At 72.5% G+C, this 57671-nt stretch carries 43 protein-coding genes (2 of these 43 only partly in view); 32 read left to right on the forward strand and 11 right to left on the reverse strand.

Going from position 1 to position 57671, the window contains the following annotated elements; all coding sequences use genetic code 11:
• The 4 genes from ACFY0D_RS28200 to ACFY0D_RS28215 form a co-directional block, all read left to right on the forward strand.
• Positions 1–627, forward strand: partial view of an ABC transporter permease gene (locus ACFY0D_RS28200; protein ID WP_030718627.1) — the 3' portion only. The gene continues 180 nt to the left of window position 1, outside the view; only the last 627 of its 807 coding nucleotides appear in the window; the start codon falls outside the window, past its left edge; its stop codon occupies positions 625–627.
• A 42-nt stretch (positions 628–669) separates the two neighbouring features.
• Complete coding sequence (locus tag ACFY0D_RS28205; protein ID WP_390800835.1) at positions 670–2088, forward strand: NAD(P)/FAD-dependent oxidoreductase; 1419 nt, start codon at positions 670–672, stop codon at positions 2086–2088.
• Positions 2089–2263: 175 nt separating this feature from the next.
• On the forward strand, positions 2264–2764 hold the full coding sequence (locus ACFY0D_RS28210; RefSeq protein ID WP_390800836.1) for a hypothetical protein: 501 nt from the start codon (positions 2264–2266) through the stop codon (positions 2762–2764).
• A gap of 33 nt (positions 2765–2797) precedes the next feature.
• Positions 2798–4603: a chitinase gene (locus ACFY0D_RS28215; RefSeq protein ID WP_390800837.1), complete on the forward strand. Its 1806-nt coding sequence runs from the start codon at positions 2798–2800 to the stop codon at positions 4601–4603.
• Here the strand turns inward: ACFY0D_RS28215 and ACFY0D_RS28220 are convergent.
• Positions 4569–5384 carry a phosphatase PAP2 family protein gene (locus tag ACFY0D_RS28220; protein WP_390800838.1) on the reverse strand — a complete coding sequence of 272 codons (816 nt, stop codon included), beginning with the start codon at positions 5382–5384 and terminating at the stop codon, positions 4569–4571. The two genes, ACFY0D_RS28215 and ACFY0D_RS28220, sit on opposite strands and share 35 nt — an antisense overlap.
• 142 nt (positions 5385–5526) lie before the next feature.
• Positions 5527–6873 carry a 4-aminobutyrate--2-oxoglutarate transaminase gene (gene gabT / locus ACFY0D_RS28225; protein ID WP_030012869.1) on the reverse strand — a complete coding sequence of 449 codons (1347 nt, stop codon included), beginning with the start codon at positions 6871–6873 and terminating at the stop codon, positions 5527–5529.
• 252 nt (positions 6874–7125) lie between these two features.
• Between gabT and ACFY0D_RS28230 the strand changes: the two genes are divergently transcribed.
• The 11 genes from ACFY0D_RS28230 (at position 7126) to ACFY0D_RS28280 (ending at position 23759) form a co-directional block, all read left to right on the forward strand.
• Positions 7126–9474, forward strand: a complete 2349-nt coding sequence (locus tag ACFY0D_RS28230; protein ID WP_390800839.1) for an ATP/GTP-binding protein — start codon at positions 7126–7128, stop codon at positions 9472–9474.
• A 128-nt stretch (positions 9475–9602) separates the two neighbouring features.
• Complete coding sequence (locus ACFY0D_RS28235; protein WP_390800840.1) at positions 9603–11183, forward strand: PucR family transcriptional regulator; 1581 nt, start codon at positions 9603–9605, stop codon at positions 11181–11183.
• A gap of 155 nt (positions 11184–11338) precedes the next feature.
• Positions 11339–12784 (forward strand): aldehyde dehydrogenase family protein, encoded by a 1446-nt coding sequence (locus tag ACFY0D_RS28240; RefSeq protein ID WP_301366167.1) that lies wholly within the window; start codon positions 11339–11341, stop codon positions 12782–12784.
• Between the two features lie 275 nt (positions 12785–13059).
• On the forward strand, positions 13060–14994 hold the full coding sequence (locus tag ACFY0D_RS28245; protein WP_390800841.1) for an acyl-CoA dehydrogenase family protein: 1935 nt from the start codon (positions 13060–13062) through the stop codon (positions 14992–14994).
• A 91-nt stretch (positions 14995–15085) separates the two neighbouring features.
• Entirely contained in the window at positions 15086–16414 is a 1329-nt protein-coding gene (locus ACFY0D_RS28250; RefSeq protein WP_390800842.1) for a hypothetical protein, read from the forward strand.
• A 20-nt stretch (positions 16415–16434) separates the two neighbouring features.
• Entirely contained in the window at positions 16435–17688 is a 1254-nt protein-coding gene (gene dxr, locus ACFY0D_RS28255) for a 1-deoxy-D-xylulose-5-phosphate reductoisomerase (protein ID WP_390800843.1), read from the forward strand.
• Positions 17685–18986, forward strand: coding sequence for a M50 family metallopeptidase (locus ACFY0D_RS28260; RefSeq protein ID WP_390800844.1), 1302 nt, complete (start codon positions 17685–17687; stop codon positions 18984–18986). The genes dxr and ACFY0D_RS28260 overlap by 4 nt, the downstream gene beginning before the upstream one ends.
• A gap of 175 nt (positions 18987–19161) precedes the next feature.
• Positions 19162–20319, forward strand: coding sequence for a flavodoxin-dependent (E)-4-hydroxy-3-methylbut-2-enyl-diphosphate synthase (gene ispG / locus ACFY0D_RS28265; protein WP_390800845.1), 1158 nt, complete (start codon positions 19162–19164; stop codon positions 20317–20319).
• A gap of 214 nt (positions 20320–20533) precedes the next feature.
• The gene (locus ACFY0D_RS28270; RefSeq protein ID WP_390800877.1) at positions 20534–21376 is read left to right on the forward strand and encodes a GNAT family N-acetyltransferase; all 843 of its coding nucleotides are present in this window, start codon (positions 20534–20536) and stop codon (positions 21374–21376) included.
• A 100-nt stretch (positions 21377–21476) separates the two neighbouring features.
• Positions 21477–22019: a GNAT family N-acetyltransferase gene (locus ACFY0D_RS28275; RefSeq protein ID WP_390800846.1), complete on the forward strand. Its 543-nt coding sequence runs from the start codon at positions 21477–21479 to the stop codon at positions 22017–22019.
• 42 nt (positions 22020–22061) lie between these two features.
• Positions 22062–23759 carry a proline--tRNA ligase gene (locus ACFY0D_RS28280; protein ID WP_390800847.1) on the forward strand — a complete coding sequence of 566 codons (1698 nt, stop codon included), beginning with the start codon at positions 22062–22064 and terminating at the stop codon, positions 23757–23759.
• A gap of 125 nt (positions 23760–23884) precedes the next feature.
• Here ACFY0D_RS28280 and ACFY0D_RS28285 read toward each other — a convergent pair whose 3' ends face one another.
• The 4 genes from ACFY0D_RS28285 to ACFY0D_RS28300 all read right to left on the reverse strand — a co-directional run bounded on the left by ACFY0D_RS28285 (position 23885) and on the right by ACFY0D_RS28300 (position 26858).
• A complete protein-coding gene (locus tag ACFY0D_RS28285) occupies positions 23885–24859 on the reverse strand; it encodes a slipin family protein (protein ID WP_390800848.1) in 975 nt (324 codons plus the stop codon).
• Positions 24860–24932: 73 nt separating this feature from the next.
• Positions 24933–25835 (reverse strand): aminoglycoside phosphotransferase family protein, encoded by a 903-nt coding sequence (locus tag ACFY0D_RS28290; RefSeq protein ID WP_390800849.1) that lies wholly within the window; start codon positions 25833–25835, stop codon positions 24933–24935.
• Positions 25836–25851: 16 nt separating this feature from the next.
• Entirely contained in the window at positions 25852–26319 is a 468-nt protein-coding gene (locus tag ACFY0D_RS28295) for a ferritin-like domain-containing protein (RefSeq protein ID WP_390800850.1), read from the reverse strand.
• Positions 26316–26858 (reverse strand): hypothetical protein, encoded by a 543-nt coding sequence (locus tag ACFY0D_RS28300; RefSeq protein WP_390800851.1) that lies wholly within the window; start codon positions 26856–26858, stop codon positions 26316–26318. Before ACFY0D_RS28300 ends, ACFY0D_RS28295 begins: the two co-directional genes overlap by 4 nt.
• A 167-nt stretch (positions 26859–27025) precedes the next feature.
• Here ACFY0D_RS28300 and rimP point away from each other — a divergent pair, with 167 nt between their 5' ends.
• The 9 genes from rimP to ACFY0D_RS28345 all read left to right on the forward strand — a co-directional run bounded on the left by rimP (position 27026) and on the right by ACFY0D_RS28345 (position 39388).
• On the forward strand, positions 27026–27523 hold the full coding sequence (rimP, locus tag ACFY0D_RS28305) for a ribosome maturation factor RimP (RefSeq protein WP_030718678.1): 498 nt from the start codon (positions 27026–27028) through the stop codon (positions 27521–27523).
• Between the two features lie 2 nt (positions 27524–27525).
• Positions 27526–28536: a transcription termination factor NusA gene (nusA, locus tag ACFY0D_RS28310; RefSeq protein ID WP_390800852.1), complete on the forward strand. Its 1011-nt coding sequence runs from the start codon at positions 27526–27528 to the stop codon at positions 28534–28536.
• 146 nt (positions 28537–28682) lie between these two features.
• A complete protein-coding gene (locus tag ACFY0D_RS28315) occupies positions 28683–28991 on the forward strand; it encodes a YlxR family protein (protein WP_390800853.1) in 309 nt (102 codons plus the stop codon).
• A 126-nt stretch (positions 28992–29117) separates the two neighbouring features.
• Positions 29118–32252, forward strand: a complete 3135-nt coding sequence (gene infB, locus ACFY0D_RS28320) for a translation initiation factor IF-2 (protein WP_390800854.1) — start codon at positions 29118–29120, stop codon at positions 32250–32252.
• 160 nt (positions 32253–32412) lie between these two features.
• Complete coding sequence (locus tag ACFY0D_RS28325; protein WP_030011580.1) at positions 32413–32706, forward strand: DUF503 domain-containing protein; 294 nt, start codon at positions 32413–32415, stop codon at positions 32704–32706.
• Between the two features lie 28 nt (positions 32707–32734).
• A complete protein-coding gene (rbfA, locus tag ACFY0D_RS28330; RefSeq protein ID WP_030708679.1) occupies positions 32735–33196 on the forward strand; it encodes a 30S ribosome-binding factor RbfA in 462 nt (153 codons plus the stop codon).
• On the forward strand, positions 33193–34101 hold the full coding sequence (gene truB / locus ACFY0D_RS28335) for a tRNA pseudouridine(55) synthase TruB (RefSeq protein ID WP_390800855.1): 909 nt from the start codon (positions 33193–33195) through the stop codon (positions 34099–34101). The genes rbfA and truB overlap by 4 nt, the downstream gene beginning before the upstream one ends.
• A 244-nt stretch (positions 34102–34345) precedes the next feature.
• Complete coding sequence (locus ACFY0D_RS28340) at positions 34346–38305, forward strand: hypothetical protein (protein WP_390800856.1); 3960 nt, start codon at positions 34346–34348, stop codon at positions 38303–38305.
• A gap of 126 nt (positions 38306–38431) precedes the next feature.
• On the forward strand, positions 38432–39388 hold the full coding sequence (locus ACFY0D_RS28345) for a bifunctional riboflavin kinase/FAD synthetase (RefSeq protein ID WP_301366081.1): 957 nt from the start codon (positions 38432–38434) through the stop codon (positions 39386–39388).
• 63 nt (positions 39389–39451) lie between these two features.
• Here ACFY0D_RS28345 and ACFY0D_RS28350 read toward each other — a convergent pair whose 3' ends face one another.
• The 3 genes from ACFY0D_RS28350 to eccE form a co-directional block, all read right to left on the reverse strand.
• Positions 39452–41866: an SCO5717 family growth-regulating ATPase gene (locus tag ACFY0D_RS28350; protein ID WP_390800857.1), complete on the reverse strand. Its 2415-nt coding sequence runs from the start codon at positions 41864–41866 to the stop codon at positions 39452–39454.
• 106 nt (positions 41867–41972) lie between these two features.
• Positions 41973–42671 carry a hypothetical protein gene (locus ACFY0D_RS28355; RefSeq protein WP_390800858.1) on the reverse strand — a complete coding sequence of 233 codons (699 nt, stop codon included), beginning with the start codon at positions 42669–42671 and terminating at the stop codon, positions 41973–41975.
• Complete coding sequence (gene eccE, locus ACFY0D_RS28360; protein ID WP_390800859.1) at positions 42668–43942, reverse strand: type VII secretion protein EccE; 1275 nt, start codon at positions 43940–43942, stop codon at positions 42668–42670. Before eccE ends, ACFY0D_RS28355 begins: the two co-directional genes overlap by 4 nt.
• Before the next feature lie 258 nt (positions 43943–44200).
• Here eccE and eccB point away from each other — a divergent pair, with 258 nt between their 5' ends.
• The 4 genes from eccB (at position 44201) to ACFY0D_RS28380 (ending at position 47958) form a co-directional block, all read left to right on the forward strand.
• The gene (gene eccB, locus ACFY0D_RS28365; RefSeq protein ID WP_390800860.1) at positions 44201–45778 is read left to right on the forward strand and encodes a type VII secretion protein EccB; all 1578 of its coding nucleotides are present in this window, start codon (positions 44201–44203) and stop codon (positions 45776–45778) included.
• A gap of 11 nt (positions 45779–45789) precedes the next feature.
• The gene (gene mycP / locus ACFY0D_RS28370) at positions 45790–47043 is read left to right on the forward strand and encodes a type VII secretion-associated serine protease mycosin (protein ID WP_390800861.1); all 1254 of its coding nucleotides are present in this window, start codon (positions 45790–45792) and stop codon (positions 47041–47043) included.
• 214 nt (positions 47044–47257) lie between these two features.
• On the forward strand, positions 47258–47605 hold the full coding sequence (locus tag ACFY0D_RS28375) for a hypothetical protein (RefSeq protein ID WP_390800862.1): 348 nt from the start codon (positions 47258–47260) through the stop codon (positions 47603–47605).
• Between the two features lie 44 nt (positions 47606–47649).
• Positions 47650–47958: a WXG100 family type VII secretion target gene (locus tag ACFY0D_RS28380; protein WP_390800863.1), complete on the forward strand. Its 309-nt coding sequence runs from the start codon at positions 47650–47652 to the stop codon at positions 47956–47958.
• Positions 47959–48049: 91 nt separating this feature from the next.
• On the opposite strand, the gene ACFY0D_RS28385 is transcribed toward ACFY0D_RS28380, so the two are convergent.
• Positions 48050–48295, reverse strand: a complete 246-nt coding sequence (locus ACFY0D_RS28385; RefSeq protein WP_390800864.1) for a DUF397 domain-containing protein — start codon at positions 48293–48295, stop codon at positions 48050–48052.
• Between the two features lie 122 nt (positions 48296–48417).
• Positions 48418–52374 (reverse strand): type VII secretion protein EccCa, encoded by a 3957-nt coding sequence (gene eccCa, locus ACFY0D_RS28390; protein ID WP_390800865.1) that lies wholly within the window; start codon positions 52372–52374, stop codon positions 48418–48420.
• A gap of 196 nt (positions 52375–52570) precedes the next feature.
• On the opposite strand from eccCa, the gene eccD reads away from it, so the two are divergent.
• The 4 genes from eccD to ACFY0D_RS28410 all read left to right on the forward strand — a co-directional run.
• Complete coding sequence (gene eccD, locus ACFY0D_RS28395) at positions 52571–54079, forward strand: type VII secretion integral membrane protein EccD (RefSeq protein ID WP_390800866.1); 1509 nt, start codon at positions 52571–52573, stop codon at positions 54077–54079.
• A gap of 183 nt (positions 54080–54262) precedes the next feature.
• A complete protein-coding gene (gene rpsO / locus ACFY0D_RS28400) occupies positions 54263–54550 on the forward strand; it encodes a 30S ribosomal protein S15 (RefSeq protein ID WP_030011220.1) in 288 nt (95 codons plus the stop codon).
• Positions 54551–54855: 305 nt separating this feature from the next.
• Positions 54856–57078: a polyribonucleotide nucleotidyltransferase gene (locus ACFY0D_RS28405; RefSeq protein ID WP_351153726.1), complete on the forward strand. Its 2223-nt coding sequence runs from the start codon at positions 54856–54858 to the stop codon at positions 57076–57078.
• On the forward strand, positions 57075–57671 hold the start of the coding sequence (locus ACFY0D_RS28410) for a M16 family metallopeptidase (RefSeq protein ID WP_390800867.1). It continues 783 nt past the right edge of the window; only the first 597 of its 1380 coding nucleotides appear in the window; its start codon is at positions 57075–57077; its stop codon lies off the right edge, out of view. The genes ACFY0D_RS28405 and ACFY0D_RS28410 overlap by 4 nt, the downstream gene beginning before the upstream one ends.

Below are 57671 nucleotides of genomic sequence, written 5' to 3' on the forward strand. Positions count from 1 at the left end.
GTCGCCGACATGTGCGGCTCCCTGTCCCTCTCGCTCCAGATCGCCCTCTGGTCCACCCTCGTCGCGACCGCACTGGGCACCGCGATCGCCTTCGCGCTCGTGCGCTACCGCTTCCGGGCGCGCGGGGCGGTCAACTCGCTGATCTTCCTGCCCATGGCCATGCCCGAGATCGTGATGGCGGCCTCGCTGCTCGCGCTCTTCCTCAACATGGGCATCCAGCTGGGCTTCTGGACGATCCTGATAGCGCACATCATGTTCTGCCTGAGCTTCGTCGTCGCCGCCGTCAAGGCGCGTGTCCTGTCCATGGACCCGCGGCTGGAGGAGGCCGCCCGCGACCTCTACGCCGGCCCGGTGCAGACCTTCGTACGGGTCACCCTGCCGATCGCGGCACCCGGCATCGCGGCGGGCGCGCTGCTCTCCTTCGCGCTCTCCTTCGACGACTTCATCATCACCAACTTCAACTCGGGCAACACCGTCACCTTCCCCATGTTCGTGTGGGGATCGGCCCAGCGCGGTACGCCTGTGCAGATCAACGTCATCGGTACGGCGATGTTCGTCATCGCGGTGCTGGTGGTCCTCGCCGGCCAGATGGTCGGCAACCGCCGCAAGAAGGCACAACCGAAGTAATTCGGGAAAGCACGTCATCAGTTCCGTAGGGAGTTGGAAGCCATGGCCCCAGTCGCCATGCGTAGTGTTGCGAAATCCCTTTCCGAAGCGAAGCCGGTCTCGTACTGGCTGGACGACCCCGGCAAGCCGGCCGCCGAGCCGGCGCTGACCTCCGACGAGCGCTGCGACCTGCTGGTCATCGGCGGCGGCTACAGCGGACTGTGGACCGCCCTGATCGCCAAGGAGCGCGACCCCGGGCGGGACGTCGTACTGATCGAGAGCAAGGAGGCGGGCTGGGCCGCCTCCGGCCGCAACGGCGGTTTCTGCGCCGCCTCCCTCACCCACGGCCTCAGTAACGGGCTGGCCCGCTGGCCCGGCGAGCTGGCCAAGCTGGAGGAGATGGGCGCCCGCAACCTCGACGCCATCGAGGAGGCCGTCGCCCGCTACGGCATCGACTGCGACTTCGAACGGACCGGCGAGATCGACGTCGCCACCGAACCGCACCAGGTCGAGGAGCTGCGCGAACTGCACGAGGAGGCGCTGCGCCTGGGCCTCGCCGACGGCTCCGAATGGCTGGACGGCGAGGCGGTGCGTGCCGAGGTCGACTCGCCGACCTTCCTCGCGGGCCTCTGGGACCGCGACGGCGTCGCCATGCTCAACCCCGCGAAGCTGGCCTGGGGCCTCAAGCGGGCCTGCCTGGAGCTCGGGGTGCGGATCTACGAGAACACCCGCGGCCTCAAGCTGGCCGCGGCCGGCTCCGGGATGACCGTGACGACCCCCTACGGCACGATCCTCGCGCGCCGGGTCGCCCTCGGCACCAACATCTTCCCCTCGCTGGTCCGCCGGGTCCGCCCGTTCACCGTCCCGGTCTACGACTACGCGCTGATGAGCGAGCCGCTCGACGAGGCCCAGCTGGCCGCGATCGGCTGGAAGAGGCGGCAGGGGCTCGGCGACAGCGCCAACCAGTTCCACTACTTCCGGATCACCCGCGACCACCGGATCCTGTGGGGCGGCTACGACGCGATCTACCCCTACCGGGGGAAGCTCGACTCCGAGTACGACCACCGCCCCGAGACCTACCTCAAGCTCGCGGAGCACTTCTTCACGGCCTTCCCGCAGCTGGAGGGGCTGAAGTTCAGCCACGCCTGGGGCGGTGCCATCGACACCTGCTCGCGCTTCTCCGCCTTCTTCGGCACCGCGCACGCGGGCAAGGTGGCCTACGCGGCCGGCTACACGGGCCTCGGCGTGGGAGCCACCCGGTTCGGGGCGGACGTGATGCTGGACCTGCTGGACGGGCTCTCCACCGAGCGCACGCGGCTGGAGATGGTGAAGTCCAAGCCGATGCCGTTCCCGCCCGAGCCCTTCGCCTGGACCGGGATCGCGCTCACCAAGTGGTCGCTGGCCCGCGCGGACGCCCGCGGCGGACACCGGAACCTGTGGCTCAAGACGCTGGACCGCTTCGGCCTCGGCTTCGACAGCTAGGGCGTCCCTCCCCTCGCGGGCACTCGACCGTGCGCCGCGCACGCCCGGCGCCGACCACTCGTCGCCGTGTGACCCGATTCACTACCTTGGAGTAACGAAACCCGCGTCATACCCGCGCCCGGCCCCGCTCTCTCCAGGTGAGAACCCCTCACCTACAGGGAGCGGAGGCCGGGCGATGACGATTCCGGGGACCAAGACGGCAGTGGACTGGCTGGTATCGGTGGCGCCGGATCCGGACGCCTGCCGGTGGGAGTGGGAGCGCAACCCCCTCGGGGTCGCCCTGCTGCCCGCCGGCCGGCGCTGGGACGTGCTGGTCCTGCCCGGGGAGCTGGGGCGGCCCACCCTCGACGTGCTCCGCCTGCTGCTCGACCGGCCCGGCCCGGTGCTCGCCGACTTCGGCGACTCCAGGGTGGGCTTCTTCGTGCCCGCGGGCACGGCGTCGCGCTGGCTCGGCACGGGCGTACGGGGCGCCGGGCGCGGGAGCTGGATCGTGGTCCCGTACCCCGGCCGGGCGACCGGCGGGGTGCGCTGGCTGGTGCTCCCGGACGGCGAGGGGACGCTCACCGATCCGGCCGTGCTGGAGCTCGCGATGCACGAGGCGGCCGCGGGCGTGCCCGCGAAGGAGGCCGGAAGTCTTGACAAGGGTATTGGTCTGGACCATCTTGGGCGCCGCTGACCCCCTCCATCCCCCCACGCACCGGAGGCAGTTGTGCGCAGAGCCCTACCCTTCCTCACGGCCGCCGCCCTCGCGGTGGCCGGCCTCCTCGCCGCAGGCCCGCCCGCCGCGGCGGCCGACGCCGACCTCGTACGCAACGGCGGCTTCGAGTCCGGCCTCGACGGCTGGAGCTGCTCCGGCGGCAGCGGAGCCGTCGTCACCACACCCGTCCACGGCGGAAGTTCCGCCCTGAGGGCCACCCCGGCGGGCCAGGACAACGCCCGCTGCTCCCAGTCCGTCACCGTCAGGCCCGACTCGGCGTACACGCTCGGCGCCTGGGTGCAGGGCGCGTACGTCTACCTCGGCGCGACCGGCACCGGCACCACCGACGTGTCGACCTGGACGCAGACGCCGGGAGCGTGGAAGCAACTGACGACCACCTTCCGCACCGGTCCGTCCACGACCTCGGTGACCGTCTACACCCACGGCTGGTACGGCCAGCCCGCCCATCTCACCGACGACCTCACCCTGGTCGGCCCGGACCCCGGCGGCCCCGGGCAGCCCCAGCCCCCGGCCGCCCCCACCGGCCTGACCGCCTCCGCCACCTCGTCGACGTCCGTCGCGCTGTCCTGGCCGGCGGTCCCGGGCGCCACCTCGTACACCGTCCACCGGGACGGCGCGGCGCCGCTGTCCGTCACCTCGGCCTCGGCGGCCGTGACCGGCCTCGCCGCGGCCACCACCTACACCTTCCGGGTCAGCGCGGTGAACGCGGCGGGCGCCTCCCCGCAGAGCGCGCCCGCCTCCGCGACCACGCCCGGTGGCGGGGGAGGCGGCGGGGGCGGCCTCCCCCCGCACGCGCTCGTCGGCTACCTGCACGCGAGCTTCGCCAACGGCTCCGGACACGTCCGGATGGCCGACGTCCCCGCCTCCTGGGACGTCATCAACCTCGCCTTCGGCGAACCCACTTCGGTGACCTCGGGCGACATCCGCTTCCGGCTCTGCCCGGTCGCGGAATGCCCGAACGCCGAATCCCCGGCGGAGTTCAAGGCGGCCATCAAGGCCAGGCAGGCGGCCGGCAGGAAGGTGCTCATCTCGATCGGCGGCCAGAACGGCCAGGTCCAGCTCGCGAGCACGGCCGCCCGGGACACCTTCGTCTCCTCCGTCGGCAACATCATCGACGAGTACGGCCTCGACGGCCTGGACATCGACTTCGAGGGCCACTCCCTGTCCCTGGCCACCGGGGACACCGACTTCCGGGCGCCCACCACCCCGGTGGTCGTCAACCTGATCTCGGCCGTGAAGACCCTGAAGGCCCGCTACGGACCGGACTTCGTCCTGACCATGGCCCCGGAGACCTTCTTCGTCCAGCTGGGCTACCAGTACTACGGCTCCGGCCCCTGGGGCGGCCAGGACCCGCGCGCCGGTGCGTACCTCCCGGTCATCCACGCCCTGCGTGACGACCTCACCCTGCTCCACGTCCAGGACTACAACTCGGGCTCGATCATGGGCCTCGACAACCAGTACCACTCCATGGGGGGCGCGGACTTCCACATCGCCATGACCGACATGCTGCTGACCGGCTTCCCGGTCGCCGGGAACACCGCCCGGGTCTTCCCGGCCCTGCGCCCGGACCAGGTCGCCATCGGCCTGCCGGCCACGACGAACGCGGGCAACGGCCACACCTCGCCCGCGGAGGTGAACAAGGCCCTGAACTGTCTGACCAAGAGGACCGACTGCGGGACCTACCAGACCCACGGCACCTGGCCGGGGCTGCGCGGCCTGATGACCTGGTCGATCAACTGGGACCGCTTCGGAGGCTGGGAGTTCAGCCGGAACTTCGACGCGTACTTCGGAGGCTGAGCCGTCCCGCGCGTCCCGCCCGGCCGGCCCGGCCGGCCCACGCCACTCCGAGCAGCAGGGGAGCGCAGAGCAGCAGGCTGGCCAGTACGTCCAGCGGCCAGTGCCACCCCCGCAGGATCAGCCCGACGGCCGTCGCCCCCGTGAGGATCAGGGCGGCGGCCGTCGGCCATGCCCGGCGGGTGTACGGGCGCACGAGCAGGGCCGCGCCGAGGTACGCGACGGCGGCGGTGGCCGTGTGGCCCGAGGGGAAGTAGCCGGCGGCCCAGGGCTCCAGGGGTCCGGGCCGGGCGGTCCACTCCTTGAACGGGATGACCAGGGCCGGCACCAGGGCCATCGCCAGACCCGCGGCCCCGGCGGCGAGCGCCCGCCCGCGCCGGGCGGCGTACGCCATGGCCAGGACGAGGACGGGCACGGCGACCGGGATGTTGCCGAGGTCGGAGAGGCGCTCGGTGACGGAGTCCGGAACCGCGCGCACCAGGGCGCGGCTCAGCGCGTGGTCCGGGGTCAGCAGCGGGCCGGAGACCAGCACCTGCCAGGTGACCAGGGAGAAGAGGAGGCCGCAGACCGCGGCGATCAGGAGAGGAGTGGCCGGCCGTCCCGGAACAGGGGGGATGGTTCCGGGACGGCCGCCCGGATCGGGTTGCCGGGCGCCCCGGGGGGTTTGGGGCGAACGGCCGTCCGATCGGTGAGGAGTGTGCGCGAACGCATGCCCAGTACGGTGCTGGGGAAGCCCAGTACTGGTGTCGCCCCCGGTTTCCCTGGAGCGGGGTGTCTCACTCATCTGCAGAAACCGTACGGCAGCGAAAGGGGGACCGACAGCAGGATCGCGCTCCCGCCATCGGCCCCCCACAGCTTCTTCACAGCGTCCGCCCGTTACCGCCGGTAGGTACCGGTCGCGGCGTGCGCACGTTCTAGCCGTTCGATCAGATGGCCGTGCCGATGGCCGCGAACGCGGCCTCGATGAGGTCCAGGCCCTCGTTCAGCAGGTCCTCGCCGATGACGATCGGCGGGAGGAAGCGGAGCACGTTGCCGTAGGTGCCACAGGTGAGGACGAGCAGCCCCTCGGCGTGGCAGGCCTTGGCGAGCGCGCCGGCCGCCTCCGGGAACGGGGTCTTGGACACCGGGTCCTTGACCAGCTCGATCGCGATCATGGCGCCGCGGCCGCGGATGTCGCCGATGATGTCGTACTTCTCCTGCATGGCCGTCAGGCGGGCCTTCATGACGGACTCGATCTTCTTCGCCGCGGCGTTGAGGTCGAGCTCCTTCATGGTCTCGATGGAGCCGAGCGCACCGGCGCACGCCACCGGGTTACCGCCGTAGGTGCCACCCAGGCCACCCGCGTGCGCGGCGTCCATGATCTCGGCGCGGCCGGTCACGGCGGCGAGCGGCAGACCGCCCGCGATGCCCTTGGCGGTGGTGATCAGGTCCGGGACGATGCCCTCGTCCTCGCACGCGAACCACTGGCCGGTGCGGCAGAAGCCGGACTGGATCTCGTCGGCGACGAAGACGATGCCGTTGTCGTTGGCGAACTTCACGATCGCGGGCAGGAAGCCCTTGGCCGGCTCGATGAAGCCGCCCTCGCCGAGGACCGGCTCGATGATGATCGCGGCGACGTTCTCGGCGCCGATCTGCTTGGTGATCTGGTCGATCGCCTGGGCGGCGGCCTCGGGGCCGCAGTTCTCGGCACCGGTGGGCCAGCGGTAGCCGTAGGCGACCGGGACGCGGTAGACCTCGGGGGCGAACGGACCGAAGCCCTGCTTGTACGGCATGTTCTTCGCGGTCAGCGCCATGGTGAGGTTCGTACGGCCGTGGTAGCCGTGGTCGAAGACGACGACGGCCTGGCGCTTGGTGTACGAACGGGCGATCTTGACGGCGTTCTCGACGGCCTCGGCGCCGGAGTTGAACAGGGCCGACTTCTTGGCGTGGGTGCCCGGGGTCAGCTCGGCGAGGGCCTCGCAGACCTCGACGTAGCCCTCGTACGGGGTGACCATGAAACAGGTGTGGGTGAAGTCGGCGAGCTGCGCGGAGGCGCGGCGCACGACGGCCTCGGCGGAGGCGCCGACCGAGGTCACGGCGATGCCGGAGCCGAAGTCGATCAGGCGGTTGCCGTCGACGTCCTCGATGATGCCGCCGCCCGCGCGGGCCGTGAAGACGGGCAGCACGGAGCCCACGCCACCGGCCACGGTCTGGAGGCGGCGGGCCTGCAGCTCCTGCGACTTGGGGCCGGGGATCGCGGTGACGATCTTGCGCTCCTGCGGAACAGCGGTCATAGGGGGCTCCTGGGGGGTGTTTTCGGACGCACTTGTCTCTTTGTCCGCAGGCTAGGCCCGGGAGCGGTGGTCCTGCATGCTCCGTTCGGTAGTGATCACCGCGTGTCCTTGTCCGTGACGGCCATAGGAAGGACCCGCGCGCGCGTCTTGCGGACGGCGCGGCGCACAGGAGCGCGGGTACGGGCCCACGGCCGACGCCGGGCAACTACATTGAGCGACGCAGCGCAGGCACGGGCAGGGGGCAGGGGTTTCATGGACACCGACGGCACGCACGACGGACGGGCAACCCGCTCGGATCGCGTACCGAGACCTGCCGGCGCCCCACAGGCGCACCCCCCGAAGCCGCGCCACGCGCCGGACCAGGGGCCGACCGTAGCCGACTGGCTGCGCACCCCCCGGCCGGTCGCCGAGCCGGGCGTATGGCGCTACGGCCACCTCCCGCGGGCGGCGGTGGAACCGCCGACGACCCCAGACCGGGCTCTTGCCACCGGAGCACTCGTCTCCTTCCTGGCGTGTGTCCTCGTCTGGTCCCTGATGCGCAACACGTACATCCCCTTCTGGGACGCACCGCTCAACCTCTTCACCCCGGACAGCTGGTACGCCGCGAACGGGGAGCCGGTCATGGGGACGGGCGGGATGCGGGCCAAGCCGATCTACGAGCTGCTCTTCGTCTCGACGCTCCTCTACGGGTTCGGCCGGCTAGGCAGCTGGCGGACCGCATGGAGCCGCCTGGTCGTCGTGCGCGGCCCCTGGGCACCGGCCCTCGCGGTCGTACCGCTGGCGTGGGTCACGCTCCTCCTCGTCGACAACCACCAGCTGCCGCTCCGGCAGCTGGTCTTCGCGTTCCTGCCGTACGGCACGGACCAAGAGGCCAACCTCGCGCTCGACAGTACGGCGAAGACCGCGATCGACGTGGCCGTCGTCCTGGCCTTCGCCTGGCTCGGCGGCGCGGTCCGCCTGCTGCGCCGGATCCGGCCGGCCGCGAATCCGGCCCGCCGGGACCGCCCCCGGGCGGCACCTGCCGAGGAGCCGGAGGACGACCCGGCGCGGTGGCCGCAGTTGCGGGCCGCCGGGCTCGGGGAGGTGGCCGAGCGGCTGGAGGTGGAGGCCGGGGGCGGGCGGATGAACGACGTGGACTACGCCCGGATCCGGCGGGCCTGGGACTCCGTGCGCGTCGACCCCTCGCGGATGCGGGCCTTCGCCGACGCCGTGCGTGACAAGGGCGCCGGGGCCTGTGTGCACCCGTCCGGGGCGCGGGACCTGCCCGTGCGGGCCGCCCGGCACGATCTGCTGGCCCGGCAGGTGCTGCTCGGCACCGTGGAGGACGGCGCCCGCAACCCGTACTCCCGCCGCGGTACCGCCCTCGCCCTCGACCCCGACGTGCTCGGCACCTCCCTGCTCGCCGTCGGCCCCTCCGGAACCGGCAAGACCCGGCAGCTGGTGCGGCCCGTCGTCGAGTCGCTCTCGCTCCAGGCCCTCGCCGGCCAGGCCGCCGTCGTCGCCGTCGGCGTGGCCGGCGCCCAGCTCGGACCGGACGCCGCCTTCGACGTCGTGGTCCGGGTCGGCGACCCCGCCTCCGTCTACGACCTCGACCTCTACGGCGGCGCCACCGACCCCGACGAGGCCGCCACCCTGCTCGCCGAGGCCTTCGTCGGGGACGTCCCCGGGATCGACGTCCGCCGGGCCGCGACCGCCCTCGCCCAGCTCCTCGGGCCGTTCCGGGCGGCGTACGACCGCTTCCCGACCGTGCCCGAACTGCGCGAGCTGCTCGACCAGGTCCCCACCGCCTTCGACGCGCTGCGCCGCGACCTCGCCGGACAGCACGCCATGCTGCGCGAACTCGACGCCCGGGCCCGCCAGCACGGCGCCCCCGCGGACCCCGGCCCCGCCCTCGCCGACCGGGTGGCCCTGCTGGACCGGCCCGCCTTCGCCGGCTTCTTCGACACCACCGGCCAGGGCCGGCCGTTCTCGCTGCGCGCCCTGGAGCACCCGATCCGGGTCCGCGTGGACCTGCCCGAACGCGGGCACGCCGACGCCTCCCGGATGCTGGCCCGGCTGCTGCTCGCCCAGTTCAACGCCGCCGCGGCCGCCCGCACCGACCGCTCCCTCTTCGCCTTCCTCGCCTTCGACGACGCCTCCCACACCCTGACCGCCGAGACCGTGCGGGGCGTCCAGCGGCTGCGCTCGGCGCATGCGGGCGTCCTGCTCACGCTGCGCACGCTGGACGACGTACCGGAGGCGCTGCGCACCCCGCTGCTCGGGGCGGTCGGCTGCCGGATGGCCTTCTCCGGGGTCACAACCTGGGACGGCAAGCGCTTCGCCGAGACCTGGGGCACGGAGTGGGTGGAGACGCGGGACGTCACCCACCGCACCGTCTTCGCCGACCAGCCGCTCACCCGCCTGATGCACTCCTTCCGCAAGCTCGTCACCGGCAAGGCGGTCACCACGGACGCGGTGACCGTGCGCCAGGTGGAGCGCGAGCGGTGGTCCGCCTCGGACTTGGCGCACGCCGTGCCGCCGGGGCACGCGGTCCTGTCGCTGACCTCGGTGCGCGGGGAACGGGCGGCTCCGCTGCTGGTCCGCCTGGCCGGAACGTCCTGACCCGCGCCCCGACCCGTACGAGGTGGCAGAATCGAGGGGAGTCGTTCGTACGACACGGCGAAAACCGTCGGCGGTCTGCCTCCTGGCCCTCCCCCTCGCCCCCCTCCCGCTAAGGCCACTGGTAACCGATGCCGCTCACCCTCGCCTCACTCGTCCAGCACTCGGCGCTCAAGCTCAGCGTCCGGGCCGGGGAAGGCCGACTCGACACCCCGGTGCGGTGGGCCCACGTCAGCGAGCTCGCCGACCCCGTCCCCTATATGGAGGGCGGGGAGCTGCTCCTGATCACCGCGATGAAGCTGGACGCGGGAGACCCCGAGGAGATGCGGGCCTACGTACGCCGCCTCGCCGCGGCCGGGGTCGTCGGCATCGGCTTCGCGATCGGCGTCAACTACGAGGAGATCCCCGAGGCGCTGGTCGAGGCCGCGCGAGCCGAGGACATGCCGCTGCTGGAGGTGCCGCGGCGGACCCCCTTCCTGGCGATCAGCAAGGCGGTCTCCGCGGCCCTCGCCGCGGACCAGTACCGGGCCGTCACCGCCGGATTCGAGGCCCAGCGGGAGCTGACGCGCGCCGCGCTCTCCGTCGACGGCCCCACCGAGCTGCTCGTGAAACTGGCCGCGCACGTGCACGGCTGGGCCGCGCTGTACGACACCTCGGGCGCGGTCGTCGCGGCCGCCCCCGACTGGGCCGCGCGCCGCGCCGCCCGGCTGACGCCCGACGTGGAACGGCTTCGGGAGCGCCCGGCGCCCGCGAGCGCCGTGGTCGGCGGCTCCGAGGACCGCGTGGAACTCCAGTCCCTGGGCACGGGCCGGCGCGCCCGCGGCGCGCTCGCCGTCGGTACCGCGGCCCCGCTGGGCACCGCCGAGCGGTACGCCGTCCACTCCGCCGTCGCGCTGCTCACCCTCACCACCGAGCGCTCGCGCTCGCTGCACGACGCCGAGTCCCGGCTGGGGGCGGCGGTGCTGCGGATGCTGCTCGCGGGCGAGGCGGACCACGCGCGGGCCGTGGCCGGGGACCTGTACGGGGCCCTGCTGGAGGCACCGTTCCGGCTCGTCGTGGCCGAGCCGGCCCTGGCGGGGACCGCGCAGCCGGAAGGCCTGGCGCTGCTGGCCGACACGGTGGAGTCGGCGGCGGCCCGGACCGGAGAGGCGCTGCTCGTCGTCCCGGAGGAGGGCCGGCTCGTGGTCCTGGCCTCCGACGGGGGCTCGGCCGTACAGGCATGCATGGACCACGCGGAGGCACTGGAGGCGCGGCGCGGCCGGGACGCGGCCGGTCCGGAGCCGGACGAGCTGGTGGTCGGCCTGTCCGCGCCGGCCGGACCGGGCGGTGTGGCGGCCGCCCTCAAGCAGGCCGACCAGGCCCTGGCCGTGGCCCGGCGCCGCGGCCGGCCGATGGTCGAGCACGAGGACATGGCGGCGGGCTCGGTCCTGCCGCTGCTGGCCGACGACGCCGTACGGGCCTTCGCGGACGGCACCCTGCGCGCGCTGCGGGAGCACGACGCGACCGGGCGCGGCGACCTGGTGGCCTCGCTCCAGGCCTGGCTCTCCCGCCACGGGCAGTGGGACGCGGCCGCGGCCGACCTCGGCGTGCACCGGCACACCCTGCGCTACCGGATGAAGCGGGTCGAGGAGATCCTCGGCCGCTCCCTGGAGGACCCGGACGTCCGCATGGAGCTGTGGCTCGCCCTCAAGGCGACCTCGACCCCTTCCTAGGCGCGCAGGGGCCGGCACCCGGCCGGCTGGACAGTGACAAAGCGGCGAAGCGCGACGACCCGCCGCTCCATCAGGGACAAACGCCGAAACGCCGACGGAGTTCTACGGTGGAGGGGTCAGGACCCACCGCACACTTCCGAAGGGCCGGGATTCGCATGACTTCCACCCACGCCTTCTGGCTCGCCGGCCGCCAGGCCACCGGCGAGGACAGCTTCGACGTCCACTCCCCGTGGGACGGCCGCCTGGTCGCCGCCGTCAGCGTGCCGACCGACGAGCAGGTCGAAGAGGCCGTGGCCGCGGCGTACGCCGTGACGGCGGAGTTCTCCGCGACCCCCGCCCACGTACGGGCCGCGGCCCTGGACCACGTGTCCAAGCGGCTCGCCGAGCGCACCGAGGAGATCGCCCAGCTGATCTCCGCCGAGAACGGCAAGCCCGTCAAGTGGGCCCGCGGTGAGGTCGGCCGTGCGGTGTCCGTGTTCCGCTTCGCCGCCGAAGAGGCCCGCCGCTTCAACGGCGGAGAGGCCCAGCGCCTGGACACCGACGCCGGTGGTGTCGGCCGTCTCGCGCTGACCCGCCGCTTCGTCAAGGGCCCGGTCCTCGGCATCGCGCCGTTCAACTTCCCGCTGAACCTGTGCGCCCACAAGGTGGCCCCGGCCATCGCCGTCGGCGCGCCGATCATCCTCAAGCCGGCCCCGGCCACGCCGCTGTCCGGTCTGATCCTCGGCGAGCTGCTCGCCGAGACCGACCTCCCGGCCGGTTCCTGGTCGGTCCTGCCGGTCGCCAACGACAAGATGCCGGCCCTGGTCAAGGACGAGCGCCTGCCCGTCATCTCCTTCACCGGCTCCGACACCGTCGGCTACGCGATCCAGCAGTCGGTGCCCCACAAGCACTGCACCCTGGAGCTCGGCGGCAACGCCGCGGCCGTCGTCCTGGACGACTGGTCCTCCGAGGCCGACCTCGACTGGGCCGCGACCCGTATCGCGACCTTCTCGAACTACCAGGCCGGCCAGTCCTGCATCTCCGTGCAGCGCGTGATCGCCGACGCCTCCGTCTACGACCGCCTCGTCGAGAAGGTCGTCGAGAAGGTCCAGGCCCAGGTCACCGGCGACCCGTCCGACTCCGCCACCGACGTCGGCCCCCTCGTCTCCGAGGCCGCCGCCCAGCGTGTCGAGTCCTGGGTCGACGAGGCCGTGGCCGGCGGAGCCAAGCTGCTCACCGGCGGCAAGCGCGCGGGTGCCTCGTACGAGCCCACCGTCCTGGCCCACGTGCCGGACGGCGTCAAGCTCGCCACCGAGGAGGTCTTCGGACCGGTCCTGACGCTGAAGAAGGTCGAGAACACCGACGAGGCCTTCGCCGCCGTCAACGACTCGAAGTTCGGTCTGCAGACCGGCGTCTTCACCCGCAACGTCCAGACCGCGTTCCGGGCCCACCGCGAGCTTGAGGTCGGCGGTGTGATCATCGGCGACGCGCCGTCCTACCGCGCCGACCAGATGCCGTACGGCGGCGTCAAGCAGTCCGGTGTGGGCCGCGAGGGCGTCCGCTACGCGATGGACGACTACACGTACGAGCGAGTCCTGGTCCTGACCGGCCTCGACATCTGATCTCGTACGGCCCAGAAGCCGACGGCCGGAGCCTACTGTGCGGGGGCTCCGGCCGTCCCCTTTTTCCCTCCAGGCCCGGTTCGCCGCCCGGGCGCTCCTGCCGCCGCTTCTGCTCACCCGCCTGGGCGTAGCAGCGCGGCCGGGCCGGATTTCCCTCGCTCGGACGGCTCCGGCTTTTCCCGGCGGGCCGGAGAGGGTACGACTCACAGGTAGCACCGGCTGGTAATGCCGGTGGACCCCTGACTTCCGACTTCGGCGGCGAGGTGAGTCCCCTCATGTCCGCAACACAGCCCAAGGTGACCGAGCGCGAGGCACGGCAGGTCGCGGAGGCGGCCCGGGAACAGGACTGGCGCAAACCCAGTTTCGCCAAGGAACTGTTCCTCGGACGCTTCCGGCTCGACCTGATCCACCCCCATCCGCTCCCCGCCGACGAGGACGTCCGGCGGGGCGAGGCCTTCCTGGCCCGGCTGCGGGAGTTCTGCGAGACCCGCATCGACGGGGCCCTCATCGAGCGCGAGGCGAAGATTCCCGACGAGACCGTGCGCGGTCTCAAGGAGCTCGGCGCCCTCGGCATGAAGATCGACCCCAAGTACGGCGGCCTCGGTCTCACCCAGGTCTACTACAACAAGGCGCTGGCCCTCGTCGGCTCGGTGAGCCCGGCCATCGGGGCCCTGCTCTCCGCCCACCAGTCGATCGGTGTGCCCCAGCCGCTGAAGATGTTCGGCACGCAGGAGCAGAAGGACGCCTACCTGCCCCGCTGCGCCACCACCGCCATCAGCGCCTTCCTGCTCACCGAGCCCGACGTGGGGTCCGACCCGGCGCGCCTGGCCACCACGGCGGTCCCGGACGGGGACGACGCGTACGTGCTCGACGGCGTGAAGCTGTGGACGACCAACGGGGTCGTCGCGGACCTGCTCGTCGTGATGGCCCGCGTCCCGAAGTCCGAGAACCACCGCGGCGGGATCACCGCCTTCGTCGTCGAGGCGGACTCGCCGGGGATCACCGTCGAGCACCGCAACGCCTTCATGGGCCTGCGCGGCCTGGAGAACGGCGTGACCCGCTTCCACCGGGTACGGGTCCCGGCCGCCCAGCGCATCGGCGCCGAGGGCGCCGGGCTCAAGATCGCCCTGACCACGCTCAACACCGGCCGGCTGTCCCTGCCCGCCATGTGCGTCGGCGCCGGCAAGTGGTGCCTGAAGATCGCCCGCGAGTGGTCCGGCGTACGCGAGCAGTGGGGCCGGCCGGTCGCGCGGCACGAGGCGGTCGGTGCCAAGATCTCCTTCATCGCCGCCACCACCTTCGCCCTCGAAGCGGTGGTCGACCTCGCCTCCCAGATGGCCGACGAGGACCGCAACGACATCCGCATCGAGGCCGCCCTCGCCAAGCTCTACGGTTCCGAGATGGCCTGCCTGATGGCCGACGAACTGGTCCAGATCCGTGGCGGGCGCGGCTTCGAGACCGCCGAGTCCCTGGCCGCCCGCGGCGAACGCGCCGTCCCCGCCGAGCAGATGCTCCGCGACCTGCGCATCAACCGGATCTTCGAGGGCTCCACCGAGATCATGCACCTGCTGATCGCCCGCGAGGCCGTCGACGCCCACCTCTCGGTGGCGGGCGACCTCATCGACCCGGAGAAGGCACTGGGCGACAAGGCGAAGGCCGGAGCCCGCGCCGCCGGGTTCTACGCCCGCTGGCTGCCCAAGCTCGCCACCGGCCCCGGCCAGGTCCCCGGCACCTACCGCGCCTTCCACCCGAACGGCCACCCCGACCTCTCCACCCACCTGCGCTACGTGGAGCGCAGCGCCCGCAAACTCGCCCGCTCCACCTTCTACGCCATGTCCCGCTGGCAGGGCCGGATGGAGACCAAACAGGGCTTCCTCGGCCGGATCGTCGACATCGGCGCCGAGCTCTTCGCCATGAGCGCGGCCTGCGTCCGCGCCGAGCACCTGCGCGCCACCGGCGCCCACGGCCGTGAGGCCTACCAGCTGGCCGACGCCTTCTGCGAGCAGTCCCGGCTGCGCGTGGAGGAACTCTTCGGCCGGCTCTGGTCCAACACCGACGACCTCGACCGCAAGGTGGTCGCGGGAGTCCTGTCCGGCACCTACGCATGGCTGGAGGACGGCGTCCTCGACCCCTCCGGCGAGGGCCCCTGGATCGCGGACGCGACGCCCGGACCCTCGACGCAGAAAAACGTGCACCGCCCCATCCGCTGACCTGCGATCATCGCCGGACGTCGGACAGACGTACGAGGATGAGTACGAGTACTGGTACGCGTACGAGCACAGCGCGAGGCGGACGAGAACGATGTCGACGGCCGAGGAAGACCGCACCAGCCGACGGCTGGCCTGGTGCGTGGCGCACCTGCTGCGCCACGCACCGGACCACATCGTCACCGACATGATCGGCAGGCTGGACGAGTCCACCCGCAAATACCTGTGCCGGGACGAGTGGCTGTCGGCCTCGACCGTCACCCTGCTGCTGCGCCACGGCGGCGCGGCCGACCGGACCTTCATCGCGCGCAACCCCCGGGTCGTGGGCCGGCCGCTGCCCGGGCTGCCCGGACCCGCCCGCTACGCCCGCCGCCGCACCCCGCCCGAACTCCTGCCGGTGCTCCGCGCCGAGCTCGGCAGGGACCCCGGCGAGGAACCGCTCGGCGCGGCCGAGCTGGCCGGCCTGCTGCGCCGGCACGGCAGGCGCGGGCCGCGGGTCCCCCTGGACATCCTGGCGCCGCGGTACCGGCCGGACCCGGAGCTGCTGCTCGCCGAGCACCTGCGCGAGCCGCTGCCGACCGGCGCCGTCGAGGCCCTGCTGCTCGTCGCGGACCTGCCCCTGGAGACCGTCCACGCCTTCCTGGCCGCCCCGGAGGGGCCGTCGGACGGGCGCTCCTGGCACCGGCCCGCCGTCCGCGCCGTGCGGATGGGACGGGTCACGCACGAGGAACTCGTCACCCACGTCGCCCCCGCGCACCGGACCCTGCTGCTCGCCCGGCTCCCCGACACCCACGGCCTGCGCTGGACCCTGCCCGAACAGGCCGGCATGCAGACGGCCGTCCTGCGGGCCCTGCGCCCGCTGGGGGACGACCCCCGGCTGTGGGCGGAACTGCTGCGGCACGCCCCCGGCTACGGGGGCCCGCTGCCCGCGCTGGTCGCCGCGCTGGCCGACGGCACGGTGCCCGACGCGGCCGACGCGGGTGAGCCCGGCCCCGACCTCGTCCGTGCGGTGCGCCACCTGTCCCCGACGGCCGCCCCGCCCTACGGGGGCGTGGAGCGCGAGCTGGCCCTGGCGAGCCTCGCCGTGCCGATGGACCGTGTCGAGGAGGACATCCGCTGGGTGCGCGACTGCATCGACCGCGGCCTGCTCACCGGCCATGACGTGATCCGGCACAAGCTGCCGGCCTGCTGGGCCCTCGACCAGGACCACTGGCTCGGTGACGTGGACCATCCCGACCGGCACGACCGCCCCGCGGCCGTCCTCGCCTCCCACGCCGAGGCCGACCAGCTGCTGGCCCTGGCCCTCGACGAGGACCCCGAAGCCTGGTGGAGCGTCGCCCGGACGCTCCCCGAGTTCGCCGGAACGCTCCCGCACCTGCTTCTGCGGGTAACGGAAGGGGGCTCCGTGTCCGGCCGCTCATGACTTGCGGCAACAATGGGGGCATGAGCGACCGCCCAGCCCCCCTCGCCGATCCGCACCTCCTCTTCGATCCTGCGGCCGGCCTCCGGGACATCGTCATCCTCGGGTCGACCGGGTCCATCGGGACCCAGGCCATCGACCTCGCCCTGCGCAACCCGGACCGGTTCAAGGTCACCGCGCTGTCCGCCGCCGGCGGGCGGGTGGAGCTGCTGGCCGAGCAGGCCCGTCTGCTGCGGGTCAAGGCCGTGGCCGTCGCCCGCGAGGACGTCGTACCGGCCCTGAAAGAGGCGCTGAGCGCCCAGTACGGGGCTTCCGAGCCGCTGCCCGAGATCCTGGCCGGTCCGGACGCCGCGGCCGAACTCGCCGCCTCCGAGTGCCACACCGTCCTCAACGGCATCACCGGTTCCATCGGCCTCGCGCCGACCCTCGCCGCACTGCGGGCGGGCCGGACCCTGGCCCTGGCCAACAAGGAGTCGCTGATCGTCGGCGGCCCGCTGGTCAAGGCCCTCGCGAAGCCCGGCCAGATCATCCCGGTGGACTCCGAGCACGCGGCGCTCTTCCAGGCGCTCGCCGCGGGCACCCGGGCCGACGTCCGCAAGCTCGTGGTGACCGCCTCCGGCGGGCCCTTCCGCGGCCGCACCCGCGCCGAGCTGGCGAGCGTGACCGTCCAGGACGCGCTCGCGCACCCCACCTGGGCCATGGGCCCGGTGATCACCGTGAACTCCTCGACCCTGGTCAACAAGGGTCTGGAGGTCATCGAGGCGCACCTGCTCTACGACATCCCCTTCGACCGCATCGAGGTCGTGGTCCATCCGCAGTCCTACGTGCACTCGATGGTGGAGTTCACCGACGGCTCCACGCTCGCCCAGGCCACCCCGCCGGACATGCGCGGCCCGATCGCGATCGGCCTCGGCTGGCCCGAGCGGATCCCGGACGCGGCCCCCGCCTTCGACTGGACCAAGGCCTCCACCTGGGAGTTCTTCCCGCTGGACACCGAGGCCTTCCCGTCGGTGGGCCTCGCCCGGCACGTGGGCACCCTCGGCGGCACCGCCCCGGCCGTGTTCAACGCGGCCAACGAGGAGTGCGTGGAAGCATTCCTGGCAGGTCGGCTGCCGTTCACAGCAATCATGGATACGGTCTCTGCCGTGGTCGATGAACACGGGACACCTGAGTCGGGAACCTCCCTGACGGTCCAGGACGTCCTTGAAGCGGAGGCCTGGGCCAGGGCCCGGGCGCGGGAGATGGCGGCACGGGCCGCCGTGGAGGCGCGCGCATGACACTACTGATGACGGTGCTCGGGGTCGTGGTCTTCGCGGTCGGCCTGCTGGTCTCCATCGCCTGGCACGAGCTGGGGCACCTCTCCACGGCCAAGATCTTCGGCATTCGCGTGCCGCAGTACATGGTGGGCTTCGGGCCGACCATCTGGTCGCGGAGGAAGGGCGAGACCGAGTACGGGATCAAGGCCATCCCGATGGGCGGCTACATCCGCATGATCGGGATGTTCCCGCCCGGCGAGGACGGCAAGGTCACCGCCCGCTCCACCTCGCCGTTCCGGTCGATGATCGAGGACGCGCGCTCGGCCGCGTACGAGGAGCTCCAGCCCGGGGACGACAGCCGGCTCTTCTACACGCGCAAGCCGTGGAAGCGCGTGATCGTGATGTTCGCCGGGCCGTTCATGAACCTGATCCTGGCCGTGGCGATCTTCCTCACGACCCTGATGACCTTCGGGCTCAACACCCAGACCACTTCGGTCGCCACCGTCTCGGACTGCGTCGTCCAGCAGAGCGTGAAGCGCGAGAAGTGCCTGCCCACCGACCCGCCGGCCCCCGCCAAGGCCGCGGGCCTGAAGGCGGGCGACAAGATCGTCGCCTTCAACGGCCGAGCGGTCGGCGACTGGTCCGCCCTGCAGAAGAACATCCGCGCCACCGTCGGCCCCGCCACGATCACCGTGGAGCGGGCCGGGGAGCGGGTGGACCTCAAGGCGAACCTGATCGAGAACAAGGTCGCCAAGACGGACGGCAACGGCCGGTACGTCAAGGACGAGTACGTCACCGCGGGCTTCCTCGGCTTCGCCCCCGCCTCCGGCTACGTCCCGCAGTCCTTCGGCCAGTCCGTCGACCGCATGGGCGAGATGATGGAGGCCGGCGTCCAGTCGCTGGTCCAGCTCCCGACCAAGGTCCCCGACCTGTGGAACGCGGCCTTCAACGGGGCCGAGCGCAAGCAGGACAGCCCGATGGGCGTCGTCGGCGCGGCGCGGGTCAGCGGTGAGATCTTCACCCTCGACATCCCCGCCCAGCACCAGCTGGTCTTCTTCCTCAACCTGCTGGCCGGCTTCAACCTCTCGCTGTTCCTGTTCAACATGCTGCCGCTGCTCCCGCTCGACGGCGGGCACATCGCCGGCGCCCTGTGGGAATCGTTCCGGCGCACCCTGGCACGGATCTTCCGGCGCCCCGACCCCGGCCCGTTCGACGTGGCGAAGCTGATGCCCGTCGCGTACGTGGTCGCGGGCCTGTTCATCTGCTTCACCCTGCTGGTGATGGTGGCCGACGTGGTGAACCCGATCAAGATCACCTAGTTCGCGGGGGCTCTACCCCAGGCGTACGGGAGCCGGGCACGGATCGTGCCCGGCTCCCTACGTTCGGGTGGCGCACCCCCTCGGATGCACGGGCCACCCCGTGGTTGGCGTAATCTCGAAGCCTGGAGCCCGCCGATCTCGGGACCTTGATCCACACCTTGGGGTTGCACAGCAGATGACTGCCATCTCTCTCGGAATGCCGGCCGTGCCGACGAAGCTTGCCGACCGCAGGGTCAGCCGCAAGATCCAGGTCGGCAAGGTGGCCGTCGGCGGCGACGCACAGATCTCCGTGCAGTCGATGACCACCACCAGGACCTCCGACATCGGGGCGACGCTCCAGCAGATCGCCGAGCTCACCGCCTCCGGCTGCGACATCGTCCGTGTGGCCTGCCCGACCCAGGACGACGCCGACGCGCTCGCCGTGATCGCGAAGAAGTCGCAGATCCCGGTCATCGCCGACATCCACTTCCAGCCGAAGTACGTGTTCGCCGCGATCGACGCCGGCTGCGCCGCGGTCCGTGTGAACCCGGGCAACATCAAGCAGTTCGACGACAAGGTCAAGGAGATCGCGAAGGCCGCGAACGAGACGCGCACGCCGATCCGCATCGGTGTGAACGCCGGCTCCCTCGACGCCCGCCTGCTGAAGAAGTACGGCAAGGCCACCCCCGAGGCGCTGGTCGAGTCCGCGCTCTGGGAGGCCTCCCTCTTCGAGGAGCACGGCTTCGGCGACATCAAGATCTCGGTCAAGCACAACGACCCGGTCGTCATGGTCAACGCCTACCGCCAGCTCGCCGCCGCCTGCGACTACCCGCTGCACCTGGGCGTCACCGAGGCCGGCCCCGCCTTCCAGGGCACCATCAAGTCCGCCGTCGCCTTCGGCGCGCTGCTCTCCGAGGGCATCGGCGACACCATCCGCGTCTCCCTCTCCGCCCCGCCGGTGGAGGAGGTCAAGGTCGGCATCCAGATCCTGGAGTCCCTGAACCTCAAGCCGCGCCGCCTGGAGATCGTCTCCTGCCCGTCCTGCGGCCGCGCCCAGGTCGACGTCTACAAGCTGGCCGAGGAGGTCACGGCGGGCCTGGAGGGCATGGAGGTCCCGCTGCGCGTCGCGGTCATGGGCTGCGTCGTCAACGGCCCCGGCGAGGCCCGTGAGGCCGACCTCGGCGTCGCCTCCGGCAACGGCAAGGGCCAGATCTTCGTGAAGGGCGAGGTCATCAAGACCGTCCCCGAGTCGAAGATCGTGGAGACCCTCATCGAAGAGGCCATGAAGATCGCGGCGCAGATGGAGGCCGACGGCATCGCCAGTGGCGAGCCCACGGTCGCGATCGGCGTCTGACCCTCCGGGCCCGGCTCGCCTCCGGGGCGCCTGCCGCCGGCTCGTGCCGCGCCCTTTCGGCTCGCTCGCCCCTGCAGGCCTCGTCAGTGGCCCCGGCATCGTTCCCGCAGCTCGGGGGCGGTCCGGGGCTCTTTCGCGACCTCGGACGCGGCATCCCCGAGCCCTGCCGGGTACAGTGCGGAGATCAGCAGACTTGCATGGTGAGGCCCCAGTGTTGACGCAGACCACCACCCGGGTCCTTGAACCCAGTGATCTCGACGCCGCGATGGACATCCTCGGACGCGAGCCGGTCGAGAACGCCTTTGTCACCTCCCGGGTCCAGGTCGCCGGCCTCGACCCCTGGCGCCTGGGCGGCGAGATGTGGGGCTGGTACGCCGACGGCGAGCTCCGCTCGCTCTGCTACGCGGGCGCCAACCTGGTCCCCGTCTGCGCCGGACCCGACGCCGTACGCGCCTTCGCCGACCGGGCCCGCCGCACCGGCCGCCGCTGCTCCTCCATCGTCGGCCCCGCCGAGGCCACCCGGCTGCTGTGGCAGCTCCTGGAGCCCAGCTGGGGCCCGGCCCGCGAGGTCCGCTCCCATCAGCCGCTCATGGTCATCGAGCGTCCGTCCACCACGGTCGAGGCCGACTCGCAGGTCCGCCGGATCCGCAAGGACGAGATGGACCTGATCATGCCTGCCTGCGTGGCCATGTTCACCGAGGAGGTCGGCATCTCGCCGATGGCCGGTGACGGCGGGCTGCTCTACCAGGCCCGCGTCGCCGAGCTCGTCGCCGGCGGCCGTTCCTTCGCCCGCGTCGACGACGGCAAGGTCGTCTTCAAGGCCGAGATCGGCGCCGCCACCGCCCGCGCCTGCCAGATCCAGGGCGTGTGGGTGGACCCCGACTTCCGGGGCCAGGGCCACTCGGAGACCGGGATGGCCGCCGTCGTCGAGTACGCGCTGCGCGACGTCGCTCCCGTGGTCAGCCTCTACGTGAACGACTTCAACACCGCCGCCCGGGCGGCCTACCGCCGCGTGGGCTTCCGCGAGGTCGGCGCGTTCATGAGCGTGCTCTTCTGACACCCGGTTCCGACACCCGGCCGCGCCCGGTCCGAAAGGCGGGCCACGGACCCCGACTGCGGCATTCCGGCAGCCCCGTACCGCGAAGTAAGGTCGCCGCATGCTGCCTTCCGGAGTCCGAATCGGTCCCCTCGACCTCGCCGCCCGCGTGGACGAGGCCCTGCGCGTGCAGGCCGTCGCCTTCGGCCTCAGCGAGGAGGAGGTCGGCATCCGGCGCTACATCGTCCAGCGCCACATGACCTGCCGCGGCGCCCGCGCCCTCGGGGCGTTCGCCGAGGACGGAGCGCTCACCGGATTCGTGTACGGCATGCCGAACGACCGCACCCACTGGTGGTCCACCATCGTCGAGCCCTACCTGCGGGCCGGCGGGCACGAGGACTGGCTCGACGGCTCCTTCGTGATCACCGAGCTGCACGTCCACCCCGGCTTCCAGGGCCACGGCGTCGGCCGCGCCCTCATCACCGGCATCACCGACGACGCCGCCGAGCCCCGCTCGATCCTCTCCGCCATCGACACCGACAGCCCCGCCCGCGGCCTCTACCGGGCCCTCGGCTACACCGACCTCGCCCGCCAGGTCCACTTCCCGAGCGCGAGCCTGCCGTACGCCGTCATGGGGGCCACCCTGCCGCTGAGCAGGCCCTGAAACCGGTACCACGCGCCGCCGGGCCCCCGGTAATCTCCCGACATGTCTACGCAACACGTACAGCGCATGTCCCGCCTCATGGCCAAGACCCTCCGCGAGGACCCGGCCGACGCCGAAACCCTCAGCCACCGGCTCCTGGTCCGCGCCGGCTACGTCCGGCGCAGCTCGGCCGGGGTGTGGACGTGGCTGCCCCTCGGCAAGCGGGTCCTGGACAACGTCTCGCGCGTCGTCCGCGAGGAGATGGACGCGATCGGGGCCCAGGAGGTGCTGCTCCCGGCCCTGCTGCCGAAGGAGCCGTACGAGGTCAGCGGGCGCTGGTCGGAATACGGGGACCTGCTGTTCCGGCTCAAGGACCGCAAGGGCGCGGACTACCTGCTCGGGCCCACGCACGAGGAGATCTTCACCCTCGTGGTGAAGGACCAGTGCACCTCCTACAAGGACCTGCCGGTCATGCTCTACCAGATCCAGACCAAGTACCGCGACGAGGCGCGGCCCCGGTCCGGGGTGCTGCGCGGGCGCGAGTTCCAGATGAAGGACTCGTACTCCTTCGACGTGTCCGACGAGGGCCTTGAGGAGTCCTACCGGCTCCACCGCGAGGCGTACGTCCGCATCTTCGAGCGGCTCGGCCTGGACCACCGGATCGTGTCGGCCGTGTCGGGCGCGATGGGCGGCTCGGCCTCGGAGGAGTTCCTGGCCCCGGCCGAGGCGGGCGAGGACACCTTCGTGGACTGCCCGTCCTGCGACTACGCGGCGAACACGGAGGCCGTGACGTTCGCCCTGGCTCCCGTGACCGGGGAGCACCCGGCGCTGGAGGAGGTGGACACCCCGGACACCCCGACGATCGAGACCCTGGCCGCGCACCTGGGCGTACCCGCCTCGGCGACGCTGAAGAACCTCCTGGTCAAGGTCGACGGCGAGATCACGGCCGTGGGCGTACCGGGGGACCGCGAGGTGGACCTCGGCAAGCTGGGCGAGCACCTGGCCCCGGCGGTGGTGGAGTTGGTGACGGCCGAGGACTTCGAGGGCCGCCCGGACCTGGTACGCGGCTACGTGGGCCCGCAGGGTCTGGAGAAGGTCCGCTACCTGGCCGACCCCCGGGTCGCGCCCGGCACTTCGTGGGTGACGGGAGCCAACCGGGCGGACACGCACGCCCGGAACGTGGTCTGCGGGCGGGACTTCGAGGTCGACCGGTACCTGGACGTGGTGGTCGTGGAGCCGGGCGACCCCTGCCCGTCCTGCGGAGCGGGGCTGAAGCTCGACCGGGCCATCGAGATCGGACACATCTTCCAGCTGGGCCGCAAGTACGCCGACGCCTTCGGGCTGGACGTGCTCGGCCGCGAGGGCAAGCCGGTCCGGGTCACGATGGGTTCGTACGGCATCGGCGTCTCCCGTGCGGTGGCGGCGCTGGCCGAGCAGACGGCGGACGAGCGCGGCCTGTGCTGGCCCGCGGCGGTGGCCCCGGCCGACGTCCACGTGGTGGCGGCGGGCAAGGCGGTGCCGCTCGCGCTGGCGGAGGAGGCGGCGACGGCCCTGGCCGCGGCGGGTCTGCGGGTGCTGCTGGACGACCGTCCCGGCCTGTCGCCCGGCGTGAAGCTCACGGACGCGGAACTCATCGGCGTGCCGTGGATCCTGGTGGCGGGCCGCCGATCCGCCGACGGGGTGGTCGAACTCCAGCACCGCGCGTCGGGCACCCGCGAGGAACTCCCCTTGGCAGAAGCCCTGTCCCGCCTGACGCCGTAGCGCCGGCTGCGGCCCGGCTCCCGGGGCTCCGCCCCGGACCCCCGCGCCTCAATCGCCGGCGGGGCTGGACATATCCAGCCCCGCCGGCGATTGAGGCGCGCGACCGGGCAGAGCCCGGGCAGCGGCTACTCGCGCAGGCCGTCCCGTTCATGCTCCGGCGGCGGCGCGTCCAGCATCAGCCCGTCCGCCGCACCGTCGAGCGCATCGGCGACCTCGGCCGGAGCGGGAGCCGCGTCGAGCGCGTCCGCAGCGAAGGCCGCGTCGACCTCGGCCGGCCCGGGGCCTTCGGAAGCCGGGCCGGCCGGGGCCGGTTCCTTCCGCGCGGGAGCCGCCGCAGGCGCAGGGGCCGAGCGCTCAAGGAAGCGCAGCAGCTCCACCGGGAACGGCAGCACCAGCGTGGAGTTCTTCTCGGCGGCGACCGCCACGATCGTGTGGAGCAGACGCAACTGCAACGCCGCCGGCTGCTCCGACATGACCTCCGCCGCCTCGGCGAGCTTGTGCGAGGCCTGCAGCTCCGCGTCCGCGTTGATCACGCGCGCCCGGCGCTCCCGGTCCGCCTCCGCCTGCCGTGCCATCGACCGCTTCATCGTCTCCGGCAGCGAGACGTCCTTGATCTCGACCCGGTCGATCTGCGTGCCCCAGCCCACCGCCGGGCTGTCGATCATCAGCTCCAGGCCCTGGTTGAGCATCTCCCGGTTCGACAGCAGATCGTCCAGGTCGGACTTTCCGATGATCGACCTGAGCGAGGTCTGCGCCATCTGCGAGACGGCGAAGCGGTAGTCCTCCACCGCCACGATCGCGCTCGCCGGGTCGACGACCTTGAAGTACACGACCGCGTCCACCCGCACCGTGACGTTGTCCCGGGTGATGCCCTCCTGCGCGGGCACCGGCAGCGTCACGATCTGCATGTTCACCTTACGGAGCCGCTCCACGAAGGGAATGATCGTCGTGAAGCCGGGCCCGCGGACCTCCTCGCGCAGCCTGCCGAAGCGGAAGACCAGACCCCGCTCGTACTGCTTCACCACCCGGGCCGCGGCGCCCACGTAGACCGCGACGCCCACACCCGTGGCGATGACCGCTGTCAGCAGTTCTTCGACCATGACGGCCCCCTGCCGGACATACCTTGATATCTACGGTATGCCCATGGGGGTGTCTGGTCGATCAGGGCGGCCCCTACAGCCAGGCGGCGAACTCCAGCAGCAGCTCCGCGTCCCGGCGGCGCCCGGCGGCCAGTGCGCGGTTGCCCGACTCCACCGCCCGGAACAGCGTCCAGCCCCGCAGCCGCTCCCGGTCCACCTCCAGCGCGTCCGCCAGCTTGTTCACCCGGCGCCGGGCCCCCGCCGCCCCCGCCGAGGAGGCCACCTGGTCCTCCAGCCGGTCCCGGACCAGCCGAGCCAGGTCGTACGCCCGCTCGCCGACCAGCGGATCGGGGCCCACCGTCAGCCACGGAGCCCGTTCGCCCGCCAGCACCTTGCCCTGCCGGAAGTTCCCGTGCAGCAGCAGTTCCTCCGGCGGGGCCGCCACCAGCTCCGCCCGCATCGCCAGCGCGGTCTCCGCCAGGGCCCGGGTCTCCGCCGGGGCCGCCCGCAGCGCCTCCGACTGCCACGCGGTGCGCTCCGCGACCGTCTCCCACCCGTGCCCGGCCGGCGGCGCCACCCACAGCCTGCGCAGCGTGCCGCTCGCCTCCAGCAGGGCCTTGGCCTCCGGCAGGGACCGCAGCGACACCTCCGGGTGCAGCCGCTCCAGCAGCAGCGCCCCGTCGTCGTCGTGATGCCGCGTGTCGAGGACCCGTACGGCCCCGAAACCGCCCCAGTGGGCCAGCGCGGCCAGTTCGCGGTCGGGCCGGGCGTGCGGGGGCGCCAGCTTCAGTGCGGCCGGAGTCCCGTCGGCGTACGTGACGAGGACCACCAGGCTGCTGCGGCCGCCCGGGGCCTGCACCCGCCGGGCCTCCACCCCGCGCCGGGACAGCGCGGCCTCGGTGAGTCGGGGCAACTGCCCCAGCCAGTCCGTGTCCTGCGCCGTCTCCGGCATCTCGCCGAGCGCCCGTACAAGCCGCTGCGGCGGTTCGAAAGCCATGCGTGCGTGGTCCCTTTCAGCTGTGCTGGGCCCGTTGCGCCTCGTCAGCGCGTTCCGTGAGCCCAGGGAAGGCTACGCCGACACCACGCCAGCGTGCCGCGCGCACTGCCGCCGCGCTCAGCGCGTCGGCCGCCTCGCGGCGCAGCGGACCCTCCGCCGCGCGCACCAGATCGGAGTACGCACCGGCCACCCGGTCCTCGATCTCGGCGGCCAGCCGCTCGGCGTCGGCCGGGGTGCGCACCTCGAACGGCAGGGCGTACGCGGCCTCCGAGGGCCGCGGCGCGCCGCCCAGCTCCCGTACGGTCCGGGCGAGCGCGTCGCGCCGCGCGAGGTGGCCGCCGTACGCCTCCCGGGCCTGCTTGGCACGGTCGCCGGTGGACCGGGCGCCGATCACCCCGTAGCCGTACGCGGCCGCGTGTTCGGCCGCGAGCGCCGCCTGGGCGGCCTCCAGGGCCCGGCCGGCGGGCGAGGGTTCGGGCTTCACGAGGTGGCTCCGGGGTTCGAGGTCAGCAGGTACGCGTGTACGGCGCCGCAGGCGGCCACCGAGGCCAGCAGCCGGGCCAGCTCCCCGGGGGCCCCGGCCAGGTCGATGGTCCGGGATTCGGACAGGCTCCGCTCGGCGTCCGCGAGTGCGGTCAGGGCCTCGGCGGGTGCCGGCGGCACCGGCTCGCCGCTCGCCGCGGGCGCGGCGGCACCCGTACCGCCGGACCGGGACGGGGAGGGGGACGGCGGGGCCGAAGGGGTGAGGGACAGGGCCGCGGTGTGGGCGGCGACGGCGGCGCGCAGCGGAGCGAGCCGCGCGGACAGGGCCGGATGGGCGGCCGCCGTGGCGTCGTAACGTTCCAGCAGTCGCGTACTGTCACGGACGGCGCTCTCCCGCATCCGCCGTTCGAGTGGAATCGTGAGGGCGGCGTCTGTCGCGCGGCCGACGGAGCACCCGGTCAGCAGCGCGGCGCCGGCCGCACCGGCCGTGCCGGCGAGCAGGCTCCTGCGCGAGGGTCTCGAAGGCAGAGTCCAGGGCACGGCGACGTCCTCCGGGTGATGACGGGGCTGATGGCGGGGCAGGGTGTGATCACGGTACCCGGGGCCCTGTCCACAGGGCGGACGGCAACACCCTCCGACACCGGATACCCTTTGACCTGACACACGACGGAAATCACAACAGCACACGCGGCCGAGGAGTCACCCGGATGAGCACCACCCAGAGCGACAGGCTGCGCGGACTGCTGGAGCCGCTCGTCGCCGCCAAGGGCCTGGACCTCGAAGAGATCGAGATGTCGCGGGCGGGCAAGCGCCGGATGCTGCGGATCATCGTGGACTCCGACGAGGGCGTGGAGCTGGACGCGTGTGCCGAGCTGAGTCGCGAGGTCTCCGACAAGCTCGACGAAACCGATGTGATGGGTGAGGACGAGTACGTCCTCGAAGTCAGCTCGCCGGGCGCCGACCGCCCGCTGACCGAGCACCGTCACTACGTACGGGCCATCGGCCGCCTCGTGAAGTTCCAGCTGGCCGAGGGCGGGGAACTCATCGCCCGCATCCTCGAAGCCGACGACGAGGGCCTGGACCTCGAAGTACCGGGCGTGAAGGGCCGCAAGGCGACCGCCCGGCGCATCGCATTCACCGACATCGCCAAGGCGCGTGTCGAGATCGAGTTCAACCGCAAGGACAAGAAGGAAGAGGAGGCGTAGCCGTGGACATCGACATGAGTGCCCTGCGGGGTCTGGTCCGGGAGAAGGAGATCTCCTTCGACCTGCTCGTCGAAGCGATCGAGTCGGCCCTCCTCATCGCGTACCACCGGACCGAGGGGAGCTTCCGCCGCGCTCGCGTCGTGCTGGACCGCACCAACGGTCACGTGGTCGTGTGGGCGACGGAAGACCCGAGGGATCTCGAAGAGGGCCAGGAGCCCAAGGAGTTCGACGACACCCCGTCGGACTTCGGCCGGATCGCCGCGACGACCGCCAAGCAGGTGATCCTGCAGCGTCTGCGTGACGCCGAGGACGACCTGACCTTCGGCGAGTTCGCCGGCCGTGAGGGCGACGTCATCACCGGCGTCGTCCAGCAGGGCAAGGACCCCAAGAACGTCCTCGTCGACATCGGCAAGCTGGAGGCCATCCTGCCGGTGCAAGAGCAGGTCCCCGGCGAGGAGTACACGCACGGTCTGCGCCTGAAGGCGTACGTCGTGCGGGTGGCGAAGGGTGTCCGCGGTCCGTCCGTGACCCTCTCGCGCACCCACCCCAACCTCGTGAAGAAGCTCTTCTCGCTGGAGGTCCCGGAGATCGCCGACGGCAGCGTCGAGATCTCGGCGATCGCCCGCGAGGCCGGTCACCGCACCAAGATCGCCGTCCGGTCCACCCGTTCGGGCCTGAACCCCAAGGGCGCCTGCATCGGCCCGATGGGCAGCCGCGTGCGCAACGTGATGGCCGAACTGCACGGCGAGAAGATCGACATCGTCGACTGGTCGGACGACCCGGCGGAGATGGTCGCGAACGCGCTGTCACCCGCCCGGGTGAGCAAGGTCGAGGTCGTCGACTGGGACACCCGGTCCGCCCGGGTGACCGTGCCGGACTACCAGCTGTCGCTGGCCATCGGCAAGGAGGGCCAGAACGCCCGCCTCGCCGCACGGCTCACCGGCTGGCGCATCGACATCCGCCCCGACACCGAGGTGTCCCCGGACACCGACCGGGACCGGGGCGGGGAATAAACCGGTACCGTCCGGGCTTGCCCGGACGGTAGACAGGGCGCACGACCGCTGCTCCGGCAGCGGATATCAAGACAACACGACAGCCGTTCGATCTTTCCCCCGCCACTTGTCGGGAGAGAGGTCGGTGCGGGGAGGTAGACTTAGGCGTGTCTGGCCGGACGCAAGCCCGCGCATGCCCCGAACGCACCTGTGTGGGGTGTCGGGAGCGAGCGGCCAAGAACGAACTGCTGCGCGTCGTGGCGGACGGGGACGCATGCGTTCCCGATCCACGCGGTACGCGGCCAGGACGGGGTGCTTATGTGCACCCCGCCGTGGTCTGCCTCGACCAGGCGATTCGCCGCCGTGCGTTCCCCCGGGCCCTTCGGTCCGCCGGAGCGCTCGACACGGAGAACCTGCGCAAAGCCGTGGCCGGTGAGGCCGGGCACACCGTAAGAGAAGTAGTACGGCACGGATAACCGTGCGGTCAGGTACCTCGCGAGTTGGAAGTAGGTCGAGATTGCGATGAGCACTCGATGAGTACGCGATGAGTACGCCCATGAAGTAGCGACGGTCCGGCGTAACCCGGACCTAAAAGGAGCGAAGTGGCTAAGGTCCGGGTATACGAACTCGCCAAGGAGTTCGGAGTTGAGAGCAAGGTCGTCATGGCCAAGCTCCAGGAACTCGGTGAGTTCGTCCGTTCGGCGTCCTCGACGATCGAGGCGCCGGTTGTACGCAAGTTGACTGACGCGCTGCAGGGCCCCGGCGGCAACGCCGGCAAGTCCGCCGCGAAGCCGGGTGCGCCCCGCAAGGCCGCCCCCGCCAAGCCCGGGGCTCCGACCCCGGGTGCCGCTGCACGTCCCGCTGCGCCGAAGCCCGGCGCACCGGCCCCCAAGCCGGTCGTCGCGGAGGCTCCGGCCGCCGCAGCGCCCGCCCCGGTGACTCCGGCCGCCTCCGGCCCGCGTCCCGGCCCGAAGGCTCCGGCCGCCCCGAAGCCCGCTCCGGCGGCGCCCGTGGCGACCGAGTTCTCCGCGCCTCCGGCGGCCCCCGCCGCCCCGGCGCGCACCGAGCGTCCCGCCGCGGCTCCCGGCCCCCGTCCGGCGCAGCAGCGTCCGGCCCAGGGTCAGGGTGGCCAGGCCGGTGCCCGTCCCGGCGCCCCGCGCCCGGCCGGCTCCACTCCCGGTGCCCAGTCGCAGCGTCCCGCCGGAGCCCCCGGCTCCCAGGCGCCGCGTCCGCAGGGTGCCCGTCCGGCGGGTCCCCGTCCGGGCAACAACCCCTTCACCTCCGGCGGCTCCACCGGCATGGCGCGCCCCCAGGCGCCCCGTCCGGCCGGCGCGCCCCGTCCCGGTGCCCCCGGCGCCGGTGGCGGCCAGGGTGCTCCCCGCCCGCAGGGTGGTCCCGGCGGCGCTCCGCGTCCGCAGGGTCCCGGCGGCGCCCGTCCGACCCCGGGCGGCATGCCGCGTCCGCAGGGCGGCGCCCCGCGTCCCGGTGGCGCTCCCGGCGGTAACCGTCCGAACCCGGGCATGATGCCGCAGCGTCCCGCTGCCGGTGGTCCCGGTCCCCGTCCCGGTGGCGGCCCCGGCGGCCGTGGTCCCGGTGCGGGCGGCGCAGGTCGTCCCGGCGGTGCCGGTCGTCCCGCGGGCGGCGGCTTCGCCGGTCGTCCGGCCGGTCCGGGCTCGCGTCCCGGCGGCGGTGGCGGCTTCGGCGGCCCGCGTCCCGGTGGCGGCGGCTTCGGCGGCGGTCCGGCCGGTGCCGGTGGCGGCGGTCGTCCCGGCTTCGGTGGTCGTCCCGGTGGTCCCGGTGCCCGTGGTGGCACGCAGGGTGCCTTCGGCCGTCCCGGTGGTCCGGCCCGTCGTGGTCGCAAGTCCAAGCGTCAAAGGCGCCAGGAGTACGAGGCCATGCAGGCCCCGTCCGTCGGCGGCGTGATGCTGCCGCGCGGTGGCGGCGAGACCGTGCGCCTGTCGCGCGGTGCCTCCCTCACCGACTTCGCGGAGAAGATCAACGCCAACCCGGCGTCGCTCGTCGCCGTGATGATGAACCTCGGCGAGATGGTCACTGCCACGCAGTCCGTCTCCGACGAGACGCTCGAAATGCTGGCCGGCGAGATGAACTACGTCGTCCAGATCGTCAGCCCGGAGGAAGAGGACCGCGAGCTCCTCGAGGGCTTCGACATCGAGTTCGGCGAGGACGAGGGCGGCGAGGAATACCTCATGCCGCGTCCGCCGGTCGTGACCGTCATGGGTCACGTCGACCACGGTAAGACCCGACTGCTCGACGCCATCCGCAAGACGAACGTCGTTGCGGGCGAGGCCGGTGGCATCACGCAGCACATCGGTGCGTACCAGGTCTCCACCGAGGTCAACGACGAAGAGCGTCGCATCACCTTCATCGACACCCCGGGTCACGAGGCGTTCACCGCCATGCGTGCCCGTGGTGCGAAGTCGACCGACATCGCGATCCTCGTGGTCGCGGCCAACGACGGCGTCATGCCGCAGACGATCGAGGCGCTCAACCACGCCAAGGCCGCAGGCGTCCCGATCGTCGTCGCGGTCAACAAGATCGACGTCGAAGGTGCCGACCCGGTCAAGGTGCGCGGTCAGCTCACCGAGTTCGGTCTGGTCGCCGAGGAGTACGGCGGCGACACGATGTTCGTCGACATCTCCGCCAAGCAGGGTCTGCACATCGACTCCCTGCTTGAGGCCGTCGTCCTCACCGCCGACGCCTCGCTCGACCTCCGCGCCAACCCGGAGCAGGACGCTCAGGGTATTGCGATCGAGTCCCACCTCGACCGCGGCCGCGGTGCCGTTGCCACCGTCCTCGTCCAGCGCGGTACCCTCCGCGTCGGCGACACGATGGTCGTGGGCGACGCCTACGGCCGCGTGCGCGCCATGCTCGACGACAAGGGCAACAACGTCGAGGAAGCGGGTCCGTCGACCCCCGTCCTGGTCCTGGGTCTCACCAACGTCCCCGGCGCCGGCGACAACTTCCTCGTCGTGGACGAGGACCGTACGGCCCGTCAGATCGCCGAGAAGCGTGCTGCGCGTGAGCGCAACGCCAACTTCGCCAAGCGCGTCCGTCGCGTGTCCCTCGAGGACCTCGACTCCGTGCTCAAGGCCGGTCTGGTCCAGGAACTCAACCTCATCATCAAGGGCGACGCGTCCGGTGCGGTGGAGGCTCTCGAGTCCTCGCTGCTCCAGCTCGACGTCGGTGAAGAGGTCGACATCCGGGTCCTGCACCGCGGTGTGGGTGCGGTCACCGAGTCCGACATCTCGCTGGCGATGGGCTCCGACGCCATCGTCATCGGTTACAACGTCCGTGCGGCCGGCCGTGCCGCGCAGATGGCGGACCGCGAGGGCGTCGACGTTCGCTACTACTCGGTGATCTACCAGGCCATCGAGGAGATCGAGGCGGCCCTGAAGGGTCTCCTCAAGCCGGAGTACGAAGAGGTCGAGCTCGGTACGGCGGAGGTCCGCGAGGTCTTCCGCTCGTCCAAGCTGGGCAACATCGCCGGTGTTCTCATCCGCTCCGGCGAGGTCAAGCGCAACACCAAGGCGCGGCTCCTGCGCGATGGCAAGGTCATCGCCGAGAGCCTCACCATCTCCGGTCTGCGCCGCTTCAAGGACGACGTCACCGAGATCCGCGAGGGCTTCGAGGGTGGTATCAACCTCGGTTCCTACAACGACATCAAGATCGACGACGTCATCGCGACGTACGAGATGCGCGAGAAGCCGCGCGCGTAAGCGCGAGGCACATCGCACCATGTCGTAGCTCGTAACACCGGGGCCGGTCGGCGGAATATCCGTCGATCGGCCCCGGCCGTTGCGTGTACGGTTCTGGTGACCCTGCCGAGCGACGGCCGGCAGGCCACCGAACCCGCACCGGCGGGATATCCGGAACTGCATGTACGTGGGGACTCTGTCCTTCGATCTGCTCCTCGGCGACGTTCACTCGCTGAAGGAGAAACGCTCCGTGGTCCGGCCCATCGTGGCCGAGCTCCAACGCAAATTCTCCGTGAGCGCGGCTGAAGTGGGCGACCAGGACCTGCACCGCAGGGCCCGGCTCGGGGTCGCTCTGGTGAGTGGGGACGCGGGGTTCCTCTCGGACGTACTCGACCGCTGCGAGCGGCTGGTCGCGGCACGTCCGGAAGTGGAGCTGCTGTCCGTACGACGGCGCCTCCACGGTGATGAAGACTGATAGCAAGACATAAGAAGGAGACGGACCAGTGGCCGACAATGCGCGGGCGAAGAAGCTGGCGGACCTCATCCGGGAGGTGGTGGCCGAGAAGCTGCAGCGCGGAGTCAAGGACCCCCGCCTCGGTACGCACGTGACCATCACGGACACCCGGGTCACCGGCGACCTGCGGGAGGCCACGGTCTTCTACACGGTCTACGGTGACGACGAGGACCGCGCCAGCGCGGCAGCGGGCCTGGAGAGCGCCAAGGGCGTCCTGCGCTCCGCGGTGGGCCGGGCGGCGGGCACCAAGTTCACGCCCACCCTGACCTTCGTCGCGGACGCCCTCCCGGAGAACGCCAAGACCATCGAGGACCTCCTCGAAAAGGCGCGGACCTCCGACGCCCAGGTGCGCGAGGTGTCCTCCGGCGCCCAGTACGCCGGCGACGCCGACCCGTACAAGAAGCCCGGTGAGGACGCCGACGACTCCGACGAGGACGCAGCCGCGGAATGAGCACCAACGCAGGGAAGACTCCGGACGGCCTTGTCATCGTCGACAAGCCGTCCGGCTTCACTTCGCACGACGTGGTCGCCAAGATGCGCGGGATCGCCAAGACCCGCCGCGTCGGCCACGCCGGCACGCTCGACCCGATGGCGACCGGCGTGCTGGTCCTGGGCGTGGAGAAGGCCACCAAGCTCCTCGGCCACCTCGCGCTCACGGAGAAGGAGTACCTCGGCACGATCCGTCTGGGCCAGGACACCCTGACGGACGACGCCGAAGGCGAGATCACCTCCTCCACGGACGCCACCGGGGTCACCCGGGACGCCGTGGACGCGGGGATCGCCAAGCTGTCCGGCGAGATCATGCAGGTCCCGTCCAAGGTCAGCGCCATCAAGATCAAGGGCGTGCGCTCCTACAAGCGCGCCCGCGACGGCGAGGACTTCGAGATCCCGGCCCGGCCGGTGACCATCTCCTCGTTCCAGGTGTACGACATGCGCGAGGCGGAGGCCGAGGACGGCACGAAGGTCGTCGACCTCGTGGTCTCCGTCGTCTGCTCCAGCGGTACGTACATCCGCGCCCTCGCCCGTGACCTGGGCGCCGACCTCGGCGTCGGCGGGCACCTGACCGCGCTGCGCCGCACGCGGGTGGGCCCGTACAAGCTCGACAAGGCGCGGACCCTGGACCAGCTCCAGGAGGAGCTGACCGTCATGCCCATCGGCGAGGCGGCCGCCGCGGCCTTCCCGCGCTGGGACCTGGACGCCCGGCGGGCGTCGCTGCTCGCCAACGGCGTGCGGATCGACATGCCGCAGGAGTACGAGGCCGGCCGCACGGTCGCGGTCTTCGGGCCGCAGGGGCAGCTGCTCGGGCTCGTCGAGAGCAAGAACGGAAAGGCGAAGTCCCTCGCGGTCTTCGTCTGACGAACGGGTGCCGACGTGGAGCGGTGAGCGCACATGGACTGCCGCTCACCGCTCCACGACCCCCCTCGGGTAGGTCTCTATCCACCCGGACCCCTGTATTCACCCGTCCGAGCAGGCGCTCGGAGTGAATGGAGGGAGCGTAAGGGGGCGCTTTCGCCTCGCGTGCTTTTCGTGCTGATCTTCACCTGCCTACCGTCGTGAGCACGGGGTGTTGCGGGGGAGCGGTGCGGGGAGTGGTGCGGCCATGGCGGAGCTCGTCGAAATCTGCGATCCCGCAGGGCGGACGCGCGGCAGCGGATTCGTCGCCGACGACCTCGGGACGGTGGTCACCAGTCACGAGGCCGTCGACGGGCTGACCCGGATGGTGCTGCACGCGCCGGGACCCACCGGGCGGAGCTGGCTGGCCGGGGCCGCGGACGTGACCGCCCTGCCGGGGCTGGCGCTGGCGCTGGTGCGAACCGACGGACTCGGGATGCGGCCGCTTCCGGTGGCGATGCGCGAGGTGATCGATCCCGGGACCTACGTACGGCTGCCCGCGCGGGGATGGCGGCAGGCGCGGGTGCTGGGGGGTGCGGAGGTCAGCTACCGGGCGGCGGACCGGTCCCACGCCGTGCCCGCGGGCGTGGCCGTGGAGCTGGCGATCGGCACCGACGGCCGGGACGCGCTGCTGCTGGGCGGGGAGGCCTGCGGGGGCCCGGTCCTCGATGCCAGGACCGGAGCGGTGCTCGCGGTGGTGGGCGCCGCTCTGCGGGCGGAGCACCGCTCCGGAGGTTTCGCGGTGGCCCTGCGGGCGGCGGCCGACGCCGATCCGGACGGCCCGCTGGCCGCCCTGCTGGAGCGCAATGCCGCGACCGTGCCCGGCCACGGCGCCGACCTGAACCTCGCCGGGGCGCTGGAACTGACCGCGACCACGCTCGGAGCCTCCTTCTCCCCGGACGAACCGGAACCTGTGGACCGCCCGGGCATCGCCGCCGAACTGGCCGCCTTCACCACCGGGGACCGCCCGGTCCTCGGCCTCGTGGGAGACCCGGGCACGGGCCGCACCACGGCTCTCGCCGCCCTGGCCGTACGCCGCGCACGGGGCGCCTGCCCGGCGCCGACCCTGTGGCTGCGCGGCGCGGACCTGCGTGCCACCGACACCTCCCTGGCCGACGCCGCGACACGGGCCCTGACCGAGGCGGCCCGGATCGTCGGTTCCGACGGGGCCGGGAGTGTGTCGGGGCCCTTCTCGCAGGCCGACGCCGGCCCACGCCCCGGTTCCGACGGGGCCGGGTGCGTGCCGGGGCGATCCCCGCAGGCCGACGCCGACTCACGTCCCGGTTCCGACGGGGCCGGGTGCGTGCCGGGGCGATCCCCGCAGGCCGACGCCGACTCACGTCCCGGTTCCGACGGGGTCGGGTGTGTGTCGGGGCGATCCCCGCAGGGCGACGCCGGCTCACGTCCCGGTTCCGACGGGGTCGGGTGTGTGTCGGGGCGATCCCCGCAGGGTGCCGAACGCACTGCTGCCGCGCCTTCCGACCCCTGGCCACGTTCGGCGCCCGAGGAGACGCCCCGGCGCGCGCCCGGCCCCGGCGGAACCACCCCGGCCGAGCGGCGCAGCCAACCGGCGCCCGGCCCCGGCGGAACCCCGTCCGACACGCGGCGCAGCCAACCGGCCCCGGGCCCTGGCGGAGGCGGCTCGGGCGAGGGGTGCAGCCAGCCGGAGCCGGGCCCTGGTGCAACCGGTCCGGGTGGACCGGGTGCGGGTGGACCGGGTCCGGTCGGAACCGGCCCGGTCGGAACCGGCCCCGGCGGAACCACCCCGGCCGAGCGGCGCAGCCAACCGGCGGGAGCCGCAGCACACCTCGCGCACGTGGTCGCCCGCGCCGGCCGGCGCCTGCTCGTCGTGCTGGACGCCCCGGAGGAGATGCCGCCGGAGCTCGCCCACCGGCTCGGCCCCTGGACCACCGCCACCGCCGGCTGGCTGCACTCGACGGGGGCCCGGCTGGTCGTCGCCGCCCGGCCCGAGTACTGGGAAGGGGCCGGCGCCCTCTACCCGCCCGAGGCGCTGCACACCCCGGCCCGCCCCGCCCGGCGGCTGCCCCCCGCCCTCCCGCTCGCGGATCTCGACGCCGACGAGGCCGAGAACGCCCGGGCCCGCCTCGGCATCCCCGCCGACGCCGTCCGGGAGGCCGACGCCCGGCACCCGCTCACCCTGCACCTGCTCGCCGGGATCCGGGCCGCCGAGGTCACCGCCGGCCGCCCCGGCCGCGACGAGGTCTTCGCCGCGCACCTGGACCTGCTGTGCCTGCGCACCGCCGTCCGCATTGCCGCGGCCTGCGCCGACGCCGGGGGCGCCAGGGTGCACGGGCCCGGGGTCAGGCGGCTCGCGGCGCGCGTGGCCGGCCGGGTCCACGAGGCCGCGCGCCGCGTTCTGGGCCCCGGGCAGGGGCAGCTGGACCGGGCCTCCTTCGAGGAGCTGTTCCCCTGGCGCACCGGCTGGGCCTCCGCCGTGCTCACCGAGGGACTGCTGGTGCCCGCCGGGCCCGGCTACCGCTTCGCCCACGAGGAGCTGTCCGACTGGATCCAGGCCGGCCACCTGGACGTCCCGACGGCCCTCGGCCTGCTCGTCCACGGCCCCGCCGAGCCCGGGCTGCCCGTGCCCCGGCACCGGATCGGGCCCGTCCTGGAGGCTCTGCGCAGGCTGGCCCCCGACCGGCTGCGCGGCGAGCTCACCGGGCTGGTCCACCGGCTCAACCGCTTCACCGAGGAACCGGAGCGAGCTGCCCCGGACAGCGCCTGGTGGGCCGCCCGGCTGCTGCGCGAAACCCTGCTCCGGGCTCCCGACGCCCGGCCCCACCTCCCCGTCCTGCACGCCCTCGCCGAGCACGTGGCCCGCGCCGGCCCGGGGGAGTTCGGCGGCTGGTTCTGGAGCCGGCTCCGCCTGCCCGAGCCCGACCGCCTCGACCTGTTGCGCCGGCTGCTGCCCGCCGACCCGGCCGAGGCGGTCCCCGGCGACCGCTACCTCGACGCCGCGGCCCGCCGCCTCGCCCGGGACCCGCAGCGCGCGCAGCCGCTGCTCTGCGCCTGGTTCACCGACGGGCGCCGGCTGCGCGGCCGCCCCGGGGCCACCGTCGCCACCGCCGCGCAGGCCCTGCTGCACACCCACCGCAGCCTCGCCGTGGACGACCTCACCGAGGCGCTCGTCACCGCCGCGCACCCGCGCGCCGACGAGCTGCTCGCCGTACTCGCCGAGGAGGAGCCCTCCGCCCTGTGCCGGGCCGTCGACCGCTGGGCGCACGACGAACGGCCCGGGCGGCGGGTTGCGGCCGCCGCCTACGGGCTCGCCACCGCCCCGCACGTGCGCACCCCCGCCGACCGCGAGCTGCTGCGCTACGCCGCCCAGGCACTGCTCGCCCGCCCGGCCGACGCGACCCTGCACGGCAGCGCCCTCGCGATCCTGCTCCGCGACCCGCAGGTGCGCGGCCGCTACCTGCCCGACGCCCTCGCCTGCTTCCGCGATCCCGAGTTCGGCTCCAGGCTGCCCGCGGCGGCGCTGGTCGCGGCCCTGCCCGTACTGCCCGATCCGGACGAGGTGTTCGCCGCCCTGCGCGCCCGGGCCGACGGGGAGGTGGTGCGGGCCCTGGCCGCGCTGACCACGCCGGGGCTGGCCCGGCGCGCGGCCGAGCTCGTACGGGAGCACCTCGCGCGCAGCCCCGGTGACGCGCCGCACGCCGCCTTCTTCGTGGACCGGCGGCTCGACCAGGGCCCGGCCGCCGCCTCGGTGGTACGGCCCCTGGTCCTGGGCCTGCTCCGCGCCGCCCCGGCCGGGGTGCGGGCGGAGCTGGCCGCCGTACTGGCCGCACCGGGCGGGGCGGCCTCGCACCCGCTGCGGGGGGAGCTGGCCGACACCCTGCTGCGCGAGGAGGCCGATCCGGGCGTGCTCGACGCGTTCCTCGGGGCCCTCGCGGCGAAGGCCGCCGGGCGCGCGGAGGACCGTACGCGGGAGCTGCTGCGGCGTACCGGGCGGCAGCTGCTGCGGGCCCCTGGCGGGGCGGCGGTCTTCGAACGGCGGACGGTGGAGCTGGCCCGGGCCGAACCGGTCTTCGGGGCGCTGGTGGCCCGCTGGCTGGCGACGGCGGAGGCGGAGGCGGCGGCCCTGCTCGGGCCGAGCGCCCGGCGGACGGTGGAGACCCTGAGCAGGGCGGCCGCGGATGTGACGTGACGACAGACACGGCCGCGTACCCAGTCAGATGCCGATGCGGGGCACCGGCCACCGGCATGGCAGTCTTAGACCTGCAATCGGCAATCAGTTCAAGGACTAAACGGGTTCGGGCGAGGAGCGGTCACAGTGCAGCGCTGGCGTGGCTTGGAGGACATCCCCCAGGACTGGGGACGCAGCGTCGTCACCATCGGCTCCTACGACGGCGTGCACCGGGGACATCAGCTGATCATCGGGCGGGCCGTGGCCACGGCGCGCGAGCTCGGCGTCCCCTCCGTGGTGGTCACCTTCGACCCGCACCCGAGCGAGGTGGTCCGCCCCGGCAGCCACCCCCCGATCCTGGCCCCGTACGACCGGCGCGCCGAGCTGATGGCCGGGCTGGGCGTGGACGCGCTGCTGATCCTGCCGTTCACGGCGGAGTTCTCCCAGCTGTCCCCGGCCGACTTCATCGTGAAGGTCCTCGTCGACAAGCTGCACGCGCGTGCCGTCATCGAGGGCCCGAACTTCCGCTTCGGCCACCGGGCCGCGGGGAACGTCGACTTCCTGCGCGAGCTGGGCTCCACCTACGACTACCGGGTGGACGTCGTGGACCTGGTCGAGCGGGGCGAGGCGGGCGGCGGGGTGCCGTTCTCCTCGACACTGGCACGCAGGCTGGTCTCGGAGGGCGACATGGACGGCGCGGCCGAGATCCTGGGGCGTCCGCACCGCGTCGAGGGCGTGGTGGTGCGCGGCGCGCAGCGCGGGCGCGAGCTCGGCTACCCGACGGCGAACGTCGAGACGCAGCCGCACACCGCGATCCCGGCGGACGGGGTCTACGCGGGCTGGCTGACGGCGGACGGCGAGCGGATGCCCGCGGCGATCTCGGTGGGGACGAACGTGCAGTTCGACGCGACCGAGCGGACCGTGGAGGCGTACGCGATCGACCGCGTGGGGCTGGACCTGTACGGGATGCACGTCGCCGTCGACTTCCTCGCGTACGTGCGGGGGATGGCGAAGTTCGAGTCGCTGGACGGGCTGCTGGAAGCGATCGCGGACGACGTGAAGCGGGCGCGGGTGCTGACGGACACGTACGACATGAAGCGCTGACGAACGAAACGGAAGGGCCCGTACCACCCCCGGGGTGGTACGGGCCCTTCGCTGTGCGGACGGTCAGCCGAGGCGCGGGTCGCGCGGGGGCTGCTGGGGCTGGGGCGGCTGCTGCTGCGGGGCCTGGGGCTGCTGCCAGGGCTGTCCGGGCTGCGGGTACGGCTGGCCGTAGGGCTGCGGCTGTTGGGGCTGCGGCGGCTGCTGGTACGGGGGCTGGCCCTGGGGCTGACCGTACGGCTGCGGCTGCGGCTGCGGCTGCTGAGGGGGCTGCTGCCCGTAGGGCTGCTGAGGAGCCTGGGGCTGCTGCGGCGCACCCCAGTGTCCCTGCGGGGCCTGCTGCTGGGCTCGCAGGAAGTCCTCGGCCACGAGCGCGGAGAGGTTGAAGTACGCCTCGCGCGTCTTGGGCCGCATCATGTCGAGATCGACCTCGGCGCCGGCCGCGAGGTGCTCGTCGAACGGCACCACGACGACACCGCGGCAGCGGGTCTCGAAGTGCTGCACGATGTCCTCGATCTTGATCATCTTGCTGGTCTCGCGGACCCCCGAGATGACGGTGAGGGAGCGCGAGACGAGGTCGGCGTACCCGTGCGCGGAGAGCCAGTCGAGGGTGGTGCTGGCGCTGCTGGCGCCGTCCACGGACGGGGTCGAGATGATGATCAGCTGATCGGCCAGGTCCAGGACGCCGCGCATGGCGGAGTAGAGGAGGCCGGTGCCCGAGTCGGTGAGGATGATCGGGTACTGGCGGCCCAGCGTCTCGATGACGCGGCGGTAGTCCTCGTCGTTGAAGGTCGTGGAGACGGCCGGGTCCACGTCGTTGGCGATGATCTCCAGACCGGAGGGCGCCTGCGAGGTGAACCGGCGGATGTCCATGTACGAGTTCAGGTACGGGATCGCCTGGACCAGGTCCCGGATGGTGGCACCGGTCTCGCGGCGGACCCGGCGGCCGAGGGTACCGGCGTCGGGGTTCGCGTCGATGGCCAGGATCTTGTCCTGGCGCTCGGTGGCGAGGGTGGCGCCGAGGGCGGTGGTGGTCGTGGTCTTGCCGACGCCGCCCTTGAGGCTGATGACGGCGATGCGGTAGCAGGACATGACCGGGGTGCGGATCAGCTCCAGCTTGCGCTGGCGCTCCGCCTCGGCCGCCTTGCCGCCGAAGCGGAACCGGCCGCCGACGCCGTTGTTGTTGTTCTTGGGCTTCTGCTTGTTGCGCAGCAGGCGGTCGGACGACAGCTCGACGGCGGCGGTGTAGCCGAGCGGCGCCCCTCCGCCGGTCTGGCCGGCCGAGTAGCGCGGGTCGTGCGGCTGCGGCTGGTGCTGCGGGGGTTGCTGCTGCCCGGGCCCGGCCGACCACTGCCCGGCGGTGCGCGGGTCGTAGTGCTGGGGCTGCTGGGGCTGCTGGGGCTGAGGCGGCGCGGGAGCCGGCGGCGGGAACGGGTAGGCGTCCGGGGTCCCGAACGCGGGCGGCGGCGACGGCAGTTCGTCGACGGGTCCCCCGAACGGGGTCTCCACGACGGCCGGCGGCGCGTCCGCGGGGCCGACCGGCGCAGGCGCCGGTACCGCTGCGGGCTGCTCGGCGGACGGCAGTACGGGCGTCCCCTCGGCGGGAGTGTCCCGCGGTCCGGCCCAGGGCGCGGGCTGAACCTCCGCCACCGGTTCGGCGACCGGCTCCGCGACGGGGACCGAGGGCAGGGCCGGGTACGGCGTGACCACGTCGACGGGCGGCAGGGCCGGGAACGGCGTCACGACGGGCGGGGTGTCGACGGGAGCCGGCTCCGGAGCGACCTCCTCGGCCGCGGGCGCAGGCGCGGGCACGCCGACGACCGGCGCCGGTGCCGGCACCGGGAACGGCGTGACCGGGGCCGGGGCTTCGAGCGCGCGCGGGGCCTCCTCGACGGGAGCCGGAGCCTCGACCGGAGCAGGAGCAGGAGCAGGAGCAGGAGCAGGAGCCGGCGCCTCGACCGGAGCCGGAGCCGGAGCCGGAGCAGGGGCCGGAGGCTCGATCGGGGCGGGAGCCGGAGCCGGGGTCGCGTACGGCAGGGCCGACTCGACGGGAGCCGGACCCGCAGGCTCGACCGGTGCCGGTGCCGGTGCCGGGGCGGGCGCGGATGTCGGGGCGGGCGCCGGGGTCGGGGTCGAGTACGGCAGTGCAGGAGCCTGGTACGCCGGGGCCGGGTCGGCCGGGGCCGCGGGAGCGGGCGGGAACGGAACCGGCAGGCCCGCGCCGTCGGAGGGCGTCCGCGGAGCCGGCGGAGCGATCCGCATCGTCGAGGGTGATTCCAGCTCCGACGGGCGGTGGGGCTCGAAGCCGCTGCCCTCGGGGAGGCCCGGTACCTGCGCGGCCGGGGCCCCGCCCTGCATGTACCAGGCAGGCGGGGTGTAGTCGATGGTGAACTCGCCCGTCACCTCGGGCTCCGCGTCGGACTGATCGTCCGTCGGGACGTCCCACGTCCCGCCGCGCCTCTCGTTCCGATCGCCGCTCACTGGTCCTCCTGGTCTGTCGAACACCGGTCCGGCGCCCACCTCGCCGCGCCCGGACCCACCCTAATCGCGCCCCGACACCACTGTCCGCCCCCCTCGGGGAGCCGGGTCAGTCGATGCGCCGGGCCCCGCCCAGCAGGCCCGTCTCCGCGTCCGTCCCCTGGGTCATCACGAACTGCCGGTCCCGCGGCGTGCACCACAGGGTCACCCCGTCGCCCAGCGTCGGCAGGGAGTCCACCGCCTGCCTCGGGAGCCGCATCAGGCGGCCGATCTGCTCCGCCTCGTCCGGGGACACCCGCTGCACCCCCACCAGCGACGACTGCTGGAGCAGGCGCGGCGCCGTCGGGCTCAGGTACGGCAGCAGGGTCAGCACCGACTGCCACGGCCCGGCCACCACGCGCCCGCGCGGCGGCCGCATCCCGCAGTCGCGGATCACCAGCACCGGGCTGCCCGCCGAGGCGCCCTGCGGCGGTATCCGGCCCACCTCGTGCAGGGTCACGCACTGCTGGCCGCCGCCCGCCGCCTGGGCCAGCCCCGACCACACCTGACCGCGCCCGGTCTCCACCGCCACGCGCGCCCCCGTGGCCGCCGCGCGCAGCGCCAGCACCTGTGCTGTCCACAGGCCGCCGATCAGCGTCACCTCGTACGGCGTCGGCCGGTTGATGCCGAGCACCGCCGGCCGGCCCTCGGCGTCCACGCCGATGACGACACCGTCGTCCCCGACGGGCAGTGCCAGCACGTCCAGGTCCGCCGCGGGCACCACGTGCCGCTCCCGACGCGGGCCGACCAGCCCGAATCCACCCCTCATCGCGCCCCTCCCAGCGGCAGCGAAGCCAGCAGCCCCGGCACCTGTTCACGGTCGAGCCGCACCAGCCCGGTCTTCACGCCGCGCGCCGTCCTCTCCAACTCCCGGCGTGCCGCGACCAGTTCCTCGTCGCTGCGCCCCGTCACCCGTACGTGTCCGCTCAAGGTGACGCCCTGTCGCTCCGCCGGGGCCATCGTCAGGCTGAAGTTCGTCGCGAGCGTCGGCAGCGAGGTGAGGAGCGCCACGAACTGCGGCAGCGCCGCCGCACCGGCACCGCCCAACTGCGGCCAGCGGCCTATCCAGTACGTCGTGTGCCGCCGGTCGTCGCAGCGCCAGGTGCGCGAGGTCTCCTCGGTCCGCCGCCCGGTGCTGTTCGACCGCCCGGCCTGGGTGATCGCCATCGGGTTCGCGCACGAGGAGGTGGCCAGCGCCGCCGTCAGCTCCTGCTCGGTCAGCACCGTGGCCGTGAACCCGGCCCCGGCCAGCCGGCTCGCGAGCTGGTCCGCCGCACGCACCAGGCAGCGCTGCGCACCGGTCAGCCCGCCGCCGCGCGCGGTGACGGCCTCCGGGCACAGCTCCGGGTCGAGCTTGAGGGCGATCCACGTCAGCCGGACCGCCGGGGTGCCCGTCCGGGCCTGCAGCGGCGCGTAGTTGCGGGTCGCCATCGACTGCGCGGGCAGGTGCGGGGCCGGCGCCGGCTGGGTGTGCTGCACGAGCTGCGCGGACTCCAGCCGGATGCCGTCCACTTCGAGGATGTCCCGTACGACGGCCAGCGGCAGCGGCCGCGTCGCCCGGTCGGGCCGCAGCGCGGTGGCGTCCGTGTCCACCTGGACGACCGCGGTCAGGAAGGTCCCGTCGCCGATCATCCCGACCGGACGCCGGTCGCGGTCGCTGAAGGTGAGGGTGCGCAGCGCCGGATCGGCCTCGACCAGCGGGGCGAGCCCCGGCTCCGTGCCCGCGGGCACGTCGAAGGAGGCGGCCCGGCGCCGGCGTGAACGCAGCGCGAGCGCGCCGCCGATCCACTCCGGCAGGGAGCGCTGGTGGCGGCGTACGACCGCGAGCACCACCAGCACGAGCGCCAGGACACCGGTGGGAACCAGCAACAGCGGCTCGACCACCCAGGCCACCAGCAGGGCGGCTGCCGCGACTTGGAGGAGCACGAGCTGTTGCAGTCGGAACGGACCGAAGCGGCCGGGGCTCGACTTCGGATGCGGCGTCACCCCGACACGTGCCGGTGCGGGTGCGCCGGTCTGCTGCTCCGTCGCGGTGGCCATCACTCGCGCACTTCCCCTCTCCGGGGCCAGACCCCATGAGTCCCGGCGCTGCGCGACACCTGCCGCACGACCCCGGAATCTCCCCAATCCACCCCAACAAGCCCTGATCGACCCGGTGCGGAAGGGGCTGGGCGGCAGCCTCACCCTACCCGGCCCCTTCATACCGTCCGTCAAGAGGCATAGTAGGTGCCCGGTCCGACAATCGAGGCCCGGGGACCGTACTCACCGGCCGGGCCGTGCGGGGAGATACAGGCGGTCATGGCATCACGACGTGATGAGCTCAACGCGTACACCTTTGCGAAGCGGCGCACGGTGGCCGCGTTCCTCCAGCCATCCGCCACGGGCACCGAGGAAGGCGCGCCGCGTCCGCTGCGCGCGGTCCTTCCCGGGCTGATCGTCGGCGCGCTCGTGCTCGCCGGATTCGGCGCCTGGGGCATGTTCAAGCCGACGGCCCCCAAGGGCTGGGCGGAACCGGGGACCAGTGTCATCGTCGGCAAGGACTCGACGACCCGGTACGTGGTCCTGACGACGAAGGTGGGCGGCAAGGACCAGACCCGGCTGCACCCGGTGCTGAACCTCGCGTCCGCCCGACTCCTCCTGGATCCGGCGAAGTTCAAGGTGATCCAGGTCCAGGACAAGGTCCTGGACGCGGGCAACCCGCCGCGCGGCCCCATCATCGGCATCCCGTACGCCCCCGACCGGCTCCCCTCCAAGGAGGACGCGGGCAAGGCCAAGCGCTGGGCCGTCTGCCAGCAGCCGGGCGGCAACGGCCGGGGCGTGCAGACCGCCACCTTCGTGCTCGCCGACCGCGAGGCGGTCAAGACGGACGACGCCCGCAGGCTCACCGACACCCAGTCGCTGTACGTGCAGAGCACGGCCGCGGGCCAGGAGCGCTACCTGGTCGACGCGGCCGGGACGAAGTACAAGTTCCCGGAGGGCACCCCGGCGGCCGGGACGATGACCAACGCGCTCGTCGGCACCGGCGCCACCCCGCAGCAGGTCAGCCCGGAATGGCTGGGGACCCTCAACTCCGGCGACGACCTGTCCTTCCCGCCGCTGCCCGGCAAGGCCGGTACCGACGCCGGCGTGAAGGGTCTGGGCACCGCCGACAACAAGGTCGGGATGGTGCTCAAGGCGCAGACCGGCTCCGGCGCACAGCACTACGTGGTGCTGCCCGGGAAGGTCGCACCGGTCTCCGACTTCGTCGCCTGGCTGCTCATCTCGGCTCCCGCGACCGACGGCCTCAACATGCACGGCAAGCCCCGCGAGATCGACCTCCAGTCGATCAACCCGGACGCCGCCCCGTTCGCCGCCGACGTCAAGTGGCCCCAGAAGAAGACCGAACGGATCAACCAGACGACGCCGCCCGCCGGCGCCCAGTCCGGCGGGGACAACAACCGCGACACGGTCTGCAGCGTCCTGCGCTCGGTCGACGCCCAGGGCAACCAGACCCTGAGCACGTGGGCCGGCACCGGCTTCCCGATCGACATCACCGCCAGCGGGACCAGCGCGTACGTCACCCCCGGCTCGGGTCTGCTGTACACCCAGGTCCAGGGCAAGCAGACCACGGCCGGCGGCTCCCTCTTCCTGGTCACCGACACCGGTCTGCGGTACGCCGTCCAGGCCAACGGCGACAGCGACGCCGAAGAGTCGAAGATCGGCGCCCCCGACCAGTCGAAGGCCGGCACGGACGGCCGCCCCGAGGCCAGCCAGGCGCAGGTCCGGCTCGGCTACGGCAGCGTCAACCCGGCCATGGTTCCCATCGCCTGGTCGGAGTTCCTCTCCAAGGGGCCGCGCCTGAACACCAACTCCGCCCGTCAGCCCCAGGGTTCGTGAGGAAGCCGCCGATGACCCAGACCCGCGCGCCCCGGCGGACCCTCCTGGCCGCCGCCTTCGCCCTCACCCTGGCCTCGGGCGGCACGGGCACGGCCGCCGCCGCGGCCGCCGCGCCCCAGCTCCCGTACACCCTGCGCCTCGACGGAGCGGGGGAGTGCACCTTCCCGATGAAGAAGCAGATCGAGGACCGGCCCTGGGCCCTCCAGCGGCTGCTGCTCGACGAGCTCTGGGCGCAGACCAAGGGCAAGGACAAGAGCAACAACAGCGTCCGCGTCGCGGTCATCGACACCGGCGTGGACCGGGCGAACCCGCAGCTCAGCGCGGCCATCGACACGGGAGCCGGCAAGGACTTCGTCGACCCCAAGGGCGGCGACGGCACGATCGACACCATCGGCCACGGCACCAAGGTCGCCGGGCTGATCGCGGCCCGCCCCCAGCAGGGCACCGGCTTCGTCGGCCTGGCCCCGGAGTCCACGATCATCCCGATCCGGCAGAACGACGGGCAGGGCAAGGGCAACGCCTCGAACCTGAGCCAGGCCATCGACCACGCGGTGGCCAAAGGCGCCCAAGTGATCAACATCTCCCAGGACACCGACGCGCAGCTGTCCGCCGACTCCGATCTCGGCAAGTCGGTCCAGAAGGCCATAGCCGCCAACGTCGTGGTGGTGGCCTCGGCGGGCAACGACGGCATGAGCGGCCAGAAGCGCAAGACCTACCCGGCGGCCTTCCCCGGCGTGCTCGCCGTGGGAGCCTCGGACCGCAACAACGAGCGGGCCGGGTTCTCCCAGCCCGGCGACTTCATCGGGGTGGCGGCGCCCGGCGTCGACATGGTCTCCACCGTCCCCGGCTTCGGCCAGTGCATCGACAACGGCACCAGTTTCTCCGCGCCGTACGTCGCCGGCGTCGCCGCCCTGCTGCGTGCCAAGCATCCGGACTGGTCCGGGCAGCAGATCGTCTGGCAGATCCAGAACACCGCCGAACGCGCGGTCAACGGCCGTGACGACTACGTGGGTTGGGGCATCATCGACCCGGTGCGCGCGCTCTCCCACGACCAGCAGGGCCCCAAGGCCCCGGTCCCCGACCCCGGCCCGCCCCCGGCGGCCGCCCCGGAGGCGGCGCCGATGCGACTCACGGAGACGGCCCAGGAGCGCGAGGAGCGGTTCGGCACGTACGCTCTCGGCATCGGTGCGGTTCTGATCGCCGTCATCGCCGGTACCGCGACGGTCGTCCGGGACGCCCGCAGCCGAAAGCGCCGTTTGCAGTGAACGGTCACAGTTCATCTACGGAAGCGCCCTACTGGTGTTGGGGCTGTCAGATGAACTGGCTAGAGTGACACCAGGCTTCACGAGTGTGATCGGGGGATCGCGTGAAGCGGAGGGGGACCGCCCGGGGCGCGTGGCTCAATTTCCGCGCCAGGCACGTCCGCTCCGCTGCGCAATCCGCCGGTTCTGCCGGCGAATTGAGAAGTGAGGAGCTTCGATGAGCACGAACACCTTCGGACTTGCAGACGATCCGGTCGTCCAGGCGAAGAACAAGATCGAGCAGACGGCCAACGCCGTCACCAAGCAGGCTCGCGAGCTGGCCGACATCCTGGCCACCGTGAGCGCGGGCTGGACCGGTGTGGGTGCCGGCGGCTTCGCCGCCGCCCAGCTGACCCTCAACGACAGCCACGACGAGATTCGCCGGCTGCTCGGCGTCCTGCACAACGCGGTGGCGCAGACCAAGAACCTCAGCAACGCGCAGGACCAAGAGGTGCGTGACGCGTTCAAGGCGATCCAGGCGTCCGGCGGCGGCAACACCCCCCGTTCGGGCCTTGAGGGCGTCTGAGAACACGCCGCATTCCAGCCGGTAGCAGCGAGAAGGAGAAGAACATGTCGGGTAACGACGGGCACACCCGGGTCCGGTATGAGACCGTTCAGCAGATGGCGGACCGCATCCGCATCGTCTCCGGGAACATCATCAAGGACCTGGCCGAGATGGAGCAGGCCCTGAAGGTCGTCACGGACACCTGGGACGGTGAGGCGCACGGCGAGTACGTCAACCTCCAGACCAAGTACCGCGGCAAGGCCGACGTCATGAACACGGAGCTGGAGAAGATGGCCAAGCTCATCGAGCGCGGCAAGGGCGACTACCGCGCCACCGACCTGAAGGCCTCGCGCCTGTTCACCGAGGCCTACTGAGCCCGGTACCCACGTCGGTCCGCACGTGCCGAAGGGGCGCGCCCGCACCGGGCGCGCCCCTTCGCGTGTGTTCCGAACCGCTCGGGTTCCGCTAGGGCCGGTCGCGGTCGAGGTCGAACTCGCCGTCCCTGGCACCGAGTACGAAGGCCTCCCACTCGGCGGCCGTGTACCGCAGCACCGTGTCCCGGTCCAGCGAGGACCGCATGGCCACCGCGCCCTCGGGGAGCCGGGCGATCTCGACCCGCTCCTCGTCCGGGCTGGTCCCGGGCGGCCCCTCCCACTCCACACCGCTGATGTCGAGCGCGTACAGCTCGTCCTTCTCCTGCTGGGTGCCCATGGGCGGCCTTTCCCTCGGTGACGCGGTCTTCACCGCCGATTATCGGGGCTGCGCCACCGGCCGGGACAGGTTTCCCCGTTCCCCCGGTGACCGGCGTCGCCGCCGGCCACCGGGGGAACGCCTCAGATATCGCCCGGCATCCGGCCGAGCTGGACCAGCGACGTCCCCCGCTTGCGCGACATGAAGCTGGCCCGGCCCGGCGGCATCGGACGCGGCCGCACGTTGCCGATCAGATCGCCCTCGGAGGGGTCGCCGGACAGGACGACGCCCTGCGCGCCCAGCTCCTTGATCCGCTGCATGAACGGCTCGTACAGCGAACGCGACGCACCCGCCGAGTTGCGCGCGATGATGAAGCGGACACCCGTGTCACGGGCGAAGGGCAGGAACTCCACCAGCTGCGCCAGCGGATTGCCCTGACTCGTCGAGACCAGGTCGAAGTCGTCGATGATGATGAACACGTCCGGGCCCGTCCACCAGCTGCGGTCGCGCAGCTGCTGCGGCGTGACGTCGGTCGGCGGCTGCCGCCGCGAGAACACCCCGCCCAGCGCCTCCATGTGCATCTGCAGGGAGCTCGCCATCGGCGCGTACTCCAGCAGGTGCTCCTCCGGCAGCGCCCCGAGCAGGCTCCGCCGGTAGTCGCCGACGACCAGACGCGCCTGGTCCGGCGTGTACCGCTCGGAGATCTGCTTGGCGATGAGCCGCAGCAGGTTCGTCTTGCCCGACTCGCTCTCACCGAAGACGAGGAGGAAGGGGTCGGACTCGAAGTCGACGAACACCGGCTCCAGGGCGGTCTCGTCGATGCCGATCGCGATCCCGCGGCCGGGGTACTCCCCGCCCTTGGGCAGCTGGTCGGAGCGGAGCAGCCGCGGCAGCAGCCGTACGCCGGGAGCCGCCTGACCCGCCCAGTTCTGCTTCACCGCGGCCACGAAGGAGGCCGTCGCCTCCGACAGGTCGGCCGCCTCGTGCGAGCCGTCGATCCGCGGCAGCGCGCCGAGGAAGTGCAGCTTCTCCGCGACCTGGCCGCGGCCGGGCATCCCCGTGGGGACGTTCGCCGCGACCTTGCGGTCGAACTCGGAGTCCATCGTGTCGCCGAGCCGCAGCTCCAGGCGGCTGAGCATCTGGTCCTTGAGCGCGGCCCGCACCTCCATGTACCGCGCCGCGGTGATCACCACGTGGATGCCGTAGCCCAGACCACGGGAGGCGATGTCCGTGACGATCTGCTCCAGGCCCTCGTACTCGCCCCGGAAGTTGCCCCAGCCGTCGACGATCAGGAACACGTCGCCCCACGGCTCCTGGGGCAGGTCACCGGCCGCCCGCCGACGCCGGTACGTGCCGATCGAGTCGATGTTGTTCGAGCGGAAGAACTCCTCGCGGCGGTTGAGGATGCCCCCCACCTCCGCGACCGTACGCCGGACCCGCTCCGGGTCCAGGCGCGAGGCGATCCCGCCCACGTGCGGCAGCTCGGCGACCGACGACAGGCTGCCACCGCCGAAGTCCAGCCCGTAGAACTGCACCTCGCGCGGGGTGTGGGTGAGCGCGAACGAGGCGATCAGGGTCCGCATCAGCGTCGACTTGCCCGACTGCGGACCGCCGACCACCATCAGGTGGCCCGCCGCACCCGAGAAGTCCCGGTACAGCACCTCGCGCCGCTGCTCGAACGGCTTGTCGATGAGGCCGAGCGGGACCACGAGCCCACCGGGCCGCGTGTACCCGTCCGCGTGCAGCCCGCGCTCCGGGCTCGGCGCCAGCGCCGGCAGCAGCTGGTCCAGCGGCGGCGCCTGGTCGAGCGGCGGCAGCCACACCTGGTGCGCCGGCACCCCCTGACCCTCCAGCCGGCTCACGATCACGTCCAGCACCGTGTCCGCCAGCGCGTCGTCCTCGCGTACCGACTGCGCCGCCAGGTACGCCGGATCCGGGGCCGCGTACACCACCGGCACCGGAGCCGCCGTGAACAGCGCGGGCCGCCGCTCCACCGGGAACTGCCCCACCGACAGGTCCGGCCCGCCCGAGCGGTAGGTGCCCGAGACGTACGCCGCCTTGAAGCGGGTCATCTCGTCCGTACCGAACTTCAGATAGCCCGAACCGGGCACCGACGGCAGGTGATAGGCGTCCGGCACACCGATCGCGGTCCGCGACTCCGACGCCGAGAAGGTCCGCAGACCGATCCGGTACGACAGGTACGTGTCCAGACCGCGCAGCTTGCCCTCCTCCAGGCGCTGCGAGGCCAGCAGCAGGTGCACACCCAGCGAACGGCCGATGCGGCCGATCTGGATGAACATGTCGATGAAGTCCGGCTTCGCCGTCAGCAGCTCGCTGAACTCGTCGATGACCAGCACCAGCGAGGCCAGCGGCTCCAGCGGGGCACCCGCAGCGCGGGCCTTCTCGTAGTCGTGGATGTTCGCGTAGTTGCCCGCCGAACGCAGCAGCTCCTGACGGCGCTGCAGCTCACCGCGGATCGAGTCGCCCATGCGGTCCACGAGCGTGAGGTCGTCGGCCAGGTTGGTGATCACCGCCGCGACGTGCGGCATCTGCCCCATACCCGTGAAGGTCGCACCACCCTTGAAGTCGGCGAGTACGAAGTTCAGGGTCTCCGAGGTGTGCGTGACCGCCAGACCCAGCACCAGCGTGCGCAGCAGCTCCGACTTGCCGGAACCGGTCGCGCCCACACACAGACCGTGCGGACCCATGCCCTCCTGCGCGGCCTCCTTCAGGTCCAGCATCACCGGGGCGCCGTCCTCACCGACACCGATCGGCACGCGCAGCCGCTCACCGGCCGACCTCGGCCGCCACGTCCGCGCCACGTCGACCGCGGCCGCGTCGCCCAGGTTCAGCAGGTCGGTGAAGTCCAGATTGGCCAGCAGCGGCTCGTCGTCGTCCCCGCCGCCCGTGCGCATCGGCGCCAGCTGCCGGGCCAGCGCCTCCGCCGCGGGCAGCGACAGCGTGTCCGGCACGCCCTCGTACGCGACCCCCGCGCCCGACTCCAGACGCAGCCGGCCCGGCCGCACCACGACCGACAGCCCGCCGCGCGGCTCGTCCAGCTCGCCCGCGACCACCTCGACGATGGTGACGCCCTGCAGGCCCTCGGCCGCGGCGAACACCGAGTCCGGCGGCACCATGCCACCGTCCAGCACGACCACCAGGTGCGGCTGGTCCAGCACCGGGGACACCTCGCGGCTGAACCGCGGCCGGCCCTCCAGCCGGGAGGCCAGCAGCCCCTCCAGCTCGACCAGGTCATCGCCGAACAGCCGCTTCGTACCGGCCCCGTCGACCTGCCCCGGGACCTGCGTGTGCGGCAGCCACTTCGTCCAGTCCCACGCGGGCACCGCACCCGGCGCCGCCACCACGGCCACCATCAGGTCCTCGGGGGAGTGCAGCGTCGCCAGCTGCGCCACCATCGCCCGCGCCGTACTGCGCGCGGACTCCGGCTCCCCGGACACCGTCACGTGGTAGAAGGCGCGGATCGACAGCGCCATCGGCAGCCCGTCCAGCGAGGAGTGCACCTTCAGGAACCGCTGCATCGCGCCCGCGGTCAGCGGCTCCAGCTCGTCCACCGGCGCGGTGTCCGGCGCCACCAGCGGGGTCGCCAGGCGCTGCGCGCCCAGCCCGACCCGGGCCTGCCCGAAGTCCTGGTCGCCGACCCGCCGCTCCCACAGCCGCGAGCCCTCCGCCACCACCGACCACAACTGCTCGGGGGCCGGGTGCAGATACAACTGCGCGTCGCGCTGCGCCCGCGCGGTCCGGCGTACCTGACGACGCGTCTGCGCGAGATATTTGAGGTAGTCCCGGCGCACATCGGCCATTTGCCCCTGCGCACCACGCCGGTGGCGCACCAACTGCGCGACCACCATGGCCACCGTCGACACCAGCATCAGCACACCCATGATGCGCATGAAGGGGGCCGCGCCCGGCATGAAGAAGAAGACGACGGAGGAGCCCATGCCGAGCATCGGCAGGAGCTGCATCAGCATGCCTTCCTGCTGCCCGCGCGGAAGTTCGGGCGGAGCTTCCAGCCGCAGCTCCTCCGCGGGAACCTCAGGCGGCAGGGACCGCGGCGGGCGTTTGACGACGATCTGGCTCACCGGAGCATCAATCCCTCGAAAACGGACGGGACGTCGCAACCGGCGCCCCCAAGTCCCGGGCGCGAAGGGGGTCTCCCCCACGCGACGGTGATCCTACTTGCCGACAGTCGGTCATAAGCCCGGTAGGGTGGCGCGCGCAGCATGCGCATCCGCGAATCGTCCGCCGGTGCGAGCGTCAACCAGGGGGGTCACACAGGTGAGTACGGCCGCAACGACGGGTTTCTGCAGGGTCACCGTCGTGGCCCCCGACAGCCGCATCGACGTCGCCCTCCCCGAGGACATCGCCGTCGCCGACGTCTACCCCGAGCTGCTGCGCCTCACCGGCCAGACCCAGCCGGTGGGCGCCCCGACCGGCTTCCACCTCGTACGCCGCTCCGGCACCGTCCTCGACGGCGCCCGGACCCTCGCCGGCCAGCAGGTCCTCGACGGCGAGGTGCTGAGCCTGCGCCCCTTCGCCGAGTCCCTGCCGCCCGCCGTGTTCGACGACGTGTCCGACGCCGTCGCCTCCGCCGTCGTCCGCGACCGGCACCGCTGGAGCGACGACATGCTGCGCGGCGCGGGCCTGGCCGGCGCCGCCGTGCTGCTCGTCATGCTGGGCTTCGTCCTCTGGTACGCCGATCCGCTGCGCCACGACATGCACGGACTGCCCGGGATCATCGCGGGCGCCGTCGGCATCCTGCTCACCGCCGTCGCCGGAGTGCGCGCCCGCGTCTACCGCGACCGCCTCTCCGCCGTCGCGCTCGGCCTCGGCGCCCTCCCGCACCTGATGATCGCCGGCTCCGGGATCATCGCCCCGGCCGTCGGCCAGGGACCCGGGCGCCTGCAGTTCCTGCTCGGCTGCGTCTGCGCCCTGATCGCCTCCGTCGCTCTGGTCGCGCTCACCCCCAGCGGCGACGCCCCCTTCGTCGCGGCCACCTTCGTCGCCGCCACCGGAACCGTCGCCACCTTCGTGGCCATCGCCACCGAGGCCTCCGCCACCCACACCGCCGCCGTCTGCGCCCCCGTCGCCATCGGCCTCGTCGCCTTCCTCCCCGGCCTCTCGGCCCGCTTCGCCCGCCTGCCCATCGGCTACAGCGCCCCGCAGAGCGCCACCGAGGACTACGAGACCCCGGACCGCTACGAGGCGGAGCCGCACGGTGAGCAGGCCGGCTCCGACCAGCACGAGCCGGGCGCCGCCCCGCTCGACGCCGAGGCCATCGCCGCCCAGGCCCGCCGCGGCCACGAGATGCTGCTCGGCCTGGTCGGCGGCTGCGCCGCCGTCGCTGTCGGCGCCGCCGCCGTCCTCGGCTTCTCCGAGAACACCTGGGGCCGCCTGCTGGCGCTCGCCACCGGCCTCGCCATGCTGCTGCGCGCCCGCCTCTTCCGTTACACCTCCCAGGTGGTCTGCGCCCTGACCGCGGGCCTCGTCGCCATCGCGCTGCTGATCCTGGGCATGGCCCTGCACCCGCCGACCGACCTGCTCGAAGCCCTCCTGCGGGAGCACGACCACAGCGGCCTGGACCTCCGCACGATCTGGCTGACCGCCGCCGTCGCGGCCGGCGCGGCCCTCCTCGCGGGAATTGCGCTTGTCATCCCCCGCAAGGGCCTGTCACCCTTCTGGGGAAGGCTGCTCGACCTCACCGAGGCGGCGGTCCTGCTCAGCCTCGTGCCCCTTACCCTGGCTGTGCTGGACGTTTACTCCCGGGCCCGCGCTCTCACCAGCTGAGACGTCGCGTCCCGGCAGCCTGGTACGCTGTGTGACGGCCGTTTGTGTACGCGTCCCCCGGATCCTCTCCCAAGGGTCTGTGGACTGCGCTCAGCGGACCCCGCCTCCCGAGTAACGGAAGCTCCCCAGAGACTCAGACCTGGGGCACTCGGTGGCAACGAAGACCTAAAACGAGGAGTACGCGTGCCGCTCGACGCCGCTACGAAGAAGCAGATCATCACCGAGTTCGGTGCCAAGGAGGGCGACACCGGCTCCCCCGAGGTCCAGGTTGCGATGCTCTCCCGCCGCATCTCGGACCTGACCGAGCACCTCAAGACGCACAAGCACGACCACCACTCCCGTCGTGGTCTGCTGATCCTGGTCGGCCAGCGTCGCCGCCTGCTGCAGTACCTGGCCAAGAAGGACATCCAGCGCTTCCGTACGCTGGTCGAGCGCCTCGGCATCCGCCGCGGTGCGGCCGGCGCCAAGTAACACGCCGTGAAGGGAGCGGTTCCCACATCAGGGGGCCGCTCCCTTTGCTGTACGTGCGGACAGGACCGGACCCTTTGTAGTCTGGAACGGACGCACGTGCGCGTCTGAGGAAGACGCGCACAACTGAAGAGGAGGAGCGCCCTCCCACGCCGCCGGTCCTCGGTAGTGGCACCCGGAATGCCCCCAGGGGGCAACGAACCGGATGCTTCGATCGAAGACCGGCCCGCACGCCAGGAGCGCTTCTCCGCAACCGTCCACCGCCACACGGGCGGCGGACGGAGACGACGAAAATGGAGAAAACGCTAGTGGAGAACGAGACCCACTACGCCGAGGCCGTCATTGACAACGGTTCCTTCGGCACCCGCACCATCCGCTTCGAGACGGGCCGTCTGGCCCGCCAGGCCGCCGGCTCCGCCGTTGCCTACCTGGACGACGACACGATGGTGCTGTCCGCCACCACCGCGTCGAAGAAGCCCAAGGACCAGCTCGACTTCTTCCCCCTGACGGTCGACGTCGAGGAGCGGCAGTACGCGGCCGGCAAGATCCCCGGCTCCTTCTTCCGCCGTGAGGGCCGCCCCTCCGAGGACGCGATCCTCACCTGCCGCCTGATCGACCGCCCGCTGCGCCCGTCCTTCAAGAAGGGCCTGCGCAACGAGATCCAGGTCGTCGCCACGATCATGGCGCTCAACCCCGACCACCTGTACGACGTCGTCGCGATCAACGCCGCGTCCGCGTCCACCCAGCTGGCCGGCCTGCCCTTCTCCGGCCCGATCGGCGGCGTCCGCGTCGCGCTGATCCGCGGCCAGTGGGTGGCCTTCCCGACGCACACCGAGCTTGAGGACGCCGTCTTCGACATGGTCGTCGCGGGCCGCGTCCTGGAGGACGGCGACGTCGCGATCATGATGGTCGAGGCCGAGGCCACCGAGAAGACCATCGCCCTCGTCAAGGGCGGCGCCGAGGCGCCGACCGAGGAGGTCGTGGCCTCCGGCCTCGACGCCGCGAAGCCCTTCATCAAGGTCCTCTGCAAGGCCCAGGCCGACCTGGCCGCCAAGGCCGCGAAGCCCGAGGGCGAGTTCCCGGTCTTCCTGGACTACCAGGACGACGTGTACGAGGCCCTCGCGGCCGCCGTCAAGGGTGACCTCTCCCAGGCGCTGACCATCGCGGGCAAGCAGGACCGCGAGGCCGAGCTGGACCGCGTCAAGGAGATCGCCGCCGAGAAGCTCCTCCCGGCCTTCGAAGGCCGGGAGAAGGAGATCTCCGCCGCCTACCGCAGCCTGACCAAGGCCCTGGTGCGCGAGCGCGTCATCAAGGACAAGGTCCGCATCGACGGCCGCGGGCTCACGGACATCCGTACCCTCGCCGCCGAGGTCGAGGCCATCCCGCGCGTGCACGGCTCGGCGCTGTTCGAGCGTGGCGAGACCCAGATCCTGGGCGTCACCACCCTCAACATGCTCCGCATGGAGCAGCAGCTGGACACCCTCTCCCCGGTGACCCGCAAGCGCTACATGCACAACTACAACTTCCCGCCGTACTCCGTCGGTGAGACCGGCCGCGTCGGTTCGCCGAAGCGCCGCGAGATCGGCCACGGCGCGCTCGCCGAGCGCGCGATCGTGCCGGTCCTCCCGACCCGCGAGGAGTTCCCCTACGCGATCCGCCAGGTGTCCGAGGCCCTCGGCTCCAACGGTTCGACGTCCATGGGCTCGGTCTGCGCCTCCACCATGTCGCTGCTGAACGCCGGTGTGCCCCTCAAGGCCCCCGTCGCCGGTATCGCCATGGGCCTGATCTCCCAGGAGATCGACGGCAAGACCCACTACGTCGCCCTCACCGACATCCTCGGTGCGGAGGACGCGTTCGGCGACATGGACTTCAAGGTCGCCGGCACCAAGGAGTTCGTCACCGCGCTCCAGCTGGACACCAAGCTCGACGGCATCCCGGCCTCCGTCCTGGCCGCCGCCCTCAAGCAGGCCCGCGACGCCCGCCTCCACATCCTCGACGTGATGATGGAAGCGATCGACACGCCGGACGCGATGTCCCCGTTCGCCCCGCGGATCATCACCGTCAAGATCCCCGTGGACAAGATCGGTGAGGTCATCGGCCCCAAGGGCAAGATGATCAACCAGATCCAGGAGGACACCGGCGCCGAGATCACGATCGAGGACGACGGCACCATCTACATCGGTGCCTCCGACGGCCCGGCCGCCGAGGCCGCCCGCGCCACGATCAACTCGATCGCCAACCCGACCATGCCGGAGGTCGGCGAGCGCTACCTGGGTACGGTCGTCAAGACCACCACCTTCGGTGCCTTCGTCTCCCTGATGCCCGGCAAGGACGGCCTGCTGCACATCTCGCAGATCCGCAAGCTCGCCGGTGGCAAGCGCGTGGAGAACGTCGAGGACGTGCTCGCGGTCGGCACCAAGGTCCAGGTGGAGATCGCCGAGATCGACCAGCGCGGCAAGCTCTCCCTGATCCCCGTGATCGACGGCGAAGCCGCCGGTGACGACGCTGACAAGGACGACTCCGACAAGTGATGTCGCGTAGTTCCCGTGTGACGGCCCGCCCCTCTTCGGAGGGGCGGGCCGTCGCCCGTACCCAAACCCTCCTCAAGGGCAGCAACGGCATCGGCACCGTCCGGCGCACGGTCCTGCCCGGCGGACTGCGCATCGTCACCGAGACGCTGCCCTCCGTCCGCTCCGCCACCTTCGGCATCTGGGCGCACGTCGGCTCCCGTGACGAGACGCCCACGCTGAACGGCGCCACGCACTACCTGGAGCACCTCCTCTTCAAGGGCACCCACCAGCGCAGCGCCCTCGACATCTCCTCCGCGATCGACGCGGTCGGCGGCGAGATGAACGCATTCACGGCGAAGGAGTACACCTGCTACTACGCCCGGGTGCTCGACACCGACCTGCCGCTGGCCATCGACGTGGTCTGCGACATGCTCACCGGCTCGCTGATCCGCGAGGAGGACGTCGACGCCGAGCGCGGCGTCATCCTCGAAGAGATCGCGATGACCGAGGACGACCCGGGCGACATGGTGCACGACCTGTTCGCGCAGACCATGTACGGGGACACCCCCCTGGGACGCCCGGTCCTCGGCACCGTCGACACGATCAACGCGCTC

Source organism: Streptomyces sp. NPDC001502 (genome assembly GCF_042894785.1).
GTDB classification, from domain to species: domain Bacteria; phylum Actinomycetota; class Actinomycetes; order Streptomycetales; family Streptomycetaceae; genus Streptomyces; species Streptomyces kutzneri.

Coding starts and splice junctions, on each gene's coding strand:
- ACFY0D_RS28375 (WP_390800862.1), top strand. CDS start 47,258: ATGAGCACGAACACCTTCGGACTTGCAGACGATCCGGTCGTCCAGGCG.
- ACFY0D_RS28230 (WP_390800839.1), top strand. CDS start 7,126: ATGGACACCGACGGCACGCACGACGGACGGGCAACCCGCTCGGATCGC.
- ACFY0D_RS28380 (WP_390800863.1), top strand. CDS start 47,650: ATGTCGGGTAACGACGGGCACACCCGGGTCCGGTATGAGACCGTTCAG.
- ACFY0D_RS28385 (WP_390800864.1), bottom strand. CDS start 48,295: ATGGGCACCCAGCAGGAGAAGGACGAGCTGTACGCGCTCGACATCAGC.
- ACFY0D_RS28250 (WP_390800842.1), top strand. CDS start 15,086: ATGTCGACGGCCGAGGAAGACCGCACCAGCCGACGGCTGGCCTGGTGC.
- ACFY0D_RS28280 (WP_390800847.1), top strand. CDS start 22,062: ATGTCTACGCAACACGTACAGCGCATGTCCCGCCTCATGGCCAAGACC.
- ACFY0D_RS28205 (WP_390800835.1), top strand. CDS start 670: ATGGCCCCAGTCGCCATGCGTAGTGTTGCGAAATCCCTTTCCGAAGCG.
- ACFY0D_RS28220 (WP_390800838.1), bottom strand. CDS start 5,384: ATGAGTGAGACACCCCGCTCCAGGGAAACCGGGGGCGACACCAGTACT.
- ACFY0D_RS28290 (WP_390800849.1), bottom strand. CDS start 25,835: ATGGCTTTCGAACCGCCGCAGCGGCTTGTACGGGCGCTCGGCGAGATG.
- ACFY0D_RS28235 (WP_390800840.1), top strand. CDS start 9,603: ATGCCGCTCACCCTCGCCTCACTCGTCCAGCACTCGGCGCTCAAGCTC.
- truB (WP_390800855.1), top strand. CDS start 33,193: ATGAGCACCAACGCAGGGAAGACTCCGGACGGCCTTGTCATCGTCGAC.
- gabT (WP_030012869.1), bottom strand. CDS start 6,873: ATGACCGCTGTTCCGCAGGAGCGCAAGATCGTCACCGCGATCCCCGGC.
- mycP (WP_390800861.1), top strand. CDS start 45,790: ATGACCCAGACCCGCGCGCCCCGGCGGACCCTCCTGGCCGCCGCCTTC.
- ACFY0D_RS28285 (WP_390800848.1), bottom strand. CDS start 24,859: ATGGTCGAAGAACTGCTGACAGCGGTCATCGCCACGGGTGTGGGCGTC.
- ACFY0D_RS28260 (WP_390800844.1), top strand. CDS start 17,685: ATGACACTACTGATGACGGTGCTCGGGGTCGTGGTCTTCGCGGTCGGC.
- eccB (WP_390800860.1), top strand. CDS start 44,201: ATGGCATCACGACGTGATGAGCTCAACGCGTACACCTTTGCGAAGCGG.
- eccE (WP_390800859.1), bottom strand. CDS start 43,942: ATGGCCACCGCGACGGAGCAGCAGACCGGCGCACCCGCACCGGCACGT.
- ACFY0D_RS28355 (WP_390800858.1), bottom strand. CDS start 42,671: ATGAGGGGTGGATTCGGGCTGGTCGGCCCGCGTCGGGAGCGGCACGTG.
- ACFY0D_RS28245 (WP_390800841.1), top strand. CDS start 13,060: ATGTCCGCAACACAGCCCAAGGTGACCGAGCGCGAGGCACGGCAGGTC.
- ACFY0D_RS28210 (WP_390800836.1), top strand. CDS start 2,264: ATGACGATTCCGGGGACCAAGACGGCAGTGGACTGGCTGGTATCGGTG.
- ispG (WP_390800845.1), top strand. CDS start 19,162: ATGACTGCCATCTCTCTCGGAATGCCGGCCGTGCCGACGAAGCTTGCC.
- ACFY0D_RS28240 (WP_301366167.1), top strand. CDS start 11,339: ATGACTTCCACCCACGCCTTCTGGCTCGCCGGCCGCCAGGCCACCGGC.
- dxr (WP_390800843.1), top strand. CDS start 16,435: ATGAGCGACCGCCCAGCCCCCCTCGCCGATCCGCACCTCCTCTTCGAT.
- ACFY0D_RS28340 (WP_390800856.1), top strand. CDS start 34,346: ATGGCGGAGCTCGTCGAAATCTGCGATCCCGCAGGGCGGACGCGCGGC.
- ACFY0D_RS28325 (WP_030011580.1), top strand. CDS start 32,413: ATGTACGTGGGGACTCTGTCCTTCGATCTGCTCCTCGGCGACGTTCAC.
- ACFY0D_RS28275 (WP_390800846.1), top strand. CDS start 21,477: ATGCTGCCTTCCGGAGTCCGAATCGGTCCCCTCGACCTCGCCGCCCGC.
- rimP (WP_030718678.1), top strand. CDS start 27,026: ATGAGCACCACCCAGAGCGACAGGCTGCGCGGACTGCTGGAGCCGCTC.